Origin of the sequence: Pedobacter vanadiisoli (assembly GCF_042684385.1) — a bacterium.
Classification (GTDB): Bacteria; Bacteroidota; Bacteroidia; order Sphingobacteriales; family Sphingobacteriaceae; genus Pedobacter; species Pedobacter vanadiisoli.
In genome coordinates, this window is sequence record NZ_JBHULL010000007.1 from 230,687 (window position 1) to 288,357 (window position 57,671).

Annotated in this window: 59 protein-coding genes and 1 tRNA gene (1 of these 60 cut by a window edge); 47 read left to right on the forward strand and 13 right to left on the reverse strand. The window is 38.1% G+C overall.

Features of this window, described 5'->3' with window-relative positions; translation table 11 throughout:
• Nucleotides 1–96: 96 nt before the first annotated feature.
• Nucleotides 97–489, reverse strand: coding sequence for a hypothetical protein (locus ACFSR6_RS06980; protein WP_379076798.1), 393 nt, complete (start codon nt 487–489; stop codon nt 97–99).
• Between the two features lie 186 nt (nt 490–675).
• Nucleotides 676–1,119: a hypothetical protein gene (locus ACFSR6_RS06985; protein ID WP_379076801.1), complete on the reverse strand. Its 444-nt coding sequence runs from the start codon at nt 1,117–1,119 to the stop codon at nt 676–678.
• Nucleotides 1,120–2,483: 1,364 nt separating this feature from the next.
• Between ACFSR6_RS06985 and ACFSR6_RS06990 the strand changes: the two genes are divergently transcribed.
• The 37 genes from ACFSR6_RS06990 to pepE all read left to right on the forward strand — a co-directional run bounded on the left by ACFSR6_RS06990 (nt 2,484) and on the right by pepE (nt 38,954).
• Nucleotides 2,484–3,299, forward strand: a complete 816-nt coding sequence (locus ACFSR6_RS06990) for a polysaccharide biosynthesis/export family protein (RefSeq protein ID WP_379076803.1) — start codon at nt 2,484–2,486, stop codon at nt 3,297–3,299.
• On the forward strand, nt 3,299–5,707 hold the full coding sequence (locus ACFSR6_RS06995) for a GumC family protein (protein WP_379076806.1): 2,409 nt from the start codon (nt 3,299–3,301) through the stop codon (nt 5,705–5,707). Before ACFSR6_RS06990 ends, ACFSR6_RS06995 begins: the two co-directional genes overlap by 1 nt.
• 71 nt (nt 5,708–5,778) lie before the next feature.
• The gene (locus tag ACFSR6_RS07000) at nt 5,779–6,282 is read left to right on the forward strand and encodes a UpxY family transcription antiterminator (protein ID WP_379076809.1); all 504 of its coding nucleotides are present in this window, start codon (nt 5,779–5,781) and stop codon (nt 6,280–6,282) included.
• A gap of 181 nt (nt 6,283–6,463) precedes the next feature.
• Entirely contained in the window at nt 6,464–8,257 is a 1,794-nt protein-coding gene (gene asnB, locus ACFSR6_RS07005; RefSeq protein ID WP_379076812.1) for an asparagine synthase (glutamine-hydrolyzing), read from the forward strand.
• Nucleotides 8,247–9,398: a glycosyltransferase family 4 protein gene (locus ACFSR6_RS07010; protein ID WP_379076814.1), complete on the forward strand. Its 1,152-nt coding sequence runs from the start codon at nt 8,247–8,249 to the stop codon at nt 9,396–9,398. Before asnB ends, ACFSR6_RS07010 begins: the two co-directional genes overlap by 11 nt.
• Nucleotides 9,399–9,486: 88 nt before the next feature.
• On the forward strand, nt 9,487–10,341 hold the full coding sequence (locus ACFSR6_RS07015; RefSeq protein ID WP_379076817.1) for an ABC transporter permease: 855 nt from the start codon (nt 9,487–9,489) through the stop codon (nt 10,339–10,341).
• A 50-nt stretch (nt 10,342–10,391) separates the two neighbouring features.
• Complete coding sequence (locus tag ACFSR6_RS07020) at nt 10,392–11,693, forward strand: ABC transporter ATP-binding protein (RefSeq protein ID WP_379076820.1); 1,302 nt, start codon at nt 10,392–10,394, stop codon at nt 11,691–11,693.
• On the forward strand, nt 11,650–12,408 hold the full coding sequence (locus ACFSR6_RS07025; RefSeq protein ID WP_379076823.1) for an FkbM family methyltransferase: 759 nt from the start codon (nt 11,650–11,652) through the stop codon (nt 12,406–12,408). Before ACFSR6_RS07020 ends, ACFSR6_RS07025 begins: the two co-directional genes overlap by 44 nt.
• A gap of 40 nt (nt 12,409–12,448) precedes the next feature.
• Nucleotides 12,449–13,345 (forward strand): exostosin domain-containing protein, encoded by an 897-nt coding sequence (locus tag ACFSR6_RS07030; protein ID WP_379076826.1) that lies wholly within the window; start codon nt 12,449–12,451, stop codon nt 13,343–13,345.
• A gap of 30 nt (nt 13,346–13,375) precedes the next feature.
• Nucleotides 13,376–14,293 (forward strand): glycosyltransferase family 2 protein, encoded by a 918-nt coding sequence (locus ACFSR6_RS07035; protein ID WP_379076829.1) that lies wholly within the window; start codon nt 13,376–13,378, stop codon nt 14,291–14,293.
• Between the two features lie 186 nt (nt 14,294–14,479).
• Nucleotides 14,480–15,085, forward strand: a complete 606-nt coding sequence (locus tag ACFSR6_RS07040; RefSeq protein WP_379076832.1) for a DUF268 domain-containing protein — start codon at nt 14,480–14,482, stop codon at nt 15,083–15,085.
• A gap of 23 nt (nt 15,086–15,108) precedes the next feature.
• The gene (locus tag ACFSR6_RS07045) at nt 15,109–15,933 is read left to right on the forward strand and encodes an alpha-1,2-fucosyltransferase (protein ID WP_379076835.1); all 825 of its coding nucleotides are present in this window, start codon (nt 15,109–15,111) and stop codon (nt 15,931–15,933) included.
• 1 nt (nt 15,934) lies between these two features.
• Complete coding sequence (locus ACFSR6_RS07050) at nt 15,935–16,873, forward strand: glycosyltransferase family 2 protein (protein WP_379076837.1); 939 nt, start codon at nt 15,935–15,937, stop codon at nt 16,871–16,873.
• Nucleotides 16,874–16,879: 6 nt separating this feature from the next.
• The gene (locus ACFSR6_RS07055) at nt 16,880–17,539 is read left to right on the forward strand and encodes a class I SAM-dependent methyltransferase (protein ID WP_379076840.1); all 660 of its coding nucleotides are present in this window, start codon (nt 16,880–16,882) and stop codon (nt 17,537–17,539) included.
• Complete coding sequence (locus ACFSR6_RS07060; RefSeq protein WP_379076843.1) at nt 17,539–18,429, forward strand: glycosyltransferase family 2 protein; 891 nt, start codon at nt 17,539–17,541, stop codon at nt 18,427–18,429. Before ACFSR6_RS07055 ends, ACFSR6_RS07060 begins: the two co-directional genes overlap by 1 nt.
• Entirely contained in the window at nt 18,430–18,879 is a 450-nt protein-coding gene (locus tag ACFSR6_RS07065; RefSeq protein WP_379076846.1) for a hypothetical protein, read from the forward strand. It begins immediately after the preceding gene.
• Entirely contained in the window at nt 18,863–19,615 is a 753-nt protein-coding gene (locus ACFSR6_RS07070) for a class I SAM-dependent DNA methyltransferase (protein ID WP_379076849.1), read from the forward strand. The genes ACFSR6_RS07065 and ACFSR6_RS07070 overlap by 17 nt, the downstream gene beginning before the upstream one ends.
• Before the next feature lies 1 nt (nt 19,616).
• Complete coding sequence (locus ACFSR6_RS07075) at nt 19,617–20,735, forward strand: DegT/DnrJ/EryC1/StrS family aminotransferase (protein WP_379076851.1); 1,119 nt, start codon at nt 19,617–19,619, stop codon at nt 20,733–20,735.
• On the forward strand, nt 20,707–21,909 hold the full coding sequence (locus ACFSR6_RS07080; RefSeq protein WP_379076854.1) for a glycosyltransferase: 1,203 nt from the start codon (nt 20,707–20,709) through the stop codon (nt 21,907–21,909). Before ACFSR6_RS07075 ends, ACFSR6_RS07080 begins: the two co-directional genes overlap by 29 nt.
• 1 nt (nt 21,910) lies before the next feature.
• A complete protein-coding gene (locus ACFSR6_RS07085; protein ID WP_379076856.1) occupies nt 21,911–22,774 on the forward strand; it encodes a glycosyltransferase in 864 nt (287 codons plus the stop codon).
• Nucleotides 22,768–23,757, forward strand: a complete 990-nt coding sequence (locus ACFSR6_RS07090; RefSeq protein WP_379076859.1) for a glycosyltransferase — start codon at nt 22,768–22,770, stop codon at nt 23,755–23,757. Before ACFSR6_RS07085 ends, ACFSR6_RS07090 begins: the two co-directional genes overlap by 7 nt.
• Nucleotides 23,750–24,706 carry a glycosyltransferase family 2 protein gene (locus tag ACFSR6_RS07095; protein ID WP_379076861.1) on the forward strand — a complete coding sequence of 319 codons (957 nt, stop codon included), beginning with the start codon at nt 23,750–23,752 and terminating at the stop codon, nt 24,704–24,706. Before ACFSR6_RS07090 ends, ACFSR6_RS07095 begins: the two co-directional genes overlap by 8 nt.
• Nucleotides 24,707–24,721: 15 nt before the next feature.
• Complete coding sequence (locus tag ACFSR6_RS07100; RefSeq protein ID WP_379076863.1) at nt 24,722–25,882, forward strand: glycosyltransferase family protein; 1,161 nt, start codon at nt 24,722–24,724, stop codon at nt 25,880–25,882.
• Complete coding sequence (locus tag ACFSR6_RS07105) at nt 25,860–26,846, forward strand: acyltransferase family protein (protein ID WP_379076865.1); 987 nt, start codon at nt 25,860–25,862, stop codon at nt 26,844–26,846. The genes ACFSR6_RS07100 and ACFSR6_RS07105 overlap by 23 nt, the downstream gene beginning before the upstream one ends.
• A complete protein-coding gene (locus tag ACFSR6_RS07110) occupies nt 26,847–27,755 on the forward strand; it encodes a glycosyltransferase family 2 protein (RefSeq protein WP_379076867.1) in 909 nt (302 codons plus the stop codon).
• 1 nt (nt 27,756) lies between these two features.
• Nucleotides 27,757–28,644, forward strand: a complete 888-nt coding sequence (locus ACFSR6_RS07115; protein WP_379076870.1) for a glycosyltransferase family 2 protein — start codon at nt 27,757–27,759, stop codon at nt 28,642–28,644.
• Nucleotides 28,610–29,182: an acyltransferase gene (locus tag ACFSR6_RS07120; protein ID WP_379076873.1), complete on the forward strand. Its 573-nt coding sequence runs from the start codon at nt 28,610–28,612 to the stop codon at nt 29,180–29,182. Before ACFSR6_RS07115 ends, ACFSR6_RS07120 begins: the two co-directional genes overlap by 35 nt.
• Complete coding sequence (locus ACFSR6_RS07125; protein ID WP_379076876.1) at nt 29,172–30,290, forward strand: acyltransferase family protein; 1,119 nt, start codon at nt 29,172–29,174, stop codon at nt 30,288–30,290. The genes ACFSR6_RS07120 and ACFSR6_RS07125 overlap by 11 nt, the downstream gene beginning before the upstream one ends.
• Nucleotides 30,280–31,512, forward strand: coding sequence for a glycosyltransferase family 4 protein (locus ACFSR6_RS07130; RefSeq protein ID WP_379076879.1), 1,233 nt, complete (start codon nt 30,280–30,282; stop codon nt 31,510–31,512). The genes ACFSR6_RS07125 and ACFSR6_RS07130 overlap by 11 nt, the downstream gene beginning before the upstream one ends.
• Nucleotide 31,513: 1 nt before the next feature.
• Nucleotides 31,514–32,671 carry a glycosyltransferase family 4 protein gene (locus ACFSR6_RS07135; protein ID WP_379076882.1) on the forward strand — a complete coding sequence of 386 codons (1,158 nt, stop codon included), beginning with the start codon at nt 31,514–31,516 and terminating at the stop codon, nt 32,669–32,671.
• A gap of 66 nt (nt 32,672–32,737) precedes the next feature.
• Nucleotides 32,738–34,147 (forward strand): exosortase Y-associated Wzy-like protein, encoded by a 1,410-nt coding sequence (locus tag ACFSR6_RS07140; RefSeq protein ID WP_379076885.1) that lies wholly within the window; start codon nt 32,738–32,740, stop codon nt 34,145–34,147.
• A 40-nt stretch (nt 34,148–34,187) separates the two neighbouring features.
• Nucleotides 34,188–35,459 (forward strand): XrtY-associated glycosyltransferase XYAG1, encoded by a 1,272-nt coding sequence (locus ACFSR6_RS07145; RefSeq protein WP_379076888.1) that lies wholly within the window; start codon nt 34,188–34,190, stop codon nt 35,457–35,459.
• 36 nt (nt 35,460–35,495) lie between these two features.
• Nucleotides 35,496–36,350, forward strand: coding sequence for a glycosyltransferase family 2 protein (locus ACFSR6_RS07150; protein ID WP_379076891.1), 855 nt, complete (start codon nt 35,496–35,498; stop codon nt 36,348–36,350).
• A 20-nt stretch (nt 36,351–36,370) separates the two neighbouring features.
• Nucleotides 36,371–36,955 (forward strand): exosortase Y, encoded by a 585-nt coding sequence (gene xrtY / locus ACFSR6_RS07155; RefSeq protein WP_379076893.1) that lies wholly within the window; start codon nt 36,371–36,373, stop codon nt 36,953–36,955.
• Between the two features lie 3 nt (nt 36,956–36,958).
• Nucleotides 36,959–37,513, forward strand: coding sequence for a WcaF family extracellular polysaccharide biosynthesis acetyltransferase (locus ACFSR6_RS07160; protein ID WP_379076896.1), 555 nt, complete (start codon nt 36,959–36,961; stop codon nt 37,511–37,513).
• Nucleotides 37,514–37,705: 192 nt separating this feature from the next.
• Nucleotides 37,706–38,101, forward strand: a complete 396-nt coding sequence (locus tag ACFSR6_RS07165) for a hypothetical protein (protein ID WP_379076898.1) — start codon at nt 37,706–37,708, stop codon at nt 38,099–38,101.
• 157 nt (nt 38,102–38,258) lie between these two features.
• Complete coding sequence (pepE, locus tag ACFSR6_RS07170; RefSeq protein WP_379076900.1) at nt 38,259–38,954, forward strand: dipeptidase PepE; 696 nt, start codon at nt 38,259–38,261, stop codon at nt 38,952–38,954.
• Nucleotides 38,955–39,087: 133 nt separating this feature from the next.
• Here the strand turns inward: pepE and ACFSR6_RS07175 are convergent, their stop codons facing one another.
• Nucleotides 39,088–40,362 (reverse strand): MFS transporter, encoded by a 1,275-nt coding sequence (locus ACFSR6_RS07175; protein ID WP_379076903.1) that lies wholly within the window; start codon nt 40,360–40,362, stop codon nt 39,088–39,090.
• A gap of 484 nt (nt 40,363–40,846) precedes the next feature.
• Between ACFSR6_RS07175 and ACFSR6_RS07180 the strand changes: the two genes are divergently transcribed.
• The 7 genes from ACFSR6_RS07180 (at nt 40,847) to ACFSR6_RS07210 (ending at nt 46,483) form a co-directional block, all read left to right on the forward strand.
• Nucleotides 40,847–41,596 carry a hypothetical protein gene (locus tag ACFSR6_RS07180; protein WP_379076905.1) on the forward strand — a complete coding sequence of 250 codons (750 nt, stop codon included), beginning with the start codon at nt 40,847–40,849 and terminating at the stop codon, nt 41,594–41,596.
• A gap of 813 nt (nt 41,597–42,409) precedes the next feature.
• Complete coding sequence (locus ACFSR6_RS07185) at nt 42,410–43,009, forward strand: GIN domain-containing protein (RefSeq protein ID WP_379076908.1); 600 nt, start codon at nt 42,410–42,412, stop codon at nt 43,007–43,009.
• A gap of 342 nt (nt 43,010–43,351) precedes the next feature.
• The gene (locus tag ACFSR6_RS07190; RefSeq protein WP_379076910.1) at nt 43,352–44,191 is read left to right on the forward strand and encodes an MOSC domain-containing protein; all 840 of its coding nucleotides are present in this window, start codon (nt 43,352–43,354) and stop codon (nt 44,189–44,191) included.
• Nucleotides 44,192–44,381: 190 nt separating this feature from the next.
• Nucleotides 44,382–44,828: a DoxX family protein gene (locus ACFSR6_RS07195; protein ID WP_379076913.1), complete on the forward strand. Its 447-nt coding sequence runs from the start codon at nt 44,382–44,384 to the stop codon at nt 44,826–44,828.
• Between the two features lie 160 nt (nt 44,829–44,988).
• A tRNA-Ser gene (locus ACFSR6_RS07200) sits at nt 44,989–45,073 on the forward strand.
• A gap of 267 nt (nt 45,074–45,340) precedes the next feature.
• Nucleotides 45,341–46,057 (forward strand): hypothetical protein, encoded by a 717-nt coding sequence (locus tag ACFSR6_RS07205; protein WP_379076916.1) that lies wholly within the window; start codon nt 45,341–45,343, stop codon nt 46,055–46,057.
• A gap of 9 nt (nt 46,058–46,066) precedes the next feature.
• A complete protein-coding gene (locus ACFSR6_RS07210) occupies nt 46,067–46,483 on the forward strand; it encodes a hypothetical protein (RefSeq protein ID WP_379076918.1) in 417 nt (138 codons plus the stop codon).
• Nucleotides 46,484–46,736: 253 nt separating this feature from the next.
• Here the strand turns inward: ACFSR6_RS07210 and ACFSR6_RS07215 are convergent, their stop codons facing one another.
• The 9 genes from ACFSR6_RS07215 to ACFSR6_RS07255 form a co-directional block, all read right to left on the reverse strand.
• Nucleotides 46,737–47,951: a DUF3570 domain-containing protein gene (locus ACFSR6_RS07215; protein WP_379076920.1), complete on the reverse strand. Its 1,215-nt coding sequence runs from the start codon at nt 47,949–47,951 to the stop codon at nt 46,737–46,739.
• A 15-nt stretch (nt 47,952–47,966) separates the two neighbouring features.
• On the reverse strand, nt 47,967–48,197 hold the full coding sequence (locus tag ACFSR6_RS07220) for a DUF4266 domain-containing protein (RefSeq protein WP_379076922.1): 231 nt from the start codon (nt 48,195–48,197) through the stop codon (nt 47,967–47,969).
• Nucleotides 48,198–48,199: 2 nt separating this feature from the next.
• On the reverse strand, nt 48,200–49,132 hold the full coding sequence (locus ACFSR6_RS07225) for an FAD:protein FMN transferase (RefSeq protein ID WP_379076924.1): 933 nt from the start codon (nt 49,130–49,132) through the stop codon (nt 48,200–48,202).
• A 7-nt stretch (nt 49,133–49,139) separates the two neighbouring features.
• Entirely contained in the window at nt 49,140–49,568 is a 429-nt protein-coding gene (locus ACFSR6_RS07230; RefSeq protein WP_379076927.1) for a thioredoxin family protein, read from the reverse strand.
• Nucleotides 49,569–49,570: 2 nt separating this feature from the next.
• On the reverse strand, nt 49,571–49,996 hold the full coding sequence (locus tag ACFSR6_RS07235) for a QcrA and Rieske domain-containing protein (protein ID WP_379076930.1): 426 nt from the start codon (nt 49,994–49,996) through the stop codon (nt 49,571–49,573).
• A gap of 309 nt (nt 49,997–50,305) precedes the next feature.
• A complete protein-coding gene (locus tag ACFSR6_RS07240; protein ID WP_379076932.1) occupies nt 50,306–50,977 on the reverse strand; it encodes a cytochrome b/b6 domain-containing protein in 672 nt (223 codons plus the stop codon).
• A 10-nt stretch (nt 50,978–50,987) separates the two neighbouring features.
• Complete coding sequence (locus tag ACFSR6_RS07245; protein WP_379076935.1) at nt 50,988–52,241, reverse strand: sensor histidine kinase; 1,254 nt, start codon at nt 52,239–52,241, stop codon at nt 50,988–50,990.
• Nucleotides 52,238–52,915, reverse strand: a complete 678-nt coding sequence (locus ACFSR6_RS07250) for a response regulator transcription factor (RefSeq protein ID WP_379076937.1) — start codon at nt 52,913–52,915, stop codon at nt 52,238–52,240. The genes ACFSR6_RS07245 and ACFSR6_RS07250 overlap by 4 nt, the downstream gene beginning before the upstream one ends.
• 633 nt (nt 52,916–53,548) lie before the next feature.
• Nucleotides 53,549–55,411, reverse strand: a complete 1,863-nt coding sequence (locus ACFSR6_RS07255; RefSeq protein ID WP_379076940.1) for a helix-turn-helix transcriptional regulator — start codon at nt 55,409–55,411, stop codon at nt 53,549–53,551.
• Nucleotides 55,412–55,611: 200 nt separating this feature from the next.
• Here ACFSR6_RS07255 and ACFSR6_RS07260 point away from each other — a divergent pair, with 200 nt between their 5' ends.
• From ACFSR6_RS07260 to ACFSR6_RS07270, 3 genes are all read left to right on the forward strand, one after another.
• On the forward strand, nt 55,612–55,944 hold the full coding sequence (locus tag ACFSR6_RS07260; RefSeq protein WP_379076943.1) for a DUF4870 domain-containing protein: 333 nt from the start codon (nt 55,612–55,614) through the stop codon (nt 55,942–55,944).
• Between the two features lie 20 nt (nt 55,945–55,964).
• Nucleotides 55,965–56,438, forward strand: a complete 474-nt coding sequence (gene tssD, locus ACFSR6_RS07265; protein WP_379076945.1) for a type VI secretion system tube protein TssD — start codon at nt 55,965–55,967, stop codon at nt 56,436–56,438.
• 84 nt (nt 56,439–56,522) lie between these two features.
• Complete coding sequence (locus ACFSR6_RS07270; protein WP_379076947.1) at nt 56,523–57,179, forward strand: suppressor of fused domain protein; 657 nt, start codon at nt 56,523–56,525, stop codon at nt 57,177–57,179.
• Nucleotides 57,180–57,306: 127 nt separating this feature from the next.
• Here ACFSR6_RS07270 and ACFSR6_RS07275 read toward each other — a convergent pair whose 3' ends face one another.
• A protein-coding gene (locus tag ACFSR6_RS07275) for a helix-turn-helix transcriptional regulator (protein ID WP_379076949.1) crosses the window boundary here: on the reverse strand, nt 57,307–57,671 show its 3' end. It continues 1,402 nt past the right edge of the window; 365 of the gene's 1,767 nt are visible here — the last part of the coding sequence; the start codon falls outside the window, past its right edge; its stop codon occupies nt 57,307–57,309.

Below are 57,671 nucleotides of genomic sequence, written 5' to 3' on the forward strand. Positions count from 1 at the left end.
TTTAATTATCAAAAACCGAAACCTGGGTAAATATAAAAATTAGGAAGCGATAGCACTACATAATCTATAACAAAGCCTCACCGAAAATAGAATAGCTTAAAGTTTATTTCTTTTCCTGATGATTAAAATGCCAAATAAACCAATGGCTGCGCCAAAAAGCCAGGTGTGATCGTCGAGGTTACATTCGACCATGGTATATGTACCAACATACCCTTCTAACATAGCCCCTGTCTGGCATCCGTTAACAATGCCCAGTATATTAAAGGTATAAGTTGTACAAACACCGCAGCTAAAAGATCCTGTTGGTGCTGGTGTCCAAGAACAATAATTGGAACTCAAATTTATGCCGGAAGAGGCACTATATGATGGGTTACCGCCAAGTAATACTTTAAGTATTGCATTAATCAACCCATCTTCTGGTGTTTGATAAACGGTATTCTGGGATGGAATTAAGCAGCCTGTAGCAGACCCCTGTGCAAATACTATCACAGAATTTAAAGAAAAAAATAACATGATTGCTAGTATGCATCCCTTCATTTCATATCGATACTGATTCGATATAAAATTAGCATGCCTACTTTATTGATTTGTTGTTCCTTTTGTTCAATCCACCTAGGTTTAAACCTTGTTTACATTAAAAAATTTGAAATTTTAAAGGTCAAATTCCTCTAATTTCTATTCAGCAACTAATTTCTTTTGTTTCCGTAAAGCAACAAAAGCAAGTGATGCAGATGCAAGACATAATATCGAAATTGAATCGTCTAACGGTAAATTACACTGGTTATAATTGCTATAATTTATGGTCCCCAGATTGCCCTGATATATATTACCATTTATATTGATAAAGCAAGTCCCGCCACCTTGAGACCACACATTTGAATCATTAGGATTAATTTCACCACAATTAGGAGAATTACTATAAGTACCAGTAATTACACCGGAAGCATCGTCGTAATAATGATATGTAGAACCCCAATTTGAGTAGGTATCGTCTTTCCAATAGTGTGTGTAGAAATTATTATTCCCATATTGCCAGCATGCATAATTGGGACCAGGATCTCCGGCAAATAAATGAAGAGAACAAACAAAAAAAACAAACGTAAAAACTACTTTTTTCAACAGACGGCTAGCTAAAATATTAAATAAAGATGCCCAGTTGAAAATGAAATTACATCACAAAAAATCAAAAAAGCAGTCTAATTACAACTACAAAATTAATTTATTTTGACTATGAATAAAATGAACAAAGTGTTAATCCAGATTAATATGACAAATTGTACTCTATTGAGAATTAAAGACAAAACAGGAAAAAGTGGGTTCTAACCCGTTTAAAAGCACAAAATTCATCAGAAATTGTTAGAAGAAACCAATGAGGCTATTTGATTAAAATCAACAACAAAATTATTTAGCGTTTCTGCAGCATACCAAAATGCTTAACATAAGTCAAAAATTGCTGAAAATTATATCACTCCATAAATTAATAATCCCCACATTTAAATTCAAAAAGCATCATGAATCACAACTGTAGAATATTATTATCATCATACAGTTTGCCCAAGTAAGCAGCAAAGCAGGCAAAATTTAAAGGCACTTTACATCCCTCGAAAAACCATTTAATTTACAACTCAATAAAGAATAAGCCGATATTTCTTTCTCTATGTTAATTGCGCTTTGTTCCTGATAAACATTGTTCCGGTAAAACCGGCTAATAAAATCAAGAGAGGTAAATAATCATCGATTGGACATTGTATATGGTTCTGCAGTAGCAATCCTCCATAAACCCCACCTATAGTACATTCTCTGGTGAGTGTGCTTGCCGGTTCAGTGGGTGAACAGCCAGCAGGAATACTGACAGGAGTTCCACCATAATCAGGGCCGAATACGCCATTAGTACCCAAATTAGTTGGGTAATAAATTGATTCGAAGCCTGGGCCAAAATACTTTACGCAACCGTTTTGTGCTCTGACATTACCTAAAAAACATGTAAACATAGCCAACAGAAAAAATCTCAAATACCTCATACGCCAACATCTTAAAGTGTTATCCCTTTTAAATAAAGAACTGTCGCTATGATGTCTGAAAAATAAACGATCATTATGAACAACACCTTGGGAATAGGTGATATCTAAATGGATTATAACAGGAATAGCGACATTTATACTTAACTATAAAATCTTTGATCAACTTTACAGCTTAAATAAAACAGTACAAATATACCACCAAACCCTGCTCTCAAAAACATATAAATCAAACTTTAATTTGATTTATATCAACTAAAAAAAGTCTTTTAATTCAAATACGTTTTATGATAATCGTCAGATTAAATAACACAAGAATTGGAAGATGTTGTTTATGAGGGAGATTCCTAATTAAGCTAAAAAAAGCAATAAAAAGCCTTACTTCTAATTTAACTTTTTTTAAGCATTTTTAAGCTATATCTTTGCATTTAAGCTCCTAGCTTGCACTTACTTCCGATTAAGATTATGATCCCGACAAAAGCAATTTTAAAACTTCTTTGTATTTTATCTATCTGCACCGCTTTGGCAAGCTGCGCTGCCAGAAAGGAACATAGTCTTTTTAATGCCCCAAGTGATGTGGTTACTGACACTATTAAACAGGTGTACGTAGTTAATGATCAAGACATTAGTGATGCCTATTATAAAATAAAGGTAAATGATCAATTGGCTATCCGAAACCTGCAAAACAAAGAATTTGGTGCCACGGCTTCGACGAGCAGTAGCACAAACGGTAATCAGATTGCTGCCGGAAGCATCAGTAATACCCTTTCTTATCTGGTAGATGTTGACGGAAAAGTAAACCTTCCGGCTATCGGAAAAGTAGATGTTGTAGGCCTGAGCAGAAGGGAGGCTGCCATTAAAATTCAGGAATTATATGCCAAACAATTACTGCGCGATCCAATTATAGAGCTTAGTGTGGTAAATTTAAAGGTTACTTTATTGGGCGAATTTGGTAAACAAGGGAATTTTTTACTGGAACGCGAAAACACTACCCTGATTGATATTATTGGTGAAGCAGGAGGAATAAACAAAACAGCTGATCCTAAAACCCTGAAAATTATCCGTGGCGACAAGAGTCATCCGGAAATTATTTATGTCAATCTGAATGACATCAACAGTTTAGCCAGTAAAAAACTAGTCCTTCAGAACAATGATATTATTGTATTGCAGCAAACCAAAAGCTCGGCATTGAGCGAAAAGCTCACCAGTGTCAATAATATCGTACAGCCTCTGCTTGTAGTAGTCAACCTGGCTGTATTAATCTTTACTTTAACCCGCTAATGGATAACAGTACAACAACAGAAAATAGAAAGCTAGCCAGCCAGAACATTAACTATTGGAAAATCGTATTGATTTTTCTAAGCAGGTGGTATTGGGTTGCCGGAACGGTACTGATCAGTTTTGTGATGGCCTGGTTATATGTACGTAGCATCACCCCTATTTATATCACCTCTGCTTCATTAAAGTTAGATGGCGATCAGCAGCAGCAAATGGCTGCACTCCCGGGCTCGCCTGTAAATTATCGCCCTTTTAACCAAAACCAGATCCAGACTGAAGGGATCATTATGCGCTCGGAAGATGTAATTTTAAACGCATTAAAGAACCTCGATTATAAAATCAGCTACTATTTAGAAGGAAGGGTGCGGGTAACCGAACTTTACCCAAAACAACCTTTTCAGGTCGATATTTTAACTCAAGACTCTGTAAATTTCAGTAGAGCTACCTATTCAGTTAAACCTGTTGATCGCAAAACCTTTGAATTATCAAGTAGCGACGACAACAACAAAACTTCAAAAAAATATCGTTACGGACAAGCAATTAACGCTGGCAATATGGTTTTTACCGTTAAAACGGAAATCCCTGCCACTGGAAATTATAGTTTCAAATTTAACGGAATCAGAGATTTGTATGGAAGGGCAGCCGGCGGACTAAATGTTTTTGAACAGGAGAAAAACACCAATATTATGGGCGTTACCCATACCGATAGCAATCCTGTTTTCTCTGCCAATGTGCTTAATGAGATTATTAAGCAATATGTGAAGAATGATGCCACACTTAAAAAGAGATCGGCCAAACAAACTATAGATTACCTGGATAGCCAGATCGCATTTTTAGATGCACAGGTAAATAAATCGGGCAATAAGCTTTCCAGTTTTCAGAGCAGTAACAAACTCATCGATCCGAATAGTGATAAACAACTGGGCAATTCGAAATTGAGCAATCTGCAAAACCAGATTGCGGAATTGCAACTACAAGAGCTCGGTATCCAGCAATTGGAAACGCAGGTCAAAAACAATAAAGACCGGATCCAGCTTAACCTGAATCTGGAAGGCACAAACAGTACACTGTTAACAGGCTTAATTGCACAGCTTAACACGTTGATTATAAGCAGGGAAAATAAGTTACAGAATTTCAATACTGATGCTCAACCCATTCAGGACATTAACCGGCAAATTAATGAGGTAAAACAGGCCATTGTAACCAATATCCGTTTATTACATGAGCGTAATCAAAAAACGATCAATTATATTAACGGACAAATTGCACAAGCCAATCAGGCATTAAGCAGTATACCAGCTAAACAAAACGATTTTGCCAAACTGCAAAGTAATTTTGATATCAACCAGCGTATGTTTTCCATGTTATTTGAACGGAAACTCTCCGCGCAGATCAGCTCGGCAGCCGTCATTTCTGGTGCAACCATTATCAGTTTAGCGCAGCCTTCTTACTTCCCTATTTCGCCCGTGCCGAAGAAAATTTATTCTTCTTATTTATTTATGGGCTTATTTTCGGGGCTGGGTTTAATTTTATTGGTCAGAATATTGAATCCTTACCTGTACGATATCGAAACCATTGAGGGCCTAACTGCGACCCCGATAATCGGGGTAATTTTAAAATATCCAAAAAAAGTTCAACCTGGCGAAAGTGTTTTATCTATAGAAAGGCCAAAATCTATATTTGCCGAATCGGTGAGATCTGTGAGAACAAACCTGAGTTTTATGGCCAGCGACCAGGACACCAAGGTAATCTGCATCACCTCAGAGGTTTCGGGAGAAGGAAAATCGTTCGTAAGTTTAAATCTTGCTGGCACCCTTTCCATTATAGACAAAAAGGTGATCCTTATTGCCGCAGATTTGCGAAAATCCAAACTCCACTTTGCCTTTGGCTCTGACAACCGCATTGGTTTAAGTAATTATTTATCCAAACAGGCCGATTTAGCCGATATTATCTTTACGGATGAACGGCACAATATCGACTATATTACTTCTGGTCCTGTACCTCCAAATCCTTCAGAACTGCTCCATCACAAATCAATGGGAACACTGATCGAAAAACTCAGGGAAAGCTATGAATATATCATCATCGATACTGCTCCAGTTGGCTTGGTTTCCGATTCCGTGCCACTCATTAGGAAAGCCGATATCAATCTCTTTATTATCCGATCAGGCGTGTCTAAATTCAGGGCCGCCACTATTCCAGACCGTTTATCAAAAGAATATGGACTTAACAATATTGCCATTATCTTAAATTCATTTGGTGACGAAAAGTTACATGCAAATATTTATACCACCAATTACGCGCATAGCAATACCGGTACGTACTATTATTCTAATTACACAGGTTATGGAAAAAGCGGCTATTACGATGATGAAAAAAGCTGGTGGGAGTTTTGGAAGAAAAAAGGTTAGGTGGTTAACTGTTTGAAAAAGCTATAAAAAGCACAAACATTGGAAAAAGATTCAGCTTAAGGTTAAGCCAAATGATAGATCAAAATTACAGGTGGTATCCGGTTTATACACATTCTAGAGCAGAAAAAAAAGCGAACGGAGAATTGAACAGAAAGGGAATCCAAACTTATTTACCTCTTAAAAAGGCAGTTAAGCAATGGAGCGACCGCAAAAAAATCGTCGAAGAGCCCTTGATTAAATCTTATCTATTTGCGTATATTTCGGCAAGAGAATATGCAGAAGTTTTGATGACCAATGGTGTTGCCAGATTTATTTATTTCTCTAACCAAGTCGCTTCTATTCCTGACCAACAAATCCATGATCTTAAGCTTTTGCTCGCTACAGATACCGATCTGGAAATCATGGATTATGACATTAAACCAGGAGAAAGCGTATTGATTAAGGCAGGTCCGTTTAAGGGCATAATAGCAGAGTTGGTAGCTGTACAAAATAAACAACGTATTATTTTACGTTTACAGAATATGGGTTATTCGATAAATATCAATACATCGGTAGCTTTTGTAGAGCCGTTTTAGTGATGTTGGATTGAAAATGTGAGATGGAGAACAGTGCCATTAACAGATAATAAAAAGCTGATGCATGGTGCTCAGCTTTATTTATAAAAACAAATTAATCGGTCATTTTTTAAAAACAAAATGTGACTGAGGGGGCGAAGCTGTATCCGGTGCAGAATAAAATAGTCCGGAGCCTAAAAAAATGTGTCGCATAGCAGGCATTATCAATAGCAAAAATTCAGTAGAAAAAGTTAGTGAGCAGGTAAAGGCCATGTGTGATAGTATGCATCATGGCGGACCTGATGACCATGGCATCTATACCTATGCCGCGCAAAAAGACTCTATTTGCTTAGGTAACCGCCGCCTGGCTATTTTAGATCTTACCAGCAGTGGTCATCAGCCTATGGTAAGCCACAAAAAGGATTTTGTAATTACCTATAACGGGGAAATTTATAATTATCGGCAAATCCGGACCGAACTCATTAACCAGGGTTATATATTTAAGACACAAACCGATACTGAGGTAATATTGTATGCCTACCAGCATTGGGGAGAAGCTGCTTTTGGCAAACTGGATGGCATTTTCTCTTTTTGCATTTTTGATAAGCGGGAACAAGCTGTTTACCTGGTGCGTGATCAAAATGGAATCAAGCCTTTATATTATCATTTGGCTGGCGAAACTTTAACTTTCGCATCGGAAGTAAAGGCATTTAAATATGCCGATATCTACCAGGAAAATGATAATTGGCGAATCTATTACCTTGCATTTGGCCATATTCCCGAACCATATACTACCCTTAAACAGGTGTGCAGCCTGGCAAAAGGCTGTTTTCTAAAATATAACATCAGAAGCGCTGAACATTTTATTCAATCGTACCATGAGTTTGAGAGCACACCTTATATTCATAATGAAAGCTATGCCATAGAAAGAATCCGCGAGCAACTTGGTTATTCTATTAAACAGCAAATGATTTCTGATGTTGATGTAGGTGTATTATTTAGCGGGGGCCTCGATTCCAGCATCATTACTATCCTAGCTAATCAACACAACCACAAACAGTTATCCAGCATTTCTGCCAATTTTAATGAGATCGATTTTTCGGAAAAGAAACAGCGGAACAGCCTCCTTCAAAAAATGGATATCCGAAAAATTGAACAGCTTATCACCTATCGCGATTTCGTACAGAATTTCGAAACTGTTTTAGCCAATATGGATCAACCCACAAATGATGGAATTAACACCTGGTTTGTATGTAAAACAGCAAAAGAGCAAGGCATAAAAGTGGTACTATCGGGTTTAGGTGCCGATGAGCTCTTCGGGGGTTACCCCTCTTTTGACCGGATCCATAAAATACAGAACTTAAACTGGTTGAGTAAAAGCGTTTTACGTAGCATGCGTTTCTCCAGTAACACCAGGTTTAAACGATTATACTACCTCAGCTTAAACTCTCCCATTGGCGAATACCTGTGTTTGAGAGGAGTTTATTCTCCTGATGTAATTGCCGAATTGCTAGACATTGATATGAAAACCGTTATCGACTGTCTTGAAGAGATTCCACTTCACCCTGGGATAAAAAAAACAAGTAATGAAACCCGGGCAAGCTGGTTTGAGTTTAACATGTACATGCAAAATCAGTTACTGAAAGATACCGATTTTATGAGTATGAGCCATGGTGTTGAAGTAAGGGTTCCATTTCTGGATCGTAATTTTGTTGACCTGGTATTTTCCATCTCAACAGAAATAAAGTTTAGTTATGAACAGAAAAAAAGACTCCTGGTAGAAGCTTATAAGGAAGATTTGCCGGTAGAAACCTGGAAAAGATCAAAAATGGGCTTTACTTTTCCTTTCCAGGAGTGGATGAGAAAAAGCCGTGATATTGCCGATCCATCCCGGTACAAGAATAAAAGGGCAAAAGCACTGATGCAAAACTTTAATGAAAATAAATTACACTGGAGCTCGGCCCTGGCCTTGTACAGAACTTACCATGCCAGTTAAGGTTTTATTTTTAACACTTAAAACATTCAGTTTAACAGGAGGCATTGAAAAGGTATGCCGAAGCGTGAGTAGGGTTTTATATGATTTAAGCGAAGAAGATCTGGTACTGTCGACCGTTTATTCGATGTATGATAAAAATACCGACCGCGATTCGAGATATTTAAGCAAAAAACAGTTTAAAGGATTTGGAGGAAAGCGGGAACGTTTTGTAGTAGAGTCATTTTTAGCCGGTTTAAAGGCAGATGTAATTTTATTAAGCCATATCCATTTGATCAATATTGTATATTTCATTAAAAAAATACATCCCAACAAAAAAATTTATCTGCTGGCGCATGGTATCGAAATCTGGAAGAAACTTTCAGACGCGAAGCTCAGAATGCTGAACCAGCTCGATAAAATTATCTGTGTAAGTGCATTCACTGCAAGAAAGGTAATGGATATGCATCATATTCCTTCAACACAGATTGAAATATTAAACAATTGCCTTGATCCCTTTTATCATCACTCTACCAATTTTGACAAACCACGGTTGTTATTGGATCGATACCATTTAAATCACGACGATATTATTTTATTTTCGCTCTCCCGTTTATCCTCGTCAGAAAAATATAAAGGTTACGACCATACCATTGAGTTACTACCAACATTACTGGAAAGCTATCCAAACCTGGTTTATTTACTGGCTGGCAAATGGGACGCTATTGAAAGGAAACGATTGGACGACCTGATTGCTAAAAACAAGCTTCAAAATCATATCCAAATGATTGGCTTTATTGATGAAGCAGAGCTTACTGAGCACTTTTTATTATCTGATCTTTTTATACTCCCAAGCAAAAAAGAAGGTTTCGGCATTGTATTTATAGAAGCGCTTGCAAGTGGTCTAAGGGTAATTGCAGGTAATAAGGATGGTAGTGTAGATGCGCTTGGTGGTGGTACATTGGGACTTCTTGTCGATCCTGATGATCAACAAGGAATATTAAAAGGTATATGTTCACTGCTTGGGCATACACAAACGCAACAAGAGAAAACAAATCTTCAGGAAAAATGTATTGAAGCCTTTGGCTATAACCAATACCTCCAATCGATACGCAATTTGCTGCTTGATGGAAAAATCGGTGCCGATGAGCTTGCGGCTTCTTAAGCTTAGTTTAAGGACTAGGGCTTAGATAAAGTGGTTAGAGATAGGAACAGACAATAACAATAAAACATGAACAATAACCTAAATATTTATGGTTAAAGAAGAGCAAAATTGGACGATTGAGTCTGGCGCATCTTTATTTGACCTGAAACTGAATGAGGTTTGGGCCTACCGCGATTTACTTATATTATTGGTAAGAAGGGATTTTGTTTCCTTTTACAAACAAACTATACTCGGACCCTTATGGTTTTTCATTCAACCCTTGTTTACCACCATCATTTTCACCTTTATTTTTGGCAATTTGGCGGGTATCTCAACTGATAGCTTACCGAAGCCTTTATTTTACATGGCCGGAATTACTGCATGGAACTACTTTGCTGATTGTTTAACCAAAACTTCTTCAGTCTTTAAAGACAATGCAGCTATTTTTGGTAAAGTATATTTTCCGAGGTTAATTATGCCGCTTAGCATTGTAGTGAGTAATTTGGTGCGCTTTGCGGTACAAATGTTATTGTTTCTCATCTTAATGGCCTATTACTATTTCGCTGGAGCTAACTTTAACATTAGCTGGGCAATTTGCCTGTTTCCTATTATTGTAACATTGATGGCTTTGCTAGGACTTGGAGCAGGGATGATTATCTCTGCTATGACAACGAAATACAGAGATCTGGCATTCCTGATTAGCTTTGGTGTGCAGTTATTGATGTACGCCACAACCGTAATCTATCCTTTATCTGAGGCAATAAAAAAATATCCTGCTTATGCGTGGATTATTGAATATAACCCCATGACACCAATTATTGAAACTTTTAGATATGGCTTTTTGGGCCAAGGAAGTTTTAGCTGGCTTAGCTTAGGTTACGCAACACTGGTTACTATTATACTGATGCTGCTGGGTACGATAGTTTTCAATAAAGTGGAGCGGAATTTTGTGGATACGGTTTAAATGGATGATGTAATATGGATAATGGAAGACAAACAATAATCACCCTCTAAATGTCGAACATAGCAATAAAAGTAGAAAATCTGAGCAAAGCCTATCAACTTGGCCAAATTGGCACAGGTACCATCAGTCGTGATTTAGAACGATGGTATGCACGGATTCGGGGTAAAGAAGATCCTTTTTTACGTATTGGCGAAAGCAATGATCAAAATACTAAAAGTGAAAGCAATGTAGTTTGGAGCTTAAAGGACATTAATTTTGAAATAGAGCAGGGCGATGCCGTTGGAATTATCGGTAGAAACGGTGCAGGGAAAAGTACCTTGCTTAAAATATTAAGTAAAGTTACTGCACCAACCACAGGCAAAATATCTGGTAAAGGTAGAATAGCTAGTTTATTAGAAGTGGGTACTGGTTTTCACCCTGAACTGTCAGGACGAGAAAATATCTTTCTGAACGGCGCTATTTTGGGTATGCGCAAAAAAGAAATTCAACGTAAACTCGATGAAATAGTAGATTTTGCAGGTATTGAGCGTTATTTGGATACGCCCGTAAAACGCTATAGTAGTGGCATGTATGTACGGCTGGCTTTTGCTGTCGCAGCACATCTTGAATCAGAAATTTTGATTGTAGATGAGGTATTGGCCGTTGGCGATGCAGAGTTTCAAAAGAAATGTTTGGGTAAGATGGGCGAAGTAAGTAAGGGTGAAGGAAGGACCGTGCTTTTTGTGAGCCATAATATGAATGCCATCACGCAATTATGCAATAATGTCATACTGTTGAATAATGGAAAAGTTTCTTTTGATGGAAATTCCTATGAAGGAGTTCAAAATTATCTTAAGCCAAAGACAGTATTAGATTTAGACCTTTTAAATAAAATCGGATCAAATGTAAAAAATAATATTCTAATCAGTAAAATCCTTGTAAATACATCTCCTGTTTTCATTGAAATAAGTCCAAGTAGCCAAATAGTAATAGAATTATTCTATAAAACGGTCCAGCTAATAGTAGATTTTAGGTTTTCCTTTATCCTTTACAGGGACGGACAGCGTATTTTAACTTTGCATGACACAAATCAAACTGAAAAACTGCAGGTGGGAACTTATAAATCAGAAATAAAAATACCGTCGAATTTTTTAAGGCCTGGCACTTATTCAATCTCTATTGGAGGACATAACTCTAACCATTCAAATTATGAAATAGGTCGCTTAGAGTGGTTTTTATTAGAAGATTTGATATCATTCGGAGTGAAGGAACAATGGAGTATAGATTTTGATTTTAATAATATCGGATTTATAAATTTATCTAATGACTATGGTAAGAGAACGTTTCTTGAAAATAACGGAACAAGCAACTAAATATTTGCTAGGGGCTTTACCCAGAAATTTTTCAAATCACCTATATTACTCTCATCCTGAGCATAAGAAATTCGCATATAGCTGCCCTTCTTTTTCGCAAGAGGGAGAAGACATGGTGCTACGAAGACTCTTTCCAGAACAAAATACCGGTTTTTTCATTGATATTGGTGCTCATCATCCTAGTCATTTCTCAAACACAAAATATTTTTATGATTTAGGATGGAGAGGGATAAATATTGAGCCTAGCCCAGGTAGCAAAGCAATATTTGAAAAAGAACGAACCTTTGATATAAACTTGGAAATACTTATTTCCGAAGAAAGTAACGAAGTCAACTTTCATCTATTTGATCCACCATTAATGAATACAATGTCTGATGTACAACTTGCTGAGAATAAAAAATTTGATTGGTGTATATTTTTAAAAACTATTAAAGTTAAATCAGAACCACTTAAGGCAATAATATCTAATTATGTACAGACAAATCAGACAATCGATTTTATTTCGATAGATGTAGAAGGAGCGGAACTTTCAGTCTTAAAATCTCATAATTGGGATTATAGGCCTAAGGTAATTGTCATCGAAATAATTGATAAGTCAATAAGCGAAATTTTTGACACAGAGGTATATAAATTTCTATCTGAAAAAAAATACACATTCTTTGCTAAAACTGGGAATTCTATTTTTTTCAAGACAATGGGTTTCTTTGAATTTTAATTGTATTTTGAAAAGCATCTGGTGCAATTGTGAATATTAAATGAAAGTTTACATTTTACCTATAGAGAAGAGTCTACAACCATTAAATCAAAACCTACTGTATCCAAACCATAATAGAGATTATGGTGTTGAGCAAGATTTTTTAAAATGGCTAAATACACATGCATACTTAACCACCAATAATCCTGATGAAGCAGACTGGCACTATTTACCCGTTTTTTGGACTAGATGGCACATCAATCATAATTTTGCTGCAAACGGAGAAGGGTTGCGCGAACTCCAGGCATTTGTAGGTCAAGCTATTATAAACAGCGAAAAAACTTTTACCATTACTCAATTTGACGGTGGAACGTTGATTGACCTTGGCGAAACAATAGAATTTACGGCGGCCAAAACAACAAATAATGGAATAGACATCCCTATATTGTGCAGCCTTCATAAAATGCCGCTGTTTCCTGTGCGTAAAAAATTTATTGCCTCGTTTAACGGTTCTTTTGATACCCATCAAATAAGAGAGGAAATACGTATCAGGTTTACAGATGATCGATCTGTAAACATTGCTGGTAACCAGACCACAAGGTTCTATAAAAGATGGTTACAAGGCAAGCAATTTAATCTGAACATCTTGGCATCCTACGTCGCATTGTGTCCACGAGGCACGAGTGCAAATTCATTTAGATTTTTTGAAGCCATGCAGTTTGGCGTAGCGCCTTGCCTCATCGGCGATATTGATGTACGGCCTTTTCAAAAGTTCATCAATTGGAACGAAATGAGTTACTACGTTGCCAATGTTGATGAGTTGGTTTTCCTGTTATCTAATCTGAATAAAAGAGATGCCTTAAAAAAGGGGGGAATAGCCAAATCTTTTTTCCGAAAAGAACTGTACTACCAAAAGTGGTGTAGCTATGTAATTAAAGAGCTCACTGAACTTTCATGAGTAACAAAAAATGAATCAAATGCTTGTTTTATGATTTCAAAACACAACATCTCCTTCTTTATACCTGCGTACAACTGCGAAGCAACGGTAGCAGAATCTATCGACTCAATCATGCTCGATAATTTTGAGGAAGGTGACGAGTTGATCATCGTAAACGATTGTTCAACAGATGGCACAGAAAAAATACTCACCAAATATTTCGAAAAATACCCTTTCATCAAATTGGTATGCCACACCAGAAACAAAGGTGGTGGTGCAGCAAGAAATACTGCGATAGAACTGGCCAAAAACGAACTGCTGTTTTGCCTAGACTCGGATAATGTGTTGGAAAAAGGAAGTATCAAATCGATAAAAAAGTATCTCTTGGAAAACCAGGCCGATGTAGTTTCTTTTCAGCTATTACAATATTTTTCTAAATCTACCGCCGAAATCGATTATACTTGGACTCTAAAACCTGGTTTGTTTGCCAAAACCGATGCTTTGGCCGTTGGACTAACACCTGGAGCTAGTGGAAATTATCTGTTTACCAAAAAGAGCTGGTTAATTGCAGGTGGCTATCCGGAGTTTTCCGGCGCATTAGATACTTGGGGGTTTGGCATCAAGCAATTACTTACCGATGCGAAGGTGATGGTCTTAGAAGATTCTTTCTACTACCATAGGTTGTTGCCAACCTCTTATTTTCTTAGAGATGCCTGGAACAAACGTAAATCAATTTCCTTAAGGGCCACACAAATTCTAATTCCTTTTTTTGATCAGATTTCAGATAAAGATATTGATTACATGCTGAGTACCAAAAATAGGTATAACTGGTTTGAAAATATCGAAAAACGACCGATTAGTATAACCGAAGAAAAAAAAAAAGATGCTGTATTCGCAGAGAATACACTTCAAAATACAAGCAAGAAAACCATTTTATCGAGAGTTTTCAACAAATTAAGGGGAAAATAGGAGGCGATGTTCAGTAAAATAAAAAAATCAATCAAAAACAGTTTTCCATATATATATAGCAGTTACTGCGACTATAAACAAAAAAGAAAGCAAGAGCGTGACTTTAAACATGATTTTCAGGAATTTCGGAAAATAGCCGAGTCAGCGAACAAGCGTTTTAATGACAAATTCGAATTGTATCCGGAAATGGAAGATAAAACCAAAGACACGCCCTTTGAATCACATTACACTTACCACCCTGCTTGGGCTGCCAGGATACTGGCGCAAACAAGACCGGACAAACATATCGACATTTCGTCTATTTTACATTTTTCAACCTTAGTTTCGGCTTTCGTACCCATTGATTTTTACGATTACCGGCCGGCAAAAGTGATCCTACCAGGGTTAAAATCGGAGCATGCCGACCTTACTGCCTTGCCCTTCGCTAGTGGTTCTGTTCAATCAATCTCTTGCATGCACACCATTGAGCATATTGGTTTAGGCAGGTATGGTGATCCTCTAGATTATGACGGGGATCTAAAAGCAATTAAGGAACTTAAAAGAGTATTGGCCCCCAACGGTAATTTACTCATGGTTGTGCCTATTGGCAAACCCAAAATAGCCTATAATGCCCATCGCATTTATGCTTACGATCAACTTGTCTCTTATTTTGCTCCTCTCGATTTGGTCGAATTCTCTTTGTTACCGGACGATTTTATTGACGTTGGTCTTATTAAAAACGCCAGTAAGGAAATAGCAGATCAACAGCATTGGGGCTGTGGCTGTTTTTGGTTTAAGAATTTAGGAAAATGATTAGCGTTAAATATCATGGTAGAATGGGAAATCAATTGTTTCAATATGCATTTGCCTATGCTACTGCAAAAAAGTTAAACACAAAATTCTATATTGATAAACGTCTTTCAAATGATATCATTTCGCGATATTTCTTATTAACGGAAGACCGCACATCTCCATTAGACCGTACACTATTTGCAATAAAGGGCTTCAAGAATTTTTTCAGTTCCTTTTTGAAGCTAGGCTTTTATTCGAAACTGAAAAAATTATTAAAACTTCAAGAAATTGAATTCTTAAATGATGTGGATCCTAAGATAGAGATGTTAAAGCTAAATGACCGTAGGCTCTACGCTGGTTTTTTCCAATCTGAACTATATTTCATTGAATATAAGAAAGATATAATTTTGCAGTTCCGTCTAAAAAAAGAAGCCATTTCGCAATTTCGTAAAATCTCTTTTAGCTTGCCACAAGGTTTTAAGCTGGTAGTGATACATGTAAGAAGAACAGATTATATCGACCATGACTACACTTTGCCAAGTGCTTACTTTCATCAGGCCATTGCAAAAATCCAAGACCCTAAAAACTATTACGTCATAATCTCTGACGATCGAGACTTTGTCAACAAAGAATTTGATTATCTACTCAATAAATACATCTCTAATCACAATGAAATTATTGATTTTCAATTTCTGATGAATGCCAATATCTGCATTCTCTCTAATAGCTCATTTAGCTGGTGGGGGGCCTACCTCAATACCAAGAAAACAATGGTTATTGCACCTCAATATTGGCTCGGCCAAAAACATAAAACTGAGCAGCCGTTAGGTATTTTCATTAAAGGCTGGGAAATTATATCTGTATTATAAAATGACTTTAGCACCAATTGTGCTTTTTGTTTATAACAGACCTAAGCATACAAGGCAGGTATTGGAAGAGTTGGCTCGAAATGAACTGGCCAATCTTTCTACGCTTTATATCTATGCAGATGGGCCAAAAAAAGACGCATCACCCACCCAGATAGAAGCCATTCAAGAAACCAGAAAAGTCATTAGAGAAAATCAATGGTGCGGCCAGGTTAAAATACAGGAAAACGATCAAAATTCTGGGCTATCAAAATCTATTATCCAAGGCGTAACAGAAGTAATAAATTTAACAGGCAGGGTTATCGTGCTAGAAGATGACATATTAACTTCCCCGTACTTTTTGAGGTATATGAACGATGCTCTTGAACTATTCCAACACCGGATGGATATTGGTTCGGTTAACGGATTTGCAGTTGATTTTTTAAAAAATGAAGGATTTCCCCCTTATTTTCTGTTAGAAAGCTCTGATTGCTGGGGATGGGCGACCTGGAAAAGCAGATGGGATGCCTATACCCCAAACGCCTTACTTCTAAAAAATACACTAATCGAACAAAACAAACTCGGTATTTTTGAATATGGGGGACACATGGAGATTCTAAACGGGCAAATTAATGGTGTATTCGATACCTGGGATGTTCAGTGGCATGCGGTAAATGTACTTCAAAATAGAAAAGGCATTTATGCTAATGTTTCTTTCGTAGATAATATTGGCCAAGATGGTTCAGGTGTGCATTATAATGTTAAAACAGAGCTGGAGCATAAGAGAAGCGAACTAAACAACTATCGCATAACTCTTCCGCAGTTTGTTTCAGGTCAGCCTCTAACCCATTCAAAAAAGATTGAACAAAAATACAGAAAATACTATAAGCTGAGCTTTACCCCCCCCTTGATAAAGAGAGTGGTAAATAAACTAAAGCGGACAATAAAGAGACTAATCAAATAAAATGATATGAAGATAACGCCCTTTTTTAAATTCATCTCTAAGCTTATATATGAAAAGATCCGCGGAAGATTTATTCCTTCCCAATTTGCGATAAAAAATGGCTACAGTCATAGAAAAGACTACAATTACGACGATGACCGAACCTATACCGACGAGTATCAGCGCGAGGTTTATGAGCTTGCGAAATATTACCTGGAAGAAAACAACTATAACAAAATAGTAGACATCGGCTGTGGTTCGGCTTACAAACTGCTTAAATATTTTGGCGGCAACGATACAGTAGGAATAGATGTTAGCCCTACATACGAATACCTGATTAAAAGATATCCAGATCGAAAATGGATACATGCCTTGGGTGCTGAACCACTTCCATTAGCAAGTGATATTGTTATCTGTTCAGACGTGATCGAACACGTACTCGATCCCGACGAGCTTTTGAAAAAAATCCAAAAAATCAATTTCAAGTATCTTTTTTTAAGCACTCCTGAGAGAGATATGTTATACGGCATCCAGAATTATGGGCCTCCAGATAACCCAGCACACGTTAGAGAATGGAACTATAGGGAATTTGGTGTCTTTGTAAGCCGATATTTCAAAGTTGAATCTCATCAAATCACCAATGTGTGGCAAACAACGCAGCTCCTGATCTGCAGGCCCCTTGATTAATGAAAGAAATATTTTTCAGTTGTATTATTACTTGCTACAATCGCGAAGCTCTTATTGTAAGAGCCATAACAAGTATTTTATCACAGTCTTATCAAAAATTCGAAATTATTGTAGTTGACGATGCTTCGCTTGACGGCAGCATCGCCAGCATTGAAAATATCAAAGACAACAGAATCAAAATTGTCCGCCACGATACAAACCGTGGTCAAAATGCGGCACTCAATAGTGGGATCGCTATCGCAAGTTTTGATTACCTAGCTTTTTTGGATAGCGATGACAGCTGGACCCCCAATTATCTACTAGAAATGCAACAAGCTTATGCCGACAATCCGGAGGTAGCGTTTGTTTATTGCTCTTTGATAAATTGCCCGTTATGGACTTTAGAGGGAGAAAACAAGTATGGAGAAGTATTAAATCAAGGGTATCTTTCCTCCATGATCAGTATCACTAGCAAAAAAGATCCAGTGATCAGCGTCGGCTCATTCGACCTCAGATACAGTATTTGCCAAGACGACGACTTTTGTTTTCGGCTTGCAAAAAGCTATCCCTTCAAAGTAATTAAAAAACATTTGGCCGAGGTACACGGTGCTCCTGACTCGATGACAAAAAATATGGTTAACGTAGCGCGAGGTTGGGAGTTTTTGTTTAATAATTATAAAAAGGATATCTTGGTCTTTTGCGGAGCTAAATCCTTTTCGAGGCACCTACTAAATATTGCCCTCCGATACCTCGAATGCGGTAAAATTTTTCTAGGTTTAAAATGCTACCTAAGAGGCATATTATATTATTTCGGTCCTTCGCACAACAGATTTCCGTTTGCTTTTAAAGAATTTGCATCGATGAATAAAAGAATATTTTCACGCATTAAACAAGCTATAAGCAGTTCGTAAATGATTGAACAAATAATTTTTCAGGAAATACTGCTCGCCATTATTATCCGTGCCGATTACAAAAAAGAAGGAATTTCTTTTTTTACACCAGGCGATTTCTCGCAACAATTAGGCTACATGAACCGGCCAAAGGGCTACGTCATCGATCCACATGTCCATAATCTTGTTGAACGCAAGGTGACTTTAACGCAAGAAGTGCTTTATGTAAAATCGGGCAAAGTACGGGTAGACTTTTACAATGATGACTGTGCATACCTTGAAAGCAGCATATTATACGCTGGAGATGTTATCTTATTGGCTTCTGGTGGTCACGGCTTCGAAATGATCGAAGATTCAGAGATGATCGAAGTAAAGCAAGGTCCATATTGTAGCGATGAAGACAAAGTAAGGTTTTACCATAAACCCGAAAAAATTAAGCTCAAACATAAAAACAATGAATCAGAATTTTAAGCTGTATAGCCAGTATTATGATCTTTTGTACAAGGACAAACCTTATCAAGCAGAGACAGATTATTTGGTGACATTGATTCAATATTATCATTCAACTGCAAAGAATATCTTAGAGTTGGGCTCGGGCACTGGAAAGCATGCTCAACTTTTGGTAGCAAAAGGTTTCCAAATCGTAGGCTTAGAACGTAGTCCGGCGATGGTCGAAATTGCAAATGGCATGGCTAATGAAAAAGTTAGCTTTCAAGTTGCCGACATAAGTAGCTTTGAAATAAACCAATCATTTGACGTGGCCCTATCACTTTTTCATGTGATTAGTTACCTAACCGACAACCAAAGTCTGATCAATACCTTCAACCATACCCGACAGCATCTACACACCGGCGGTCTGTTTATATTCGATGTATGGCACAGTCCGGCGGTATATGCCCAAAAACCAGAACAACGCATAAAAACTTTTAAAAGTGACGAAATTGAGGTGGTTAGACGAGCCAATCCGGTTATTTATGCCGAGCACAATATGGTTGAGGTAAATTATACTATAGAAGCCAGAAACCCACACAGCGGAGAAAGCAACGTTATAGAAGAAAAGCATCCTATGCGTCATTTCAGCAGACCAGAAATAGAACTACTGGCCTTTGCAACAGGCTTTGAAGTGCTCCATAGCGAAGAGTTTTTAAGCAAAGTACCTCCTTCTTCAAAAACCTGGGGTGTTTGTTATATCCTGAGAAAAAAATAGCATGAACCCTATTCCAGTAAATACGCCATTGCTTGACGGCAACGAACTTAAATATGTCACCGAATGTATAGAAACGGGATGGATCAGTAGCGAGGGACCGTTTATCACAAAGTTTGAGCAACAATTTAGCCATTACATTGGCAAAAGCCACGGTATAGCGGTAAGTAATGGTTCTGCAGCCCTAGACATTGCAGTGAAGGCACTAAACATTGGTCCCGGCGACGAAGTTATTATGCCTACTTTTACGATTATTTCGCCAGCGCAATCGGTGATATCCGCTGGTGCATTGCCAGTGTTGGTGGATAGCGATCCGCATACCTGGAATATGGACGTTGCCCAAATAGAAACCAAAATTACATCACGTACCAAAGCCATTCTCGTGGTACATATCTACGGGCTTCCGGTCGATATCGACCCAGTGTTGACCTTGGCCAAGCAATACAACCTAAAAGTAATAGAAGACGCAGCAGAAATGCACGGACAAACCTACAAAGGCCAAAAGTGTGGCAGTTTTGGAGATATTAGTATTTTCAGTTTCTATCCCAACAAGCATATTACAACCGGCGAAGGCGGTATGTTGCTCACCAATGACAGCAAGTTGGCCGACAGGTGTAAAAAACTGAGAAACCTCTGCTTCGAGCCTAACGGTCCTCGCTTTGTCCACTATGAAATTGGCTGGAACTACCGAATGACTAATCTTCAAGCAGCACTAGGTTTGGCACAACTGGAACAAATTGACACTTTTATCGAAAGAAAAAGGATAATGGGCGCAGCTTACCAACGCAACCTGAATAGCCTTCGTACAAAAGGCTATCAGCTTCCACTAGAAAAAACAAACTACGCTACAAACATCTATTGGGTTTTTGGACTAGTTGCGCCAAGCATGGCAGAGAAAGAAGCAATGGTAGCGAATTTGACAAACAGTAAAATCGGCACGCGACCTTTTTTCTGGTGTATGCACGAACAGCCAGTATTTCAACAAATGGGATTGTTTAAAACCGAATGCTATCCTGTAGCTGAAAAACTAGCCAGAAATGGCTTTTATTTGCCAAGTGGGCTTGGTTTAAAAGAAAAAGAATTGCTAATCGTTAGTGAAATCATTAGTGGAAAAGGTATTTAAAATCGGAATATGGATTAACGAAGACGATTTTCCTGAAACTGGAGGCGGATTTTCCTATACCGAAAGACTAATAAATAGCATAAACCAAAGGGAATTTGATAGGAGGATTGAAATCCTCTTTGTCGGCTTTAACCTGAAGGGCAAGTTCAATAAAAAAACGGTTAGCCTACCCTTCAAAGAAAGCTATTGGGAACGAAAACGGGTAAACTTTTATCATCGTTTTTTCTCAATAAGTCTCGAACGAAAAGATATTGTCAAAAACTATAATGAAGCCAAGGCAATTTTAAAGCATCACGACATCCAGCTGATCTTTTACACCAATCCATTCATTGCGCTTGATAATTACCCATACATTTGCATCAATTGGGATCTGGGCCATAAAAGTACCTTCTCGTTTCCCGAATTGACTATGAATGGTGAATTTTTAAAAAGAGATGCCTACTTTAACAAGGTATTGAACGAAGCCTTAATCATTTGTTGTGAATCGACAAGAGGCAAGCAAGAACTAGTACAATATTCTAGGATCAATCCCGAAAGAATCAAGATACTCCCCATGTTTCCAGGTAAAATCGTTGATCACGATGTTATTTCGGAAGAACCCGAATGGATTAGTTCAACTGATTCTTTTTTTATCTACCCGGCTCAATTTTGGGCACATAAAAACCATTACCATTTGCTTAACGGTTTACGTCTATTCCGCGAAAAGCCACCTTATGCAGCTCATAAACTGGTGCTTACTGGCAGCGATAAAGGAAATATGGCTTATATCAAAAACCTTGTCAATACTTATGGTCTAAAAGATGTGGTAGTTATTCCAGGTTTCGTAAAAGAAGAGGAACTCAAGTGGTTATATAAAAATGCAGTCGGGCTCGTATTTCCATCGTTTCTCGGGCCAACGAACATGCCCCTTTTGGAAGCTTTAAATATTGGCTGTCCTATTGCCTGCTCCAATCTTCCTGGTCATATCGAACTTCTTGGCGATAGTGCTGTATATTTCGATCCACAAAAGGACAAAGAGATTGCAGAAGCAATGATTTCTCTTACAAATGTCAATCTAAAAACAGAAAAGACGGCCACAAGCAACCTCAACAATGAGCTTCAAATCTTAGAAGACATCTTTATAGAAAGTATCGCTATAAGAAGGACTTGGGGACAGTTTGATAAAATTAAGTAAAGTGATCCTCGAAAAAAGCAAGCCATATTTTACCATTATAATCCCCACCTTAAATTCGGAAGCCACATTACAGGAATGCTTGATCAGTATCTTTGAACAAAGTTTCCAAAATTTCGAAATTATTATCGTCGATGGGCATTCATCAGACCAAACCCAGATTGTAGCAAACACCTTTGGTTCCAAAGTTAAAGTACTTGAAGCCAAGACCAAAGGCATTTACAACGCCATGAACGAAGGGATAGATATAGCAACAGGCGAATGGATATATTTTCTTGGTAGCGATGATAAACTATATAATGATCAGGTACTAAAAAATGTACATGATTTTGTTTTTGGAACCAAAATCCAGCTTGCCAATGGTATTACAATTGGAATCGATTCGAAAAAAGTTATCCGGTCTCCAAACAAGCTTTCGCTAATAAGGACCGGCTTTCACCACCAAGCTTTTTTTTATTCAAAGGCTTTATTTGACAACAATATCCGTTTTGATACAAAATTTAAAGTTTCTGCTGATTATTATTTTACCCTGGTTGAGTTGCTACACAAGAAAAGAGATTATGGATTCGTAGACTCGGTTATATGCGAATATGGAGAAAAGGGCTTCAGCTCAGCCAATGTAGATTATCTCTTTTTCTCCAAACACTATGCAATCATCAAAGATTCAACGAAAGAATTTCCACATGTCGATTTCAGCCCTGAACTAATGACATCCATTAACTGCTGTCTTCACCTTACCAAAGAAAAACAGCATGCATTGGCTGCATGGGCTAGTTTTATGGCTTATTTTTTTTCAGCCAGATTAAACTTGAAAACTAGGCTAGATCTGTTGTCGAGAATGATTAAAAACACGGTCAGATTTTGGTAGAGCCAGGAGTTTCTGTAATCATCTGCTGTTTTAACAGTTCGAGAAGAATAGTAGCCACGTTGACATGTTTAAAACAACAAATCGTTCGTAATGATATCAACTGGGAGATCGTCTTAGTAGACAATGCCTGCACCGACGATACTGTGGCCATTGCAAAAACGCTGTTGAATGGTCAACAAATATCTTTTACAATTGTAAGCCAGCCCATACCTGGACTGAGCTATGCCAGAGAAAAAGGTATAGCATGTGCCAAGTACAATTTTCTATTATTCTGTGATGATGACAATTGGCTTTCTGACCATTACATTGAACAAGTTTTTGAACTAATGAATAGCAACAGTGAAATAGCCGCGTTGGGCGGATTGGGTAGCCCGGTATTTGAAACTGTACCGCCAAAAGCTATTAAAGAAGCTCCTGGCCCGTATGCTGTTGGCCCGCAGCTAGGCGCCGAAGGTTATCTGCCAGCCAGAGTAACACTTTACGGTGCAGCAACCACATATAGGCGCGAAGCCTTAGCTACAATTCAAAACAAGGGTTTCAAATTCTACTTAACAGGGCGCTTAGGCGGGAAGCTGATGACCGGGGAAGACCGTGAGCTTGGAGCGGTGCTTTCATTGGCAGGTTTTAGACAGTATTACTCAGACCGCCTGACCTTTGCCCATTTTATACCGAAGGAAAGGCTTACGAAGCGTTACTATAATGGTCTTTTATTAGGTGCCTGCTATAGTTTTCCGGTCTTATTGGCGTACTCAGTGTTACTTGAAGAAAAATTTTCAAACAGAAAAAAAATAAAATCCTCTTTTTTTTGGAGCTTCCTGTCCTACCAGTTTCTCCGGATAAAAAATCTATTGGCTATTCGCGACGTAAAAAAGCTCTCTTTGGAACTAAGAACCTGGTTCCTTTCATCGTGTGAACTCGTCAAAAATAGATCGATCTACAAAAACATCATCTCGGAAACAAGGGCTAGAAATTACTATGCATAACCAGCAACAAATCTTATCGCTATGCATCCCAGCTTATAACGCAGCCAAATACCTGCCAAAGCTACTAAGTTCTGCGAAAAGCCAAACTATTCCTTTCGACGAAATCTTGGTCTACAACGACTGCAGTACAGATAACACTGAGGATGTTGCCCGCCAATTTGGTGCGAAGGTAATCAACGGCGACCAAAACGTCGGCTGTTCGTATGCCCGACTGAGACTGGCACAGGAAGCCTCCAGCAAATGGATTCACTTTCATGATGCAGACGACGATATGCTACCTAATTTTACCCAGTTGGTCCACAAATGGATCAATCGCGAATATGTACCCGATGTGATCCTTTTTGCTTATGAATGGCGTGATTACGACAGCAACGAATTACTTAGTGTGAATTTGTTTGATAGGCAGGAGTTGGAGCAAGATCCAATTAGGTTTACTATCAGACACCAAATCAACCCTTTTTGCGGTGTTTATTTGAAAAGTAGATTTCTAGAGGCCGGTGGCCCTGATTTGGATCCTGCTGTGCTTTACAATGAAGACGTTGCCATGCATTGCAAGCTAGCCAGATTTGGACTTTCGTTTACTGCTGAGACAGAAGTTTCCATCATCAATTACAGGGTCAACAACTCGATGTCTAGAACACCTAGCGCCTATCAAAAGACCGTCAACTCCCAGTTCCAGGTCATGAAAAAGAATTACGAGCTGACCGGGAAAAAATACAAGAAAGATATCGCAGCCAAACTTTGGCTATATACTCGGCACGCGGCATGGATTTCTAACTGGAAACTGGTAAGGGAAATCCTTTCACTTCTGGCCAAGATGAAAGAACAAGCGCCAGCTACAGAATCCCAATTCTTTCGGCTATTTGCGAGCGTAGCTCCTCTCGCAGCGGTATGGACCAGAGAATTGCTAAACCGCATTAAACGAAGAAAAGACACCTATTGGTATTAACTTAATTTGCCATTTTTGGACCAGCTTCCTAAAGTACTTTTTATCGCAGACGAAGTTCCTCAGTCAATAAACGCAGGATCAATACAGTTTTATCGCCTGTTCGAAAATTATCCACCAAACCGATTGATGGTTTTTGGAAAGCCGCCCATACCCGGCGCTACTATTCTAGATTGTCCCTATTACGAATTAAAGTATTCCTTTTTAGAGAGGATGAGACTGTCCAGATTTACATCTTTATTATCAGACCTGCAAGCGCTAGAACTTTTTGTGCCTAAATTGCCCCAAAGTCTAGTAAAAGTGACCAAGGTTTTCAAACCAGACTTGGTGGTTAGCTTGATGCAGCACCTCACCTACTACTATCCAGCCTATCAACTTGCCAAAAAGGAAAAACTGCCATTCGTTTTATTTTGCCACGATGACGCAGAAGATTTTTCAAGGGTACACCAACGATTTAAAAGGAAATTATTACAACTGAATGGCAAAATCTATAGATCAGCGACCAAACGAATTTGCATCAGTCCTGAAATGGCTATCCAGTGGAAAGTAAAGTACAACGCTGATGGTGATTTTCTATATCCGACAGCATCTACGACTTTGGCAGCCAAAGAAATTGATATTGAAAATCTGCAACCTAAAAAAAAGCTTAAAATCGGCTACGCAGGTTCATTGGCCTATGGTTATAAAGAAGGCATAGAAGAAATAATACCAATACTTCAAAAAACAGATACTGTATTAAAAATATACAGGGATGAAAACGGCTTATTACCACCATCAAAAAATCTGGAATATGGAGGCTTTTCTAAAACTGCCGAAGAGACCTTTGAAAAAATAAAAACCGAATGTGATGCCGTTATCCTACCCTATTCTTCAAAACAACGTTTCAAAGCGCTGTATAGCACCCATTTTCCGAGCAAGATTCCGGAATACGTTTTATTAGGGATGCCTATCATCGTGATAGGTCCTGATTATGCCAATGGCTTAAGATGGGCAAACACAAAAAAGGGTATCTTTTATGGCAACTCAGCATCATTAATGGGCATCTTGGCAGATTTAAAGCAAAACTTGCCTAAGCTAAGAGAAACTCTGGTTGCTTTGAAGGATATCGATGATTTCAATCCTTATCAGATTAATAAAAAGTTTATGCAACTTATAAATGACGCCGGAAAAGCGGGTTAGCGCGATAGACTGTTTGAGAGGGCTGGCTGCCCTAAGCGTTTGCTTTTTTCATTTTGTACACGGAAACGGCCACTATCTACCCCCAGCCAATTATCTCAAGAAAATTGGCAGCTGTGGTTTTTTGGGCGTAGAGATTTTTTTTATTATATCAGGATTTATACTCCCTCTGTCTCTAGAGTCTAGCAATTACTCGCTAAAAAACTATTTCCCTTTTATCCTAAAGCGACTTATCAGGATAGATATACCCTATTTAGTGGTAATCTTATTGGGTATTGTACTTGCCTACCTCAGCACTTTATCACCTTTTTATAAAGGCTTACCATTTTACATAGACTACATCAATATCGCATTACATATTGGGTATTTGACATCAATATTTGGCAAAGCCTGGATCAACCCTGCATTTTGGACCCTAGCTTTAGAATTTCAATTTTATTTGTTGATTGCCCTCATCTATCCTTTGCTAATCAGAAAAGGAGCCTATCTACATGTCTTTATCGCACTGTCTCTAATAAGTAGTTACTTCATTCAAACCAACGACTTCATTTTTAGCTATCTCCCTTTTTTTTGTCTGGGCATCGTTTTTTTTAAATATTACAGATCTTTCATAGATTTTAAGACTTTTCTCACATTGGCAATCAGCATCTACGTTTTTGTTTTGCTGAAATTTGATTATCGATATGTAATAGCATCGCTGCTTCCCCTAGTGATATTTTACAAGTATGACATCGCCAATAAATTGCTCCTATTTTTGGGCAAGATCTCCTATTCTATCTATCTACTTCATATACCAATAGGCATGAGGATTATTAATATAACTGATTCGCTTGTACAAGACCCGTCCATAAAATCGCTCGTCGTTTTTATGGACATTTTATTAGTGGTAGGTGTTTCGTACCTGTTCAATACGTTTGTAGAAACCCCTGCAGTAGCCCTATCAAAAAAAATCGTTTACAAAAGTTAGATGATCGTCGACATTTCTTTAATTATTCCAACTTTTAACAGAAAGGAAGCGCTACGCAGAACAATAGAGAGCATTTCGGCCCAAGAATGCCAACCAGAAGAAATCTTCATCATAGATGCTTCTATTCCCTTTATACCTGAAAACGATTCGCTTAAACGTCTTTTTCCTGATTTAAAAAGCAACATTCTGCATCTGCCTGCCCAGCAAAAGGGTTCGGCCAAGCAACGCAACCAGGGAATAGAATTGGCAAAACACGGGATCATCGGATTTGCGGACGACGATATCATTCTTGAACCAAAATGCATCGAAAATTTATATCGTGGGTTGATTGATAATGGAAGATGCGGTGGTATCAATGCTACTATAAGTAACCAATCTTTTCATCCACTAGGCACCGTCAGCAAATTGGTTTATTGGGCAATGGGTATCAATACTGCCCAGTTTTTGCCCGGAAAATGTGTTGGTCCCATAATCACATTCCTTCCGGCCAGCGCACAAGATTCAGATATAGCCCAAGTAGACTGGCTAAATACTACATGCACATTGTACCGGAGAGAAGCGTTGCCGAGCCCTGTGTTCGACGAGCATTTTACAGGTTATTCATTAATGGAAGACTTGGCGCTTTCGCTCAGGGTTGGCAAAAAATGGACCCTGCTTAATTCTCAACATGCCGTAATTTATCATAACAGCCAGCCCGGCGACGAAAAAAATAACCTGCTTATCATGGCTGAAATGGATTTGGTAAATAGATACTATATTATGAAATATATTTTGCATCATAGTTCGTTTAAACATAAGTTGCAGTTGTTGCTTCAACAGGTTTTCAGTGGGATAGCCACAAAGCATATATTTAAACCGAAATACTGGAAAGCCAAAATGAAGGCAATCCAAAAAATCCGATCGTTTTAAGTTGAAAATACTCATCGGCATCACCACAAAAAACCGGGCTCAGATTTTACCAAAGGCAATCGATTCCGCACTTTCACAAGACTATCAAAATAAGGAAGTATGGGTGTTTGATGACGCCTCGACAGATGACACCTCTTTGCTACAAAACCAATATCCACAGGTTAATTGGATTACATCAGCAGAATCAAAAGGCTTGATGTACGCCAGAAACTTATTTATGGATCAAGAAGGGTTCGAACTTTTCTGTAGCCTAGATGATGATGCTTGGTTTCTGAAATCAGATTCCTTGTCGAAGGTTATCCATTTTTTTGAAAATGACAGCCGGATCGCAGCAATTGGCTTTGACATGCTAGACAAGCAAAATGGTTTGCCATCAGTTATTAAACAAACAGTTTCGCTAACCAACAGCTATATCGGCTGCGGTCATGTGATACATTGCAGCGCGGCGCGCCAAGTAGGTTTTTATACCTTGGCACCAGGCTATTATGGAAGCGAAGAAAAGGACCTTTGCTTGAGGCTAATCGACAGCAATTATCTGATTTTAAAATATACTGGCGAATATGTGTGGCATGATAAAACCAACATTGAACGCGACCTCCAACTGCAGCACAGATCTGGTGTATGCAATGACCTGGTTTTTGCTTACAGAAGAACACCGATACTTTATCTTTTTCCTGCCCTCTTTTCAAAAATCATCAAACAGTTCCTATTTGCTTTTACTTATAAGAAAAATAGGCTTGGTGGCAGTACGGCTAAAGGGGTATATGACTTCTTTGCTTGGCTCTTGACCAAAAAAACGCTTAGAAAAGCAGTATCGGTCAAGGGATTTAAAAAATACCAATCTTATAAAAATCATGGACAGATATATATGGGAAGCACTTTTATTTAAAAAACCCTTCGGGTTAAAAAGTAGAGCCAAAATACTGCTCTACAAAGCCTTAGGACTGAAATTAGGCAAAAGAAACCGATTCGAAAACGGCAGAATCCGGAGGGCTACACAAATTGAATTGGGACAGTATAATGCCTTTACTTCGGGTTATATGCTCTGGCCGGAAGATGCACCTTTCAAAGGCACAAGAATAAAAATCGGCAATTACAACTATTTCAATAGGAACGTTATGATTGATGCCTGTGGAAGCATTGAAATTGGAGATAATAATATGTTTGGCCCGGATATTTACATTACAGATTCAAACCATAGCTACAATGGGCAGGCATCGCCAAAGGAATTGCCGATGCAAAAAGGCAAAGTAATAATCGGGAACAATTGTTGGATTGGTGCCAAAGTGGTCATCTTAAAAGATGTGGTACTTGGCGACAATTGTGTTGTAGGTGCAGGTGCTATAGTCACTAAAAGTTTCCCATCAGGAAGTGTAATTGCTGGAGTACCGGCAAAAATCATCAATATTAAAAAAGTTGAGGACTAACACTCTTTTTTTAGACGGTTTAAGAGGTTTCGCGGCTCTGTATGTTTTGTTGTGCCATGCTAGAATGTTTCTTTGGGAGGGCTATTCAAAGGGTTTTCTACTACACAAAAACGAGTATTCAATCGTTAACAAAATCTTCGTATACCTATTCACTGCAGTTAGGTTTGGCCACGAAATGGTTTTATTGTTTTTTGTATTATCTGGTTTTCTTATACACTTAAAATATGCCAAGAATATTGTCAATTACGGAAATGAAGAATTTAATTGGCCCTGTTACCTAAAGCGTCGATTAAAAAGGATTTACCCTCCTTTTTTATTCTCCATTTTGCTTACCTACTGCCTTGATCATATTGGACGCTCATATTTTCCTATTCCTTATTATAAAGTGGATCCGAATGACTTTTCCATAGGGAATGCCTACGACATAAAGACTTTGTTGGGCAACTTGGTATTTTTAATGCAGGCTTATGTAGATCCATGGGGCAGCAATACCCCCACTTGGTCGCTAAAATTTGAGTGGTGGTTCTATATGCTCTATCCTTTTATCTTGTTAGTCAATAGAAAATCTGTGCTTTACTCTTTTGGGCTTGTTGCTGCATTGTTTCTTTTCTCGTTCATTCGGCCACCTTGGATGCCTGAACTATTTAAACAAATTTTTGGAGCTATAATATGTTGGTGGCTTGGTGCAGTATTGGCTGATGTTTACAGCAAAAGAATCAGGATTAGTTTTGACGCGCTTTCTTTATTTTCGTTGTTATTGCCTTTTTTGGCAGTTTACAACGTGCGTAGTCCCCAAGTGCATGACTTGTTATGGTCTGTTGGATTTATGGGACTGATCTCCTCGCTTTTCTATCTAAAAAGCAAGGGCATTTCAACCAATTTGTTAGACAAGATGAAATTTTTAGGCGATTTTTCTTATACACTATATATCATACATTTTCCTATTCTGATACTGCTTAGCGGAGTTTTGCTAAAGTATACTAAAGGCCAATATCCTCAACATCTATACTATGTTTTTATTGGTTCCTTATTATGCATACTAATTTCCCACTTACTTCATTTTATTGTAGAAAAACCATTTGTCCAGAAAAAATCCAATGCCACCTAAAGTAAGTGTGATCCATCCCGGAACGCAACATGCGCCTAACCTTGCTAAAGTGCTTGGCGAATTAAACCTCTTATTGTATTTCGTCACATCTGTAGGTTGGACATCAGAAAGTCTGTTCATACTCCTGTTAAAGCATTTCAGTACATCTTTATATAAAAAACTATTTAATAGGGTGTTAAATATAGAGAAGCACAAATTAGTTACCTATCCCTTTGCCGAACTACGCTTTCATTTGACTCAAAAGCACCGAGACCATGATGAAATCGAGCGCTACATCTTCAAGAGGAATTTCTTTTTTCAAAATGCAGTCGAAAAGAAAATCATTGAAGGGTCAGACGTATTGATCGGCTTTGACACCTCATCGTGGATCATTGCCGAAAGGGCAAAAAAAGCACATAAAAAATTTATACTAGATCAAACTATCGGACATCCTTCATCCAAATACAATCTTTTTACACAATTAAACAATAAATATGCTCAATGGCATTCCAATACCGACCTTTCGCCTAAACCTGAAGGTTTGCTACAGTTGGAAGCCGCCGAACATGCTATGGCTGATGCAATAGTAGTACCGAGCCATTTCGTCAAGGAGACACTCATATCAAATGGCGTTTCAATGGCTAAAATCCATGTCAATCCCTTTGGTATCGATCAAGATATATTTATTGACCTCGACCGAAGAGATTACCAAGCCCAAACTTTAAAATTTTTATTCGTCGGCACCATCAATGTTCGCAAAGGTATACTTGATTTGTTGCAGGTATGGGAAGAGTTGAAGCTCAAAAATGCCGAATTGGTACTAGCAGGGGCAAATCAAATACCTATTATTGTCGATGTTGCATTTGCAAATCCAACCATTAAGTTTCTGGGCCGGATAGAAAAAAATAGACTTCCAGAGATCTACAATGATGCTCATGTCTTTGTTTTTCCAAGTTATTTTGAAGGACTGGCGCAAGTTCAGCTCGAAGCGCTAAGTTGCGGTCTACCGGTAATCGGCTCCACAAATTCCGGTGCGAAAGACATTGTTGTCGACGGCTACAATGGATTTGTTATTGAACCTGGAGATCTTGATGCTCTAAAAAAATCAATCAATTTCTTTATACAAAATCGCGAAAAATTAACACAGATGTCAAAAAACGCAAGGGGAAGCGCGACAGGTTTTAGCTGGGAGAATTATGGAAAACGATGGAAAACGATTATCGAAAAAGTAATGCAGAGCTAATTTGAAGACAATATTCTTAAATTCACACCCCATACAATACTTTGCACCGCTCTATAAATATTGGTCAGAAAATGCTAGTGATCTAGAGGTCTGGTATTGTTCTGACGAAAGTTTATCGAGCAACCATGATCCAGGATTTAATAAAAAAATCAAATGGGATATCGATCTGCTCGATGGATATTCATATAGGTTTTTTAGAAATCATTCGCCTAGGGCATCTATCCATAGAGGTTTTTTTGGATTAATAAACCTGGGTGTAATAAGGGCACTTTACAAGGAACCCAAAAGCTTGATTGTAGTTCACGGTTGGGGCTATTTTACTCATGTTCTTACCCTAATTTTCGCTAGTTTGTTTGGCCATAAAGTTGCAATAAGAGCAGAAACACCTAATATACAAGAAGATATGAAGCCTAGGTTTCCTACCCTTCTCAAACACATCTATCTGCGTTTTCTATTTCTATTTGTCAGAACGTTTTTATACATCGGTCAGGAGAACAAAAAGTTCTATTTACGGCTGGGCCAAAAACGAAAAAAATTCATATTTGCCCCCTACTGTGTCGATAATGCCAGATTTCAGCGGGAAGCGAGTTTGTTGTCTAAAAATGAAGCCAAAACACTGTTAAACATTACTCCAGATAATTTTACAATACTTTTTTGCGGAAAATATATCAAAAAAAAAAGACCCCTCGATCTGATTAAAGCTTTTAAATTGGCAAACCTCGCAAACGCTAGTTTACTCATGCTAGGAGAAGGAGATCTGAGAGATGAAATGGAGGCCTACGTTCGTGTAAATGAACTACAAGAATGCGTGACATTTACTGGCTTTATTAATCAATCTGATCTCTACAAATATTACTGTGCAGCCGACGTATTTGTAATGTGTTCAGATTTGGGAGAAACCTGGGGACTTTCTGTAAACGAAGCTATGAATTTCGGGCTGCCGTTAATCGTATCTGATGTGACGGGTTGTTCGTCTGATCTTGTGAAATCAAATGGCTATATTTATCCAGTGGGTGATATTAGTAAACTTGCTGCCTTTATTCTAAATATAGGGATGAGCAGTCTAGACCAAAGAACAAAAATGTCCGAAGAATCTTTGCGAATTATAAAAAAATATAGTTTTGAGGTCATTTTTAATAATCATAAGAATATAATCTAACAAATTTTATAGGCCTGAAAATAAATATCAACAATTCTATTAAAAAAGTCTATTATAAGATATTTGATGCATAATAAACCGACAAAACTTATCTTAACGCTGTACTTTCCTGTATTAGTTTCTTATGTATTAATCAATAGCTCGATCATATCCTATTTTGTAGCTTGGTTTGGTTCTCTTTTTATCTTTTATACCTCCATATTATCGCCTGCAGCAATTATCAATCAAGATTCGCCTATCCATAAACAAATTATGCGGCCAATTTTCCTTACTCAACTCATTTTTGCCGGTTTTATGTGTACTACCTCTATATTTTATTTCATGGACCACTTGGGGTACCGGTATTTAACCGAGGTAAATTATGGCGCACAATTTAAAGAAAGTGAACAAACCGCTTTGATAGCGAGTTGCCAGCGCATGAGCTTACTAGCACACGCAGCATTGGTGACAGGTATGCTATTGATTCAGAATAATAATATCAGGATTAAGAGTAATAGAACTTTTGAAAGTGACGATTTTTTAATCTGGTTGAGTATCATTGTGTTTGGAATCGGATCGTTAGCGCAACGTTTCCCCGGACTTAACCAAATTGCTATCCCGCTTACCATAGTTGGTATTTCATGTGCGGCTGTGTTATTTGTTAAAGGTGTTAACACCAAAAATATTAGATACCTGAGTATTGGTGCAAGCATTTTCATCATTAACTTTTTGCATGCTTCCTTATCGGGATATAAAGAACCAATTATCATCAACATCATCGTTATTGCCTGCGTATTTTTTCCTTATTACAAAAAGTTCATACTTTATTTGGCGCTTCCTGTTACCTATGTACTCCTTTACTTTTTGCCCACGTACAACAATACCGTTCGGCAAAGCTGGAGCGGGGAGGTAAGTGCAGAGGAGGCACAAAATCAAGCATTTGAGAATTTAAACTTAAAAAATGAGGAACAAATTGAAGATACGAACTGGGGGTTTATGACGAAACGCTTGAGTGAAATAGAAATGTTTACTCAGTTTGTAGATTATGTGCCTGATCACCATCCTTATTACGGTTGGGAAATAGTAGAAAATTCTTTAGAAGGATTGATTCCAAGAGCTTTATGGTCAGGAAAACCCAATATGGAAACGGTTTCGATGGAGCGGGTTTATGATGCCGGGGTAGCTAATAAAATGTCGGCTGTTTCAGCTAAAACACGTCCAATTGTTGATGCTTATTTAAGCTGGGGGATTCCCGGAGTTTTCTTTTTTATGTTGCTCTATGGCATGCTGGCACAACACCTTTCAGATAAGGCTGAAGAAATATTCGGTGGTTATGAGTTGGGCTGTGTCATTATGTTCAACAGCATTTTTCAGGGACTTTGGCGGGGTAATAACTTCGAATTCATGTTCAATAACATCTTTTGGGGTTATATAATTATGTGGGTTCTGTTTATTTTACTTAGAACATTAAAGGTTTTAAAGCCTGTGTTTGATTAAAGCGTTTAGCGGTTTAAAAGGTTAGTGTTAAATCAAAAAATTGAAAATAATTCACATTACAGCTTCATATAAGCCAGCCTACATTTACGGCGGACCAATACAGAGTGTGGGGAAGTTGTGTGAAGTCCTGGTAGGCAATAAGCGTTGGGCGTTAGACGCACAAGAACTTAACCTTCAGGTATTAACAACTACGGCCAACGGCAGAAATGAACTAGATGTAAAAACTAGTGTGCCAGTTTTGGTTGAAGGGGTAACTGTTACTTATTTTAAACGGTGGAGCAAAGATCACAGTCATTTTTCGCCGGGATTATTGTGGGGATTAAGGAAAGAGATCCTTCGTTGCGCTCAGGATGACAAACCGAGTGCTCAGGGCGAGAATAAAATCGAAATGTCCAAACTCCAAACCCTAAACTCCAAACTCATTATTCATATACACGCCTGGTGGAATCTGGTTTCGTTGCTCAGCTGTTTTATTGCAAAATGGTATAAGATTCCAGTGGTTCTATCTCCACGGGGAATGCTTACCTCCTATTCACTTGGCAACAGGAATTCTTTTTCAAAAAGAATCATCCATAAACTAATGGGGAAACAGTTATTAAAATACTGCCACATCCACGCCACCAGCGAACAGGAGAAAACAGATATTTTGAAGATTGTAGAGCCAAAAAGTATCAGGGTGATTTCGAATTTAGTTAGCTTGCCTCTTGACGGGGAAAATTATGAAGCTTTAGAAACTTCGAGCATGGAGCACAGAGCAAAAGGTAGAGGTCGGCTTGATGATTCTTTTAAACTTATTTTTCTTTCGCGTATTGAAGAAAAGAAAGGCCTTGAACTTTTATTCAAAGCATTGTCTACAATTGATATCTCCTGGAAATTAACAATTGCGGGTTCTGGTGAAAGGCAATACGTACAAAGCCTGAAAGTTTTGACAAGGGAACTAAAGCTAAGCGATAAAATTTATTGGATTGGACAGGTCAGTAACGAAGATAAGTATTCCCTTATGGCTACGCATGATTTGCTTGTACTGACCTCCTATAACGAAAATTTTGCCAACGTAGTGGTAGAAAGCCTGAGTGTTGGCACACCGGTATTAATTAGCGAGCAAGTTGGTTTATCAGATTATGTAAAGGATAGAGCGCTCGGCTGGGTTACAGCTGTAGATACAACAGCCATAAAAAAGAATATTACAGCGGCACACCAAGATCCTGAAAAAAGGCAAAATATCCGTAACATTGCTCCTTTAACTATCCGAAAGGATTTTAGTGATGGCACATTAGCCAAAGAATACCTCGAATTTTATAAAACCATATAAGCTATCACTCAATCACCGGTTGAACGATCAAATCGCATGAACAAAAATTTCAGTTTCGTTATACTTACCTTTAATGAAGAAATTCATTTGCCAAGGTTACTGGAATCGATCAAAAACCTGAATGCTAAAACTTATATTTTAGACAGTGGCAGCACCGATAAAACCCTCGAAATCGCTACCACTTATGGCGCAGAAGTGCTGCAAAACCCTTTCGAAAACCACCCCAAACAGTGGGATTATGCCTTAAAAAACTTTCAGATCGCCACACCTTGGACCATTGGCCTGGATGCCGATCAGCTAGTTACCCCTGAGCTTTTTGAAATGCTCGCTAATTTTAATAACGATGAACATCGTGATATTAACGGCATTTATTTTAACCGGAAAAATTTTTTTCAGGGGAAATGGATCCGGTTTGGTACCTTCTATCCTTTTTATCTTTTAAAAATGTTCAGAACTGGTATTGGTTTTTCGGATCTGAACGAAAATATGGATCACCGTTTTATCGTTCACGGGAAAACCAAAGTATGGAAAAAAGGCTGGTTATTGGAAGAAAACCTGAAAGAAAATGATATTGCTTTTTGGAAAAGCAAACACGAGCGCTACAGCGATTTGATTGCTGAGGAAGAAATAGAAAGGATGCAAAAATTAAGAATCCAGCGTATTAAGCCCAACTTACTGGGCAGCCCTGATGAAAAACGTGCCTGGTTAAAACGCCTGTGGTGGAAACTCCCGCTTGGTTTTCGACCCTATCTCTATTTTAGTTACCGAATGTTTTTTAAACTGGGTATCTTTGAAGGTGCAACAGGCATTAAATTTCATTATCTGCAGAGTTTCTGGTTCAGACAGCTGGTAGATAAAAAGATTAAAATTTTGTTGAAACAAAACAGGTAAAATATAAATTGCCGATAACTATGACCCAAGAAGAAGCTAAAAAACAGGCCAATAAAAAGGCTGTTAAATTTTTAATCGCTCTATTTTTACTCTATATCCTGTTCAGCCAGGGCAACCTGTTTATGAATAGTGTAATGACTCCAAGTTCGAAGTATTACAATGCTTATCTCTTCACACATTTTAACTATATACAAGGTTTAAAATCGGCCCTGATTGTTCCTGCAGTATGGATCATCAAACTCTTTGGCTTTTATGCCATTTATAACGATATGGATGTAATGGTCGTTGCGGGCCCATATTTAAGGGTAAACTATTCCTGCCTTGGGCTAGGAGTTATGAGTTTTTTGGCGGCGTTTGTACTGGCTTTTCCTGCTTCCTGGAAATCGACCTTTAAAATGCTCGTGATTGGCATCATTGCGATCTATATTCTAAATATTCTCCGGATAGCAGGCCTGGGCGTACTTCTTGGTATCTTTAAATCGCAGCGACATAATTTCACTTACCATCACGAAGTTTTTAATGTTATTGTATATGTCTGCGTGTTTACCATGTTATATTTCTGGATCAAAAATAACAGTAAGCAAATCTCAAATAGTAAAGGTTAGATTTTGTTAAAAACCAGACTCCATAAAAATTTTGATACCGGCGGTTTTAAGGTTGGGGCTAATACCATGAAGCAATTACTATGGTATTTTACAGATATTTTGTTTTTTAAAAGCCGTGTGGTTCCCTTTAGTTCAGTATTGGTGGCATTGTTAAGGTTATTTGGTGCCAAAATAGGTAAAGGAGTACGCATCAAACCTGGCATCCATATTAAATATCCCTGGAAACTGGAGATTGGCAATTATAGCTGGCTAGCAGATTGTTACATCGAAAATTTAGAGCGTGTTACTATCGGTGAAAATTGCTGTATATCACAGCAAGCAGTATTGATCACCGGTAATCACAACTTTAGCAGTACAAATTTTGATTTAATGGTGGCACCTATCGTTTTGGAAGAAGGAGCATGGATTGGAGCTACGGCAAAGGTATGCCCGGGGGTAACCCTATGCAGCCATGCCGTTTTAACGATGGGCAGTGTGGCTACCCAAACGTTAATGGCCTATTCCATTTACCAAGGTAACCCTGCCCTAAAGGTCAAAGACCGTGTAATTAAATCTTAATATAATTCAGATCAATAACATAAAGCGGATTGCAATTTGGCAATCCGCTTTTTTTTGAATAACTATTCCACCATTGACAAATATCAACAGTTAAGATTTCTTTGACAATCAAAATTACCTTAATTAAAAAATTATCAAGACATTTGTACAATCTGTCGCCCTAAACCTAATTAAGTGATAAATTTTAAATTAATGAAGAATAAGTATTCCTTATCTTCAAATCTTATTTTAATTACTTTTTTAATCGGGATAGTAAACTTGTTTTTCTACGATTATAAGAGCACGCAAGAACTGGTTATTTTTATAGCTATACTGATCGCGCGCTATTTTCTTTTTATCCTTATCAAACGAAGGTTCGAATGGAGTAAATACTTGTTGATCCTGATCATTATAAGAAGTATATACCGCTTGTACGTGGTAATGGGAGAAGTTGATATTCACCCGGTAACAAAGATCAACCTCTCTTTACAGGTCCTCATTTCTATATTGGCATTTGCAATCCTATATATTTTCCCAAAAATGAAGGAATGGCTAAATGAAAGAAGAAAATATCTTTCTGCAACCACAGTATCAGATCCACAGCACTAGTTCTCATCGTGTTTTTTTCAATATCCTCTATTACATTCAAGCACCTTACTAAGTTCAATTTTATATCGTGTGTGGCAATCAGTACGAAATACCGTTATTGAATCAAAGGACAATTTTTCAGCAAAAAAGCTTATAATTGCCTATTAAGCAAAACAAAATGAATGTCATCCTTGCTTCTACCTCTACGCTGTTTGGCGGCAATTACCTGGAATACCTGAAAGATGAGCTGTTTACGCTCTTTTCGGGCATAGACGAAATTATATTTATTCCCTTTGCAAGACCCGGAGGTATTTCGCATGAAGAATATACTTCAAAAGCTAAAGATTTTTTCGCTAAACTCAATATCAATGTAAAAGGCCTGCATGAGTTTGCAGATCCTATTGAAGCCGTTAATGCTGCTAAAGGCTTTTTCGCTGGTGGTGGCAATACTTTTCTATTGGTAAAGACATTGCACGAGCTCGGATTGATGGGTATACTGAGCGAAAATATCAAAAAGGGTAAACCTTATTTGGGCTGTAGCGCCGGCAGCAACATTGGTGGCCTGAATATGAAAACCACCAACGACATGCCGATCGTATATCCTGCCTCTTTTGAGTGTATGGGCCTGGTTCCCTTTAACCTTAATCCCCATTATCTTGACCCAACCCCTGAGTTAAAACACAATGGCGAAACACGTGAAACAAGGATTATGGAATTTCTAATTCAGAACAAGACAAAGGTAATAGGCTTACGTGAAGGCAATTGGATCAGGATATTAAATAACAAAATCACAACAGAAGGCAGCGAATACACCAGGATTTTTGAAGCAGGCAAAGCTCCATATGAGTGCCCCCCAGGCAGTTCATTGTTGTAATTAAAATATGGAAGGATAATACAGTGGTCCTCCCCGAAAAACTAAATATCTGCAAGTTTATAATCAATTTAAGATCATAAACTTGCAGATATTATTCTTGCATTAACACCGAAATTTATAAAGTTGTTATCTTTTAATTAGCGGCAATGGCACTGCTCTTTTTCCGGGAACGCATGTAAATCACCAACCCGCCAAAAGCTACAATTAATATTACCGGAATAATCAGTGTAGCACGCAGAATTTCAGGACCGGCCAGGTTTTTGGCGTTAGAAAGCGCCTGCGCAAATTCAGAATTTTCAGGAGCTTTTAAATAGGTATCTAAAGATGCTCCGGCTGGCAAATGTTTAACGATAAGGTTATCGTAAAAACTACCCATAAAAATGGTATAAATAGAAACAGCAAACATCCCTGCACCTCCCATCAGGTTTAAGCCTAGTGCCCCTGATTTAGGAACATTTTCGGCTACAAAACCGATCATGGTTGGCCAGAAATAACAAACTCCTATACCGAAAACGATTGCAGCGAAGAAAACCGAATTACCGGTAAAAGTACTTAGCATGTAAAGTCCGGCGGCAGCAAATATTGCAGATAAGAGCAGTACACCCTGAGGAGCTAGGCGATGCACCACGGGCTCGGCAAAACCCCGGCCAATAACCATGATCCCGGTTGTAAGGGTAAGCAGTAAAATGGCATTATCAGTTACATTTTTAAGCAATAAACCTATCCATTGACCTGTAAATAACTCGGTAATAGCAGTACCGAACATACAGATGAACATAAAGATAAACAAGGGAGAAAATACTGCTTTATACATATCTGAGCTCGAATAACCAGAAGATACCCTTTCGGTAACCGGGAAATCCAGCCTTGAAAACAGGTATCCGTAAATCAAAGTAGGAATAATCATCATGGCTACCTGCACTTTCCATCCAAGTCCAAGCTGAACAAACAGGGTAACCAGTAATGTACCAATTACAATACCTCCGGGAAACCACAAGTGAAAATGGTTTAATTTGGTGGTTTTATTCTCGGGATATAAAGCGGCTACCAATGGATTACAGGCAGCCTCTACAGTACCGTTGGCAATACCGATCAATAGGGTAGATAAAAACAGGCTCCAATAGCCCTGGGCAAAAACGGTAAGGATAATTCCGGCCAGGTGAAAAATAAAAGCCATGATCAGCAAACGTTTCATACCGATTATATCAACCACAAACCCTCCAACCACAATGGCCAGTGGAAAGCCCCAGAAAGCAGCAGCTGTTATGGTGCCTAATTGGGCAGTACTTAGTTGAAAATCGATACCGAGCTGGTTCATTATCCCGGCACGGATGCCAAAGGAAAGGGAGGTGACTAATAATGCTAGGCAGCTTGCCCAAAATAGTTTTGTGGTTTGAATGTTAAGCATATACTCAGATTTAGGTTAAAATTGGTTTTGATTTTTGGATAAAAAAGGGCCTCAATTGAGAAAATTTCCATCTGTAAACAATAATGCTGGTGGTAATTTAACCAGGGGCCTTGCAGGTAATTTATTTAGATCTTTGGTTACAATCTTCAAGCAGGAAATAGGCTGGGGTTTAAACCAGTCTTCTAATTTAATGAGTTGGCGCTCCTCCATTTTTCTGGAATATTTGGTTTTATTACACGCCACAAATGCAGCGTTATGATTAGATTATGATCATTAATCGCCATAATAATAAACAATTGAATTGATTAATGCAACGAATTATGGTAAACAGTTATTCTTTTTTGACTTGCTGTATCAGATCAATTCAATCGATTGTTCTAGATATAAGCAATTGACAGGGATTATATTGCTGAACGATAAATTTGATTTTATCCGATTCATTCTATAAATTGAGCCGAGTCTTGTCCAAACTCCATTAACCGTTATGAGAAGGTACCTCTTTATTGTCCTTTTAGTGATCTCTTTTTCAGTTCAGGCACAATCTAATACTGGCAATTATAAATACATCATTGTGCCCGAGAAATTCAGTTTTCTCAAACAGATTAACAGATATGGCCTAAATACCGCGATCAAGGCATTTTTTGAGGAAAAAGGCTTTACCGTGTATTTTGATAATGTAGAAATACCTCAAGAAATTGCAACCGACAGATGTAAGGCCCTGGTTGCAGATCTGCAGGAAAACAATACCATGTTTGTTACTAATATTACCCTTTTACTTAAAGATTGTAGAGGGGCGATAGTCATGAAGAGCAAGCCAGGCAAAAGCAGGGAGAAAGAATATGAAACCTCGTATAATATGGCATTGAAAGAGGCACTGACATCCTTTAACGATTTTAAGTATGCAGCCGATAAGCCCACGGAGATAACCAACGCAGGGTCAGCCAATGCCAATGTCGAAGTTAAAACGGCACCTTTACCTGTTAATGAGCCAGTTGTAGTCAAAACAGAAGCACAGGAAGCACTATTATATGCACAGCCCATAAGCAATGGCTACCAACTGATTGATGCAACGCCTAAAATCGTAATGACCCTGCTAAAAACCTCAGTTGAGGATTCTTATATTTCGAACAAGGGCAACACGAACGGGATAGTTTTAAAAAAGAATGGAAATTGGTTCTTCGAGTATTACAAAAACAATGTTCTTGTTTCTGAAAAACTATCGATTAAATTTTAGTAATCGCATTTAACAGGAGGCTGCATCACAAATATAGAATTGTCATCCTGAAACCGCTAGGGAGACCTTCGACCATAATACATAATAAAGGTAATTTATTTTATAAAAATCAATCTGATGTTTTTTCCTTCTGCAAGTCCTCCATCGGCTCGCCGAAGGGCTCTTTCTTTTTGGCATCAAAAAGAATCAAAACCGAGGCATTGCCGAGCTCATTAATACCAATGAAAACAATAGAAAACCATTAAAAAATGTCGGCTGAAAATTTATTCATCTGTTTTCGCAGCCTTCAGCGGTATTCATGAAGGCTTCGCCGTTTTCTTTCAAGTCAGTAGTATGGCTTGGTCGGTGTAACCCGAAAAATTTATTAGGCCGGATTTAAGTAGAACGGAGATACTGCGCTATGGCCTAGTTGGATGCAAAAGCAACCACTGTAAGGCTATCCTAACAGCTTTATGCAAAAATAACATCACCATGGTGATTCTTTCCACAAGAAAATAGGAATGAGATTCTACTATTACACAAACCCTATCTTCCATTCGTTGCGACGAAATTATGCCCCAAACTCACGCTAAATCACCTCGCGAATTGGTTATTTTTTGAGATCTTAAGTGAGCACGCATCCGGAAAATCAAACTATCTGCATAGATTCGTTGGGAAAATGAATGCTTTTTCACCCGATTTTTATACCCGTTTGTCGAGAATTAAGCTGTGTTGGTATAATTGACAGTTTTCTGCTGCAACGTTTCGTGGTTAGTGGCGTCTTATCTACAAAAACAATCACAAAATATTATTTAAAAATATAAACACAGCATTATGAAAACTTCAATCAAAACCCTAACAAAATCAGTATTGGCAGCTATCGTTTTAAGTTCTGCTATTTTCTCAACAAGTGTAATGGCTGATGAGAAACAGCCTATCAAAATGTCGGCACCTAAAAACATCAGCCAGGTTATTGTAAGCGGAAATGTAGAAATTACATTGGTACAAGGAAAAAAAGAAAGTGTAAGCTATAATGATGACAATACCGGTAAAGTAAAAGTGATCCAGGACGGACATGCATTAAAAATCAGTTCGGTTGATGGAAATACAGCTAAGATTACTGTTAATGTAAACAACATCTATAGAGTGCAGGCTACTGAAAATGCAGTGGTAAAAACCGCTGGCAAATTGGATGCAAAATATCTTCAGTTATTCTTAAACGGAAACGCTACTGCTGAGATCAATTCAAATACAGAAAGCCTATACACCGTAATTGAAGACCATGCAGATTTAAAATTAAGCGGCGCGACCGGAGAACACATCTTAGTAATGGGAGCTACCCCTAAATTAAATTTAGACAGATTTGCTGCAATGAAAACTAAAGTAAGTTCACCAGTAACAGGTACCGAACAAATTGCCTCATTAGCAAAATAAGTTCCCTAACAAAATATAAAAGGGTGGCAAGAATAATTTTGCCGCCCTTTTTGTTTTCAGTGATTAAACAATATTAGGGCATTGTTTCAGACTTTTCCGCTTAGATGGTCAAGAGCCGTATTAAACGGAATTCGATTGATATTAATGTATTTGGATCAGTTTTATCGCCCTTTCTGTGCCGAAATCGTCACCCCGAATTTAGTTCAGGGTCTTTCATGTTAAAAAGATGCTGACCGCGAACCTTTAAAACAATAGAAACTGCAATTCAGCAAGACAAAGAAAGCTTATCATTTTCGCATACATAAATTAAATAAATCCAAACGTGTTTTTTACCTTTAAAGCATGAACAAGTTTATCCTTTCCGAAATCAATATTTATCCCATCAAATCGCTGGGTGGCATAAGTTTACAGGAAGCAAAACTTGAAGAAAGGGGCTTACAATACGATAGAAGATGGATGCTTGTGGATGAGGAAGGCATATTCATTACCCAACGGAAGCATTTTGAACTGGCCCTCTTACAGGTAAATATTCATGATGGTAAATTAAGCGTTTCTCATAAAACATTACCTGAGCAAAGTATTTCATTTTCTTTGGATGAAGATACCGGAGAACGGATTTCAGTTCTCATCTGGAACGACACTGCCACAGCGCTTGAAGTAAATAAAACAGTAAGCGATTGGTTTTCTGATTTCCTGAAGCTTAAAGTGAAGTTGGTAAAAATGCCTGAAACTGAAAAGAGGCTGGTAGACCGTGATTATGCCACGAATAATGAAATTGTGAGCTTTGCTGATGGTTATCCATGCCTGATTATAGGCCAGTCTTCACTTGACGGACTGAATGAAAAGCTCTTAGCACCAATTCTCATGGATCGCTTCCGCCCAAATTTTGTTTTTACCGGCGGTGAACCCCATATTGAGGACAGTTTTAAAGCATTTTATATCGGAGGGATTCTGTTTTCGGCCGTAAAACCATGCGCAAGATGTGTACTTACTACAATTGATCAACAAACCGGACAGAAAGGGCAAGAACCTTTAAGAACACTGGCCAGCTACCGCACGGCAGGTAAGAAAATCATGTTCGGACAGAACCTGCTTCATCAACAAACAGGAGTTATCAGTGTGGGTGATGAGTTAGTGGTTAAAGGTTGGAAGGATGAAACTCAGATCAAGACAAATGAATAAACATCAGCCCAACGGTTGGTTATAATTCTCATTTGTACTTTTTAAGAAACTTTGCCAAACCGTTCCGCATATTCTTCAACCGGCGTGCAAACAGCAAAACTAAAGCTAAAAAAACACCTTAAAATCAAATAGTTAACTCTTGTTATTTTCTTTATTTTTTCGTAAATTGTTATAACTAAATATAGAGGTTATGAACATGCTTAAGAAAATCCAGTACTGGGGCGATCACCATCACCCAAAATGGTTAGACTATTTTAGAATCTTATTAGGCCTTATTTTAATTTGGAAGGGTATTGACTTCTACATCAATATGCAGGCTTTTAATAACCTCATGCGAGGTGCATTTTTAGGAACTGCCATTAGCATCAGTTTACTAGCACATTTAATTATCTTAATGCACATTATAGGCGGTATGGCCATTACTTTAGGTACATATACCCGCTTGTTCTGCCTTCTTAATTTACCAATACTGATTGGGGCAGTATTCTTTGTGAATATTTCCGGGGATATTTTTAAACCTTATTCAGAGTTTTGGTTTTCGGTTTCTGTATTGATCGGGCTCGTTTGTTTTGCAATAGAAGGAAATGGAATTTTATCGGTAGACCGGGAAAAAAATTACCCTAAGCAGGCACTTTAATTTAAATTTAAAGCTGAAAAGCAGCCTTTATTAACGCTTTTATTACTTTTTTAAGGTTTTTATGCGTGCTAACTAGATGATTAGCAACGCTTAAAATATTTATGCAAATATTTGATCCGAAATCATTTGCAGATTTGCGCCAAGTTCGTACTTTTGCAGCGGAGAGCTGGCAGAGTGGTCGAATGCGGCAGTCTTGAAAACTGTTGACTGTAACAGGTCCGGGGGTTCGAATCCCTCGCTCTCCGCCGAAAAAACGAAGCCCGACGATAGTCGGGTTTTTTGTTTTCCGGGCTTTTCACTAAGATGTAGCCTTAAGGAAAAAGCGGTAATTTGAAACAATTTGGCAGCACTCTGAAGCCAGTTTAAGCTAAAATACGCAATAAAGCTATTATAGTGTATTTTTTATCATTAAAAAATATTAGATTAGTCACGCAGTAATATGTCTTATTTAACTGCCATAGTCATTCTATTTTTTTTCGAAATCTTATTTTTAATAAACTAAACCAATAACTATGAAAAACTTATTGAAGTACCTGCTATTTTTAAACGTTGCATTATTCTTTGTGGCTTGCCGCTCTGACAAGGATGGGCTTTTAGATGAACCACCAATTAAGGTAACCACCGAATTCTACAAAAATGCGAACGAACTGGCCGCAACCTATGATCCTTCAAACACTGTAAGTCAGACAATCAGAGACCGCGTATACGATTTATACAACGCAAAAAAGTGGGGAGATCTTGAAACTCTATTTATAAACAACAATTTAAACAGCAAATGGCCACCTGCCAACGGGGGGTTTAATACTGTAGATGATACCCCAATTTCGATGGGACAAAAATACGACAGGTACAGTAATGCGATCGGAACTTATAGCGGAACTGGAGCTCCAACCTTAGGAGGTAGTTTTACAAGCCCAATTATAAATGGGACCGTGTATACTTTCGGGCAAAGAGCCTTGAATCAACCTGAAAATTCTTATGATTTTTATTATGAAATCGAAGTATTAAATAATTCAGTACCTTTCAAAGGTCAAACAGCAGATATTATTCCCTGGTTTAATCAGGTGGGTTATGGTAAGCAAACCATGTGGAAAATCCCGGTCGATCCAACAACCGGCTATCAAAAAACCTGGAATAAATTGGCCCAGGAAGGATATATTAAAGTAACAATTAAGAAAAGTCCGAGCGGAAAATACCCGGGAGCTGTAGGCGTAGTTATTGCACAATAAAATAATTAGATGTATTCAATTTCGAAAAAAATATTCATTGAAAAACAGGTTGCTGTTGAAAAAGACACGTTCAGTAATGCCGAAATCGGTCGCTTCGCAGAAGTAAAATTCAAATGTTGCAACTGTGGACATGAAAACACCGTTAAAATAACACCTTATGAATCAGGTTTTCCAATCTTTCAGTTATACAATGACGGGAAGGTTTTAGCTAAAAATGAATTATTAAAAAATAAAATTGTTTCCGAGACCTCAATAAGCTTTCTTCATTTTGGAGAATTTACAGTAAATAATTTACCAACATTGTACTTTGGAACAGATTGTCCATCTTGTCATTCAAAATATATTTGTGTTTTCAGTTATGGTGAAAAACAGCCTGGACTGACTTTGCTTACCATTTCTGGTGTATGGAAATATAACGAAATTTAAGTTTTAGACAGCCCAATAATGGCCATTTGATTCATAATCAACTTCATTCCTCCTACATAAAAATCTCAGGAGGATGTATCATAAATATAAATTATCATGCTGAGTTCGACTTAACAAATCGATATGAAATTACAATATGATACACCCTCTTTTTTAATTTTCTGAAGCAACAAACTAAATATTGAAGGCTTTGCCCGGCAAAAAGAACAAAGCCTTCGAATTCAGGAAAAGTTAAATAAACTTTAAACCAGGCCTACTTAAACTTTAGATTTAACGATACAATATTGGAAACCAGGCTTGTTGACCGGGAGTAATGACCATACCTTAGCTCAAGCATATTTAATCTCTGCCAACCAAAAACACCTTTAGGTGGCGCAAACCTGATACCTGCTCCATAAAAGTCACTGGTGAGTGTGGAAAGATCATAATCACTTGTGAAATATTGTTCAGATGGCAGGTGCTGCCCGTAAGGTGCAAAATATCTGGTTCCCACTTGATTGTTATAACGGTAGAAAGGGCTTATAGAAAAGAACGAATTGATTTTAACAGGAATTTCGAGTTCTGCAGTATGTGCCCTTATTCCCCAGTTATCCATGTAATAGCGGTAAAATGTACGAATTACAAAACGGTCGTCTAAAAAATAGTTCATCCGCAAACCTATCGGTAATTTGTATCGTTTGTCGGGAAGGGTTTCAGCACGCAAAGAACCATCCGTAAAATAATCACGTTGATATTTGGTGGCCAGTAAACCTTTTTGGTAAGATGGCTCCAAAATCAGGGAAGCCTGAAATTTCTGATTGATGACCTGCGCGAGGGAGAATGATGCACTGAATGAATTCCTTGGAGCAGTATCATATTGCTCCTCTTTTCTCCCACCGGTATTACCCGTTCGCAGTTCGATCGGTAAGATTACTGTCCACTGGTCTAAAAAGGCCTGAAGTTTAAAGTCAAACTGCGTATTTTTATCTTTTGATAACCGTGTAAGGTTAAAAGCTGCACCTAATGACTGGTAATCGAACTCCGTTGAATACGATCCTGTAAAGCCAAAAGAATTCCCGGTTTCTTCATTAGAGTGTGTCCAGTTTAGAGAAGGATAAATACGCGTATCGGCAGACGAAGCTGAAGAAATGGTGCTAGGATCAATCTTATCAGAAGAAGCTGAGGTATAATGGTCTACACCGAGTTCGAAAAGAAAGGTGTTCTTTTTACCTCTTTTATTGAACTTGGACATTTGAAGATCTATGGTATTGGCAAAATCGCTCAGTTTCTCGGTTCCAATACCACCTGTAACCGCAGAATTATTTCCATTTTGATGGTAATAGGCCGAAACCAGGTTAATTTCATCAATTTTTAGCTTTCGTGACTGATATTTGCTACTATCTGCCTTAGCTGGCTCAGGTTTGGTTTGCGCATAAGTGCTTAAGATACCGAAGTACATAAAAAGCACATGAAGATATATTTTTTTCATTTTCTAATCCTCATGTTAATTACAGCCACAACCTCCACCACTTTTGCCGCCATTGGCACCTGAGGCACCCTCACGGTAAAGCTGAAAACTCTGCTCGAATTTTTGGGCTTTACGGGCAGAAAGAATCATGTCGGCATCGTTGAGCTTACTTTTCTGATAGGGTTTAACACTACTGCAGGCACTTAACATACCCATCACAGAAAATGCAGTGATTGCCGTCAGGAAAAATGTTTTTGAACTTTTCATATTTATATCACATTAATATTGTTAGAGGTAAAAACCTTATCATTATCGTCGATTACGATACAGGCCACATGTTTAATTTGGTTAATCAGCTCGAGTCCAACCTTTACCCCCATTACCACAACCGGTGTGGCCAGGGCATCTGCCAACTCGGCACTCGGGCAAATAATACTCACGCTTTTCACACCACTTACTGGCAATCCTGTTTTGGGATCAATCGTATGCGAATAGCGTTTTCCACCGATAGTGACATATTTTTCATAACTCCCAGAAGTGGCTATCGCCATATTACTGATCTTAAGCGAAGAAAATGGCCTGTTGGTCTGTTCCGGATCGGCTATACCTACCGTCCACGGATAGCCGTTAGGCTGCGTACCCCAGGTAACCAGGTCGCCGGCGGCATTCACGATTCCGCTGTTTATGCCCATCTGCTGCAGCAGGAGTTTAGCTTTATCTGCGGCATAACCTTTTCCAATCCCGCCAAATCCAATCCTCATCCCTTTATTTTTGAGAAAAACAGTCGAACACGCTTTATCTAATACCACATTCCGGTAATCAATAAGTCCAACTGAGGCCAATGCCATCGCTTCATCAGGTAAACTGGTCATGTTTTGATCGAAATTCCAAAGTCGCTTATCTATCGATCCGTAGGTGATATCAAAAGCACCATCTGTAATTTCTGAGATTTTGATAGACCGCTCAATAAGCCCTATCACTTCAGCATCAACCTTTACAGCCTTTAATCCTGCATTTTCATTAATCAGACTGGTCTGACTGTTGTCGCTGAAAGTGGTTAGCAGATATTCTATTCTCTTAACCTCGGCTATTGCAGCATCTATCGCGATATTACCTTCTTCTATATTTTCGGCAATTACCGTAAACTCAAAGCGGTTTCCCATGAGTTTAAGCACCCTGCTTACAGAAACTGGTTTAGCCATTATGAATTTATTTTTTTAGTTTATTGATTTCAGCAACAAAAGCTTGTGCACTCTCATTTGGGAAACCATCCCAGCTTTTAAGTACCTTCCCATTTTCGTCTACCAGAACAGTAAAAGGAAACTTGCCATCCTTATTGTATAATTCGGCCAATGATTCATTTAGTTTAATCTGTTCTTTTGGAAGCTGGTTTTTCTTCAGTCTCGGAAAATCTGCTCTTACAAGTAACAGATTGGTAGCGGCATATTGTTCAAAGTCTTCAGATTCCAAAATCTCTCTGCGCAGACGGATACACGGACCACACCAATCAGAGCCAGAGAAATTAATCAGGATCTGTTTATGCGTAATCTTTGCTTGTTTTTGTGCCTCTGAAAAATTCCCCATCCATATTGCCGGAACGGCGAAAAGCCCTAAAAGGGCAACAAAAAGTAATTTCATAACTAAGAATAAATTTTTAAAGTAGTACCTGTAAGCTGGGTATTATAAACGGTTAAAGCGCGGGAAGCCGGACCATTGGTTACTGCTCCGTTTTCAGAAAAGGTTGCTCCATGGTTGGGGCAATAAAAACGGCTGTTTGCCGATTGATAGGTAAGCGTATAACTTTCGTGCGTGCATGAGCGCTGTACGGCAATATAAGCCCCTGCCTTTGTTTTAGCCACAATAACCCCGTTTGACACCAAAGATCCGCCATTGCTTAGCAGTGCTGCATTGGCAGCCAGGCTTAAATCAAGCGTAAAGTTTACGCCAGTGGGCCCGGTGGTATCTGAAGAGCTGCTGCCATCGGTTTTTTTGCAACCAATGCAGTTGATCAGGGCAAAGGCCGCCGCACTCATCCCGATGCTGTTAAGAAAATCTTTTCTGTCCATATTCTTTTTATAGTTAAAATGAGCATTTCAATGAAATTTTTAACCAATGTCCCGATGGATAAGTGTTTAGTACCGACGGGGGATTTGTTAAAAAAAATCTGTGTAAAATTCTATCTATAAAAAGGCTTTAAGATTCCGAATCCTTTAGTTATCCTTATATCCAGAAATGCGGATAAAAAACAACCATTTGTAACAAAACTATACGCAAAGTCTGAAGACATTCTGAAGTTTTGAGATAAAATCTGTTAAATATTGTTAATAATAAATTAAAGATTAAGAAATAAAAAAATTACAGATGTGGCCCTCCATTTAGTTCTGTTCTCCTCCATTAATCATATCGGACACAATTCCTTTCCCATCCTTTCGCTCGGCAAGGAATACTCCCACAAGGTGAAGAGCAATAAAACCCAATATGAGATACATGCAGAAACCATGAAATTCTTTTATGGTGTGATTGATATTTTCAGGAATGCCAGTATAATCCTCAAAAGCAAGCAATAAGCCTGTAGCAACCATAATGAATAGCAAAAAATAAAAAGCAAAATATAGACTTTTTACCACCAGTTCGTGTTTTGCTGTTTCCCGCTCTTTTTTTATGATAAAATAAGCCTGATAAGCTTTTTGGAGCTTGGGAATTAGTCTTTGTCCGGAAGGCAGAAAAAATTCGGCAATAAACCTGAAAAGAAACAATGCCGCAAGGGAGTAGCCAAAATAAGTATGAAAGGTCCATACCTGATCTTCGAGACCGTGTATTACCGCTCGTACCTGCTGATCGCTAACGGTAGCTCCTGCATTCATCAGTTTGTCTTTTACAAAACTGCGCTGTGCATGGCTGAACAGGACGGAGTTGATGAGTACGGTGAGTAGTGAGCTAGCAATGATAATGATGTTTATCAAATGCCAAAATCTTATAGATGAAGCGTATTTTTTCTCTTTTTTGATTTTCCTGGGCCAGTTATCGGTTAATTCTATTGTGGTCATTTTAATATTATTAATGATTAAATATTACAGTAAAGGTGTGTAGATCGCGCTGATAGGTATAATCAAGCAGGTAATGCTGTCGTATACAGATCTGCTTAAGTATTGCCAGCCCCAGTCCCGTACCTTCAGAAGCATTATCCTTATAAAAGCGATCAAATATTTTCTCTGCATCAAGTGCTGGATTATGGCTGGTATTAGCAAATACGATTTTTTCTTCATCTAAGCTGATCTCGATTTTCCCTCCATCGTAATTATGCCTAATGACGTTGCTAAATAAGTTGTTGATCAGTATTTCCAACAACTGTTTGCTTGTATTGATGGTTATATCAGCTAATACAGTACTTATAATGATATTCCGTTCGTTGATAAGCTCCTGAAAATAAACAGCTTTTTCTTCAATAAGAGATTTCAGATTGATCTGCTCTTCATCCTGCAGTAAATTGTTGTCGATTTTCATCAAAAGCAATAGCGATTGGTTAAGTTTTGTTAATCGGGAGGTGGCCTTATACAACTCTACGAGTGTTTCTCCATCTTCCTTTCCCAAAGCATTGGATTGAAGTATGTTATCAAGTTTTGAATTGATCACAGCAAGAGGTGTCATCATCTCGTGCGATGCATTTTCAGTAAATAGCCTGATTTCGTTGTAATCAGATTTCACCTTGCCCGAAAGTTCGATGAGCACCTGATTAAGTTGCCTGAATTCGGAAACAGGCATTTCAACAGGTTCGTACGGACGCTCATGATTGATATTGAATGCCGTAATATTCTTTAAAAGCTGCTCGAAAGGCACCCAAATTTTTTTAAGTAAAATCCGGTTAACCAAAAGAACCAGAACAAAAAGTAACAAAACAGGGATCAGGATAATTAAACAGATATTCCGAATCTGCTCCTGACGCTCGAATTTTGAGGCTATGATCAAAATCTGATAGGGTTGTCCGAAAAGTTTTAACTCCGTTTTGAGGTATCTCGCAATCTCTTTTCTGTGCTTTATGGGATTGTAAAATACCGTGTCTCCATAGTTACTGGAAGGACGGGCCACGCTAATCTTTTTGTACTGAACGATAAGGTCTTCAAATTCATGTGCCTGATAAAAAACTCCTTTTGAAGAATATTCTTTTACCTCCATAACCTCTTCTACCAGATCATGGTCGATTTGTTGATCAAGATAGAAGCCCAGCATCCAGTAAAAAAGGAATCCGATCAACAGCAATCCGAAAAGGCTAATGACTATTAGTATGCGGTTATATCTGGTAAATAATTTCATACAGCTGTAAATTTGTAACCCACCCCATAAACCGATTGAAAGTAATCAATGCTACCAGCATCAGTCAATTTTTTTCTGATGTTCTTGATATGCGTATAAATGAAGTCAAAACTATCTGCCATATCTGAATCATCACCCCATATATGCTCTACAGCCGCAGATTTGGAAATTACTTTTCCTTTATTTGCTACAAAATAAAGCAAAAGATCAAATTCCTTTTTGGTCATGTATACCATTTTGCCATTTACAGATACCTCTTTAGCGTCAAGCTCTATCCTAATTTCATTAAATTCAATAAATCTCTCACCATGAGCACTTTTTCTGCGTACAACTGCAACTATCCTGGCATTGAGTTCGGAAAGATGAAAAGGTTTAATCAGGTAATCATCAGCGCCCAGGGTTAAACCTTCTATCTTTTGATCGAGAGAATTTTTCGCAGAAATAATAATTACCCCTTCAGCCCTGTTCATCCTTTTAAGATAATTCAAGATCTGAAGTCCCTCTCCGTCGGGCAAGGTAAGATCCAAAAGTATACAGTCATACTCATAGGAACCCAAACGCTCATATGCCTGAGCATAAGTTGAAGCCATACTACAGAGATTACCTTCAGCCATGAGGTATTGGGCTATACTACGCTGTAGGCCAAGCTCGTCTTCAATAATGAGAATCTTCATAATAGACAAATATGATATAAGATATTGAAGACATTTTGAAGTTTAATAAAAAGACTTAACCATTAAGATAGAATATTATTTTATATAATAGCTAAGAACTATAAGTAAGATCTTTTAAGGACAGATTCAATATTTTTCGATCGAAAATTTATTGAATTAACAAGTGTTCTTACTAAAAGATATAATTTTAAAAAACTCATATTTTTTATTGATGTTGCCTTACTCGGCATCTTTTTTGTTACAAAGTGTGTATGAAAAGGAATGATGTAATCAGTGCGCTCTTAGGTATGTTGATTATGGCCATCACTTATTGGCTGCTATTCTATAAATTCTCCACTCCTAAAGAACATAAAGAAGTGAGAATATCTTCCTCATCACCACCATTAAAAAACTTGGAATAAATATACCCTATCAATCTTAATCTAAAGAAAATCTTGAAGCTAACTTCAGAAGTGTAGCCTTTTTTAAACAGTCTTACAAAATGAGACAGCGTCTATTATAAAATAGTCGACAAAGCAGTCTTTACAGCCAAGAATCGCGGGTATGAAAGATTGCTTCGCCATTCCTTCTTAAAATGACGACATTTATTAGGTACCTTGCTTATGATACAGCCTCTTAATTTTAGCTTATATTTTACCCTAACTTCTGCAAAAATAAATTCAGATCGTCTTCTTTGCCCAACCCCAGTTTTTGTTTAATCCGGTAACGGCTCATACGCACACTTTTGGGTTCGATACCCAAACGGATAGAAACCTCCTTATTGGTTAAACCCATTAACATATAAGAGCAGTATTTTAAATCAAGCCGGGTAAGTGTTTGATTCGCTTTCTCCTGCAGGCGTTCAAAAAAAGCAGGATTAGCGTCAACAAAATCTACCTTATACTCCTCAAACTCTTTATCCATCCTTTTCTGCTGATTTACAATCCGTTTAATCTGTTCATCTAGCGAAAGATGGCTCTCGTTGTTTACCTTGTCAGAGATGAGTTCAAGCAATTCATTTTTTTCTTCAATCTGCAAATTACCGGCTAACACCTCTTTTTCCAGGCGTTCCTGCCGCTCTTTAAGTAAAGCCTGCTCGGCCTTCAACTGTAAAGCCTCGGCTTCTTTTAATTGCGCTTTCAGCTCCGCAGCGTCCTTTTGCTGGTCAATTAATTCCTGTTTCCTTACCGAGGCTTTGAGCTTATAGTTGTAGGAGATTAATAGAAAGAGTAAGGCCACTATCCCTGTAAGACCCGAAATGATGTAAAAAACATTTAATTTTTTGGTATAAGCACCCTGCTGATGGAGATAGGCAATTTCCTGTTCTTTTTTTTCAGACTGATATTGTGCCTCGATCCTGACGGTATTATTTATTTTTTCCTCGTCGAATGCTTTTTTATAATTCGCCACATATTCTTTGAAATAATTCAGCGCTGCTGCCTTATCTCCTTTTTTCTCGGCTATTTTGGCCAGTGCCTGAAATATCCTCGACTTTGTCAGAGGCATTTTAACCACCCCATCTTCAATTTTGCTCAAACCTGCCAATAATATCTTTTCGGCCTGGCCATAATTACCATCTCTCAGGTAATATTCACTTTTTAATCCATAACAGTTTAATAAGATCTCCTGCAAATTTGTTTTTGAGGCAATTTCAATAGCCTCATCCACATATTTTTCGGCACTATCGCGATAGCTGACCGGAAAGTACTGAAAATAGGTATTAGCAGTATTTAGGGCTACGGCCGCCGTATTGCTGTACACGAGCAAACGTCCTTCCTGTTTTTTGGAGAACCAAAGCGATTTTTTATAAACCTTTAAAGTCGAATCCAGTAGATCACGTTTGGTGGTATCCTGTTTAAAGCGGTCAAAAAAAGTTTGTCCTATAGTAAAATAAGCATTATTCAATGCATCTGCCTGCTGGCTTTTAACTGCAGTTAGGTAGCACAGATCGGCATACTGCTGTTGTTTCGATGGGTTATTTCCATATCCATAAAAGCTGGCCAGGTAATGATAGATCGTACTCTCATATTCATAGGCATTTTCTCCCTTAAAAAAATCGAGTGCTTTAAACATTTTGGCAATAGATTTATCGTTTTCATCGTTAACGAGGTCTAACCAGCCATTTCTAAACCAAACAAAACCTAAGGTAACCCTATCTTTCGTTTTCCTGGCATAGTACATAGCACTATCAAGGCTTTGATAGGCTTTTTTCATGTCCTTTTTCCAAACATACAAATGTACAAGTGTTGCATAGATCATTGCTTTACTTTTGCCATCCTTTAGCCCGGCACTAACCTGGAGGGCCTGATCGGCCAATTGGAAAGATAGTGGAAGTTTTTTTTCAAAATTGGCCTTTGCCAGTTTACACAATAGCGTTACACGTTGCTCTTGGCTTGTACCTTTTTGTACAAGTAAACGGTTTAACGAATCGGTATAAATTTTTTGGGCTTCTGCACTTTTTAAAAAAAAGAAAAGACAAACCGTGAGGCTTACTAAGTTTTTCAGTGGTAGCTGCATATTCAAAAATAGAAAAGAAACACTTTTACAAAAGCAGAATTACAATAAATAAATGGAATTAAGCCCTTTAAAGGCCTCTTGTAGTCTACTTGTAGACGTTAGTTGAGAATTGGGTAGTCGCTGTGTAGCCTTCCTTTTCTTGGTCGAGGATACAACTGCCCATAACTTTGATTTATTCAATTCACCAAAAAATAAAGCACATGAAACAGAAAACAATGGCCATTGTAGCCTACATTACCTTAATTGGTTGGATCATTTCTTACCTGGAGTTTAAAAAATCAGCAGAAAAAAGCAGACTGGTTAATTACCACCTCGGACAATCGCTTGGACTGATCATCACCTCTATTGTGTTAAGCATTGCGAGCAGTATTATTTTAGCGGTTATCCCCTCTTTAGGCGCTATCTTTTATCTTATTTTATTAATTCCATTCATACTGTTATTGCTTGGTATCATAGCTGCCAGCAACGAACTGGAGAAACCTGTTCCGCTTATCGGAAAAATTTTCGAAGGGAAGTTCAATTTCATTTCTTAATATCAAATAAAAATATGCTTATGAAAACTAAATGGTATAACAAAATCCTGATCCTATTGTTATTGCTAGGCAGCTTTAATGCCATGGCACAAAATGAGGCACAGTCAGAAATTGAATTAAAATTGTCAGACCACGCCACCAGTACTATTCATAGTTACAAGCTTTATGGGGCCAGTTATTCTTTAACCAACCCTTTTTATGAGCGTGAAGGCAAATTGATTAATAATGGCAATTGCAGCATTAATATAGAATTCGCCCAGGATCCTGATGAATTTTTACTGAAGTGGATGGCAGGGCAACTCAAAAATACTTCAGGTGAAATTAAGATGATAACATTGAGCAATGTAAAAAAAATCCGCAAAATAACATTCACAGACGGGAGGCTTGCAGCCTCATCAGAAAGCTTTTTTGTTACAGGAAACGGTACTTCACCGCAGATGAGCTTTTATGTAAAAACACTTGCTGTTGATGGCACTACCGTATTTTCAGAATAAAAGCAGCGGACAAGCGCAAAAAAAACACACACAAACAATTGATATTTAAATAAAATAATACTTACTTAAAATGTAAAAACAATCATGAATCCTGAAATCTATAAACAACAATTTACAACAGATGACACTCCGGGCTGGCAGGCAATCGACAATAGGCTGGAAAAAATTTATGGTAATAGGGAAGCGCGTCATTATGGACCGCTGTGCGGACTTCATTATATAGCTGGCGGAACAGATCCGATAGATGGTGCCAGTATTTACGACAGCGATCACCAAACTTTTCATCGCCACATCATTAGTTATGGCATGAGCGAACTGTATTATAATGAAGAAAAAGCAGGCGGGGAATTTAGTAAATGGGGATTCGAGTTCACCTTTAGACTGGCACCATTTAAAGACGACCAAAACGATCCTATATGGGCCGTAGAGGTAATGAACAACCTTGCCCGGTATGTATTTTCGAGCGGTAAATGGTTTGAGGAGAATCATTTTATCCCCGCTAACGGACCCATACGGTTAAATACAGATACCCAAATAACAGGCTTTGTTTTTGCCTTGGATCCGGAGCTGGGAAAAATAGAAACCCCTCATGGCGAAGTAAGCTTCCTTCAATTGGTAGGCATTACAGATACAGAAGTAGAACATCTGAAAAAAAACCCGACAATTGGTGCTGTAAAAGAGTTTATTGAAAACCTGAAAAAGAATAATCCGCTGTTAATTACAGATCTTAACAGAAAATAATTCAGAAATACTGTCCAGAGACCTATGTTGCAAGAAACGTTTCTTATTGGTTATCGTTTCTTGCAGTCAAAAACCAGTCGGAACAGCCTGCTTTTTTCAATAACAAATACAAAGGGAACCATAAGCTTTAAGCCATGTTCTGCAGGAACAAATTCAAATCTTCTTCTTTGTTGAGCCCCAGTTTTTGTTTAACCCGGTAGCGGCTCATGCGCACGCTTTTGGCTTCGATATGCATCAGCTGCGCAATTTTTTTGGTATCCATTTTTAAATGGAGGTAAGCGCACAGTTTGAGGTCGAGCGAAGTAAGTTTTTGCTGTGCCCTTTGATTTAACAGAGAAAAAAATTCGGGGTGAACCTGCTGGATCTGAAATTTAGCTTCTTCGAAATCGTTATCCAAAAGCAGTTCTTCGTTCCAGATTTTATTGATATTGAGCTGATGGTTTTCACTTAGTTTTTCTTTGATTTGAAATAGCATTTCTTTTTTATGCTCCA

Coding starts and splice junctions, on each gene's coding strand:
- ACFSR6_RS07220 (WP_379076922.1), bottom strand. CDS start 48,197: ATGAAAAGTTCAAAAACATTTTTCCTGACGGCAATCACTGCATTTTCT.
- ACFSR6_RS07110 (WP_379076867.1), top strand. CDS start 26,847: ATGATCGTCGACATTTCTTTAATTATTCCAACTTTTAACAGAAAGGAA.
- ACFSR6_RS07195 (WP_379076913.1), top strand. CDS start 44,382: ATGAACATGCTTAAGAAAATCCAGTACTGGGGCGATCACCATCACCCA.
- ACFSR6_RS07045 (WP_379076835.1), top strand. CDS start 15,109: ATGGGAAATCAATTGTTTCAATATGCATTTGCCTATGCTACTGCAAAA.
- ACFSR6_RS07185 (WP_379076908.1), top strand. CDS start 42,410: ATGAAAACTTCAATCAAAACCCTAACAAAATCAGTATTGGCAGCTATC.
- ACFSR6_RS07140 (WP_379076885.1), top strand. CDS start 32,738: ATGCATAATAAACCGACAAAACTTATCTTAACGCTGTACTTTCCTGTA.
- ACFSR6_RS07150 (WP_379076891.1), top strand. CDS start 35,496: ATGAACAAAAATTTCAGTTTCGTTATACTTACCTTTAATGAAGAAATT.
- asnB (WP_379076812.1), top strand. CDS start 6,464: ATGTGTCGCATAGCAGGCATTATCAATAGCAAAAATTCAGTAGAAAAA.
- ACFSR6_RS07225 (WP_379076924.1), bottom strand. CDS start 49,132: ATGGCTAAACCAGTTTCTGTAAGCAGGGTGCTTAAACTCATGGGAAAC.
- ACFSR6_RS07260 (WP_379076943.1), top strand. CDS start 55,612: ATGAAACAGAAAACAATGGCCATTGTAGCCTACATTACCTTAATTGGT.
- ACFSR6_RS07040 (WP_379076832.1), top strand. CDS start 14,480: ATGGAAGATAAAACCAAAGACACGCCCTTTGAATCACATTACACTTAC.
- ACFSR6_RS07245 (WP_379076935.1), bottom strand. CDS start 52,241: ATGAAATTATTTACCAGATATAACCGCATACTAATAGTCATTAGCCTT.
- ACFSR6_RS07255 (WP_379076940.1), bottom strand. CDS start 55,411: ATGCAGCTACCACTGAAAAACTTAGTAAGCCTCACGGTTTGTCTTTTC.
- ACFSR6_RS07030 (WP_379076826.1), top strand. CDS start 12,449: ATGAAAGTTTACATTTTACCTATAGAGAAGAGTCTACAACCATTAAAT.
- ACFSR6_RS07250 (WP_379076937.1), bottom strand. CDS start 52,915: ATGAAGATTCTCATTATTGAAGACGAGCTTGGCCTACAGCGTAGTATA.
- ACFSR6_RS07210 (WP_379076918.1), top strand. CDS start 46,067: ATGTATTCAATTTCGAAAAAAATATTCATTGAAAAACAGGTTGCTGTT.
- tssD (WP_379076945.1), top strand. CDS start 55,965: ATGAAAACTAAATGGTATAACAAAATCCTGATCCTATTGTTATTGCTA.
- pepE (WP_379076900.1), top strand. CDS start 38,259: ATGAATGTCATCCTTGCTTCTACCTCTACGCTGTTTGGCGGCAATTAC.
- ACFSR6_RS07035 (WP_379076829.1), top strand. CDS start 13,376: ATGATTTCAAAACACAACATCTCCTTCTTTATACCTGCGTACAACTGC.
- ACFSR6_RS07180 (WP_379076905.1), top strand. CDS start 40,847: ATGAGAAGGTACCTCTTTATTGTCCTTTTAGTGATCTCTTTTTCAGTT.
- ACFSR6_RS07060 (WP_379076843.1), top strand. CDS start 17,539: ATGAAAGAAATATTTTTCAGTTGTATTATTACTTGCTACAATCGCGAA.
- ACFSR6_RS07175 (WP_379076903.1), bottom strand. CDS start 40,362: ATGCTTAACATTCAAACCACAAAACTATTTTGGGCAAGCTGCCTAGCA.
- ACFSR6_RS07050 (WP_379076837.1), top strand. CDS start 15,935: ATGACTTTAGCACCAATTGTGCTTTTTGTTTATAACAGACCTAAGCAT.
- ACFSR6_RS07215 (WP_379076920.1), bottom strand. CDS start 47,951: ATGAAAAAAATATATCTTCATGTGCTTTTTATGTACTTCGGTATCTTA.
- ACFSR6_RS07205 (WP_379076916.1), top strand. CDS start 45,341: ATGAAAAACTTATTGAAGTACCTGCTATTTTTAAACGTTGCATTATTC.
- ACFSR6_RS07235 (WP_379076930.1), bottom strand. CDS start 49,996: ATGGACAGAAAAGATTTTCTTAACAGCATCGGGATGAGTGCGGCGGCC.
- ACFSR6_RS07025 (WP_379076823.1), top strand. CDS start 11,650: ATGGTAAGAGAACGTTTCTTGAAAATAACGGAACAAGCAACTAAATAT.
- ACFSR6_RS07020 (WP_379076820.1), top strand. CDS start 10,392: ATGTCGAACATAGCAATAAAAGTAGAAAATCTGAGCAAAGCCTATCAA.
- ACFSR6_RS07120 (WP_379076873.1), top strand. CDS start 28,610: ATGGACAGATATATATGGGAAGCACTTTTATTTAAAAAACCCTTCGGG.
- ACFSR6_RS07000 (WP_379076809.1), top strand. CDS start 5,779: ATGATAGATCAAAATTACAGGTGGTATCCGGTTTATACACATTCTAGA.
- ACFSR6_RS07070 (WP_379076849.1), top strand. CDS start 18,863: ATGAATCAGAATTTTAAGCTGTATAGCCAGTATTATGATCTTTTGTAC.
- xrtY (WP_379076893.1), top strand. CDS start 36,371: ATGACCCAAGAAGAAGCTAAAAAACAGGCCAATAAAAAGGCTGTTAAA.
- ACFSR6_RS07010 (WP_379076814.1), top strand. CDS start 8,247: ATGCCAGTTAAGGTTTTATTTTTAACACTTAAAACATTCAGTTTAACA.
- ACFSR6_RS07240 (WP_379076932.1), bottom strand. CDS start 50,977: ATGACCACAATAGAATTAACCGATAACTGGCCCAGGAAAATCAAAAAA.
- ACFSR6_RS06995 (WP_379076806.1), top strand. CDS start 3,299: ATGGATAACAGTACAACAACAGAAAATAGAAAGCTAGCCAGCCAGAAC.
- ACFSR6_RS07055 (WP_379076840.1), top strand. CDS start 16,880: ATGAAGATAACGCCCTTTTTTAAATTCATCTCTAAGCTTATATATGAA.
- ACFSR6_RS06990 (WP_379076803.1), top strand. CDS start 2,484: ATGATCCCGACAAAAGCAATTTTAAAACTTCTTTGTATTTTATCTATC.
- ACFSR6_RS07230 (WP_379076927.1), bottom strand. CDS start 49,568: ATGAAATTACTTTTTGTTGCCCTTTTAGGGCTTTTCGCCGTTCCGGCA.
- ACFSR6_RS07065 (WP_379076846.1), top strand. CDS start 18,430: ATGATTGAACAAATAATTTTTCAGGAAATACTGCTCGCCATTATTATC.
- ACFSR6_RS07095 (WP_379076861.1), top strand. CDS start 23,750: ATGCATAACCAGCAACAAATCTTATCGCTATGCATCCCAGCTTATAAC.
- ACFSR6_RS07130 (WP_379076879.1), top strand. CDS start 30,280: ATGCCACCTAAAGTAAGTGTGATCCATCCCGGAACGCAACATGCGCCT.
- ACFSR6_RS07190 (WP_379076910.1), top strand. CDS start 43,352: ATGAACAAGTTTATCCTTTCCGAAATCAATATTTATCCCATCAAATCG.
- ACFSR6_RS07075 (WP_379076851.1), top strand. CDS start 19,617: ATGAACCCTATTCCAGTAAATACGCCATTGCTTGACGGCAACGAACTT.
- ACFSR6_RS07015 (WP_379076817.1), top strand. CDS start 9,487: ATGGTTAAAGAAGAGCAAAATTGGACGATTGAGTCTGGCGCATCTTTA.
- ACFSR6_RS07165 (WP_379076898.1), top strand. CDS start 37,706: ATGAAGAATAAGTATTCCTTATCTTCAAATCTTATTTTAATTACTTTT.
- ACFSR6_RS07270 (WP_379076947.1), top strand. CDS start 56,523: ATGAATCCTGAAATCTATAAACAACAATTTACAACAGATGACACTCCG.
- ACFSR6_RS07105 (WP_379076865.1), top strand. CDS start 25,860: ATGACGCCGGAAAAGCGGGTTAGCGCGATAGACTGTTTGAGAGGGCTG.